Source organism: Pseudomonas sp. FP1742, assembly GCF_030687145.1.
Classification (GTDB): Bacteria; Pseudomonadota; Gammaproteobacteria; order Pseudomonadales; family Pseudomonadaceae; genus Aquipseudomonas; species Aquipseudomonas frederiksbergensis_D.
This window is the reverse complement of sequence record NZ_CP117460.1, coordinates 749,731-806,558: the sequence shown is the minus strand read 5'-3', so window position 1 is coordinate 806,558 and position 56,828 is coordinate 749,731. Positions and strand designations below refer to the sequence as shown.

Annotated in this window: 52 protein-coding genes and 1 pseudogene (2 of these 53 only partly in view); 28 read left to right on the top strand and 25 right to left on the bottom strand. The window is 61.2% G+C overall.

The features are described from left to right. Both PSH64_RS03515 and PSH64_RS03510 read left to right on the top strand, forming a co-directional pair. Positions 1–955, top strand: the 3' portion of a protein-coding gene (locus PSH64_RS03515; protein WP_305479923.1) for an ABC transporter permease. It extends 152 nt beyond the left edge of the window; 955 of the gene's 1,107 nt are visible here — the last part of the coding sequence; its start codon lies beyond the left edge, outside the window; it ends in the stop codon at positions 953–955. Beyond that, entirely contained in the window at positions 955–1,881 is a 927-nt protein-coding gene (locus PSH64_RS03510; RefSeq protein WP_305479922.1) for an ABC transporter permease, read from the top strand. Before PSH64_RS03515 ends, PSH64_RS03510 begins: the two co-directional genes overlap by 1 nt. An 84-nt stretch (positions 1,882–1,965) precedes the next feature. On the opposite strand, the gene PSH64_RS03505 is transcribed toward PSH64_RS03510, so the two are convergent. Next, positions 1,966–2,388 (bottom strand): hypothetical protein, encoded by a 423-nt coding sequence (locus tag PSH64_RS03505; protein ID WP_305479921.1) that lies wholly within the window; start codon positions 2,386–2,388, stop codon positions 1,966–1,968. A gap of 92 nt (positions 2,389–2,480) precedes the next feature. Between PSH64_RS03505 and PSH64_RS03500 the strand changes: the two genes are divergently transcribed. The 5 genes from PSH64_RS03500 to PSH64_RS03480 all read left to right on the top strand — a co-directional run bounded on the left by PSH64_RS03500 (position 2,481) and on the right by PSH64_RS03480 (position 8,259). After that, a complete protein-coding gene (locus tag PSH64_RS03500) occupies positions 2,481–3,167 on the top strand; it encodes an SDR family oxidoreductase (RefSeq protein ID WP_105340361.1) in 687 nt (228 codons plus the stop codon). Between the two features lie 253 nt (positions 3,168–3,420). Then, entirely contained in the window at positions 3,421–4,779 is a 1,359-nt protein-coding gene (locus PSH64_RS03495) for an 8-oxoguanine deaminase (RefSeq protein ID WP_105340362.1), read from the top strand. Positions 4,780–5,017: 238 nt separating this feature from the next. After that, positions 5,018–6,100 (top strand): BMP family ABC transporter substrate-binding protein, encoded by a 1,083-nt coding sequence (locus PSH64_RS03490; RefSeq protein ID WP_305479920.1) that lies wholly within the window; start codon positions 5,018–5,020, stop codon positions 6,098–6,100. 158 nt (positions 6,101–6,258) lie between these two features. Beyond that, a complete protein-coding gene (locus PSH64_RS03485) occupies positions 6,259–7,224 on the top strand; it encodes a 2-oxoglutarate and iron-dependent oxygenase domain-containing protein (protein WP_305479919.1) in 966 nt (321 codons plus the stop codon). 81 nt (positions 7,225–7,305) lie between these two features. Beyond that, a complete protein-coding gene (locus tag PSH64_RS03480) occupies positions 7,306–8,259 on the top strand; it encodes an adenosine deaminase (RefSeq protein WP_305479918.1) in 954 nt (317 codons plus the stop codon). Positions 8,260–8,380: 121 nt separating this feature from the next. Here PSH64_RS03480 and PSH64_RS03475 read toward each other — a convergent pair whose 3' ends face one another. The 3 genes from PSH64_RS03475 to PSH64_RS03465 form a co-directional block, all read right to left on the bottom strand. After that, complete coding sequence (locus PSH64_RS03475) at positions 8,381–9,763, bottom strand: MFS transporter (RefSeq protein ID WP_305479917.1); 1,383 nt, start codon at positions 9,761–9,763, stop codon at positions 8,381–8,383. 136 nt (positions 9,764–9,899) lie between these two features. Further along, positions 9,900–10,634 (bottom strand): helix-turn-helix transcriptional regulator, encoded by a 735-nt coding sequence (locus PSH64_RS03470; protein WP_305479916.1) that lies wholly within the window; start codon positions 10,632–10,634, stop codon positions 9,900–9,902. A gap of 315 nt (positions 10,635–10,949) precedes the next feature. Continuing rightward, positions 10,950–11,879: a LysR family transcriptional regulator gene (locus PSH64_RS03465; protein WP_105340649.1), complete on the bottom strand. Its 930-nt coding sequence runs from the start codon at positions 11,877–11,879 to the stop codon at positions 10,950–10,952. Between the two features lie 120 nt (positions 11,880–11,999). Between PSH64_RS03465 and PSH64_RS03460 the strand changes: the two genes are divergently transcribed. Next, positions 12,000–13,013 (top strand): zinc-binding alcohol dehydrogenase family protein, encoded by a 1,014-nt coding sequence (locus PSH64_RS03460; RefSeq protein ID WP_305479915.1) that lies wholly within the window; start codon positions 12,000–12,002, stop codon positions 13,011–13,013. Between the two features lie 254 nt (positions 13,014–13,267). Continuing rightward, positions 13,268–13,438, top strand: coding sequence for a hypothetical protein (locus PSH64_RS03455; protein WP_181150629.1), 171 nt, complete (start codon positions 13,268–13,270; stop codon positions 13,436–13,438). An 8-nt stretch (positions 13,439–13,446) separates the two neighbouring features. Here the strand turns inward: PSH64_RS03455 and PSH64_RS03450 are convergent, their stop codons facing one another. Next, entirely contained in the window at positions 13,447–14,643 is a 1,197-nt protein-coding gene (locus PSH64_RS03450; RefSeq protein WP_305479914.1) for a multidrug effflux MFS transporter, read from the bottom strand. A 109-nt stretch (positions 14,644–14,752) separates the two neighbouring features. Further along, entirely contained in the window at positions 14,753–14,950 is a 198-nt protein-coding gene (locus PSH64_RS03445; protein WP_305479913.1) for a heavy-metal-associated domain-containing protein, read from the bottom strand. Positions 14,951–15,111: 161 nt separating this feature from the next. Here PSH64_RS03445 and PSH64_RS03440 point away from each other — a divergent pair, with 161 nt between their 5' ends. The 3 genes from PSH64_RS03440 (at position 15,112) to cueR (ending at position 18,489) form a co-directional block, all read left to right on the top strand. Next, complete coding sequence (locus PSH64_RS03440) at positions 15,112–15,495, top strand: hypothetical protein (protein ID WP_018928385.1); 384 nt, start codon at positions 15,112–15,114, stop codon at positions 15,493–15,495. A 190-nt stretch (positions 15,496–15,685) separates the two neighbouring features. Next, complete coding sequence (locus PSH64_RS03435; protein ID WP_305479912.1) at positions 15,686–18,079, top strand: heavy metal translocating P-type ATPase; 2,394 nt, start codon at positions 15,686–15,688, stop codon at positions 18,077–18,079. Beyond that, positions 18,076–18,489 carry a Cu(I)-responsive transcriptional regulator gene (gene cueR / locus PSH64_RS03430; RefSeq protein ID WP_105340372.1) on the top strand — a complete coding sequence of 138 codons (414 nt, stop codon included), beginning with the start codon at positions 18,076–18,078 and terminating at the stop codon, positions 18,487–18,489. The genes PSH64_RS03435 and cueR overlap by 4 nt, the downstream gene beginning before the upstream one ends. A 228-nt stretch (positions 18,490–18,717) precedes the next feature. On the opposite strand, the gene PSH64_RS03425 is transcribed toward cueR, so the two are convergent. Then, complete coding sequence (locus PSH64_RS03425) at positions 18,718–19,611, bottom strand: PA4780 family RIO1-like protein kinase (RefSeq protein ID WP_072410317.1); 894 nt, start codon at positions 19,609–19,611, stop codon at positions 18,718–18,720. 433 nt (positions 19,612–20,044) lie between these two features. On the opposite strand from PSH64_RS03425, the pseudogene PSH64_RS30375 reads away from it, so the two are divergent. Continuing rightward, a pseudogene (locus tag PSH64_RS30375) lies at positions 20,045–21,085 on the top strand (cache domain-containing protein); the annotation flags it as partial. Positions 21,086–21,223: 138 nt separating this feature from the next. Beyond that, on the top strand, positions 21,224–21,991 hold the full coding sequence (locus tag PSH64_RS30370; RefSeq protein WP_370694472.1) for a methyl-accepting chemotaxis protein: 768 nt from the start codon (positions 21,224–21,226) through the stop codon (positions 21,989–21,991). A gap of 128 nt (positions 21,992–22,119) precedes the next feature. Here PSH64_RS30370 and PSH64_RS03415 read toward each other — a convergent pair whose 3' ends face one another. After that, positions 22,120–22,911 (bottom strand): helix-turn-helix domain-containing protein, encoded by a 792-nt coding sequence (locus tag PSH64_RS03415; protein WP_305479910.1) that lies wholly within the window; start codon positions 22,909–22,911, stop codon positions 22,120–22,122. Positions 22,912–22,995: 84 nt separating this feature from the next. Here PSH64_RS03415 and PSH64_RS03410 point away from each other — a divergent pair, with 84 nt between their 5' ends. Continuing rightward, positions 22,996–24,024: a bile acid:sodium symporter family protein gene (locus PSH64_RS03410; RefSeq protein WP_105340374.1), complete on the top strand. Its 1,029-nt coding sequence runs from the start codon at positions 22,996–22,998 to the stop codon at positions 24,022–24,024. On the opposite strand, the gene PSH64_RS03405 is transcribed toward PSH64_RS03410, so the two are convergent. Then, positions 24,025–25,302: an acetyl-CoA C-acetyltransferase gene (locus PSH64_RS03405; RefSeq protein ID WP_305479909.1), complete on the bottom strand. Its 1,278-nt coding sequence runs from the start codon at positions 25,300–25,302 to the stop codon at positions 24,025–24,027. Between the two features lie 267 nt (positions 25,303–25,569). Here PSH64_RS03405 and PSH64_RS03400 point away from each other — a divergent pair, with 267 nt between their 5' ends. Next, complete coding sequence (locus PSH64_RS03400) at positions 25,570–26,922, top strand: 3-oxoacyl-ACP reductase (RefSeq protein WP_305479907.1); 1,353 nt, start codon at positions 25,570–25,572, stop codon at positions 26,920–26,922. A gap of 2 nt (positions 26,923–26,924) precedes the next feature. Next, positions 26,925–27,779 (top strand): MaoC/PaaZ C-terminal domain-containing protein, encoded by an 855-nt coding sequence (locus PSH64_RS03395; protein WP_305479906.1) that lies wholly within the window; start codon positions 26,925–26,927, stop codon positions 27,777–27,779. 175 nt (positions 27,780–27,954) lie between these two features. On the opposite strand, the gene PSH64_RS03390 is transcribed toward PSH64_RS03395, so the two are convergent. After that, the gene (locus PSH64_RS03390; protein WP_105340378.1) at positions 27,955–28,365 is read right to left on the bottom strand and encodes a response regulator; all 411 of its coding nucleotides are present in this window, start codon (positions 28,363–28,365) and stop codon (positions 27,955–27,957) included. An 85-nt stretch (positions 28,366–28,450) separates the two neighbouring features. Then, a complete protein-coding gene (locus PSH64_RS03385; protein ID WP_105340379.1) occupies positions 28,451–28,648 on the bottom strand; it encodes a Flp family type IVb pilin in 198 nt (65 codons plus the stop codon). Between the two features lie 326 nt (positions 28,649–28,974). On the opposite strand from PSH64_RS03385, the gene cpaB reads away from it, so the two are divergent. The 5 genes from cpaB to PSH64_RS03360 all read left to right on the top strand — a co-directional run bounded on the left by cpaB (position 28,975) and on the right by PSH64_RS03360 (position 34,261). Continuing rightward, a complete protein-coding gene (gene cpaB / locus PSH64_RS03380) occupies positions 28,975–29,907 on the top strand; it encodes a Flp pilus assembly protein CpaB (protein WP_105340380.1) in 933 nt (310 codons plus the stop codon). Positions 29,908–29,996: 89 nt separating this feature from the next. Beyond that, positions 29,997–31,202: a pilus assembly protein gene (locus PSH64_RS03375; protein ID WP_105340381.1), complete on the top strand. Its 1,206-nt coding sequence runs from the start codon at positions 29,997–29,999 to the stop codon at positions 31,200–31,202. After that, positions 31,199–32,479, top strand: coding sequence for a CpaF family protein (locus PSH64_RS03370; RefSeq protein ID WP_305479904.1), 1,281 nt, complete (start codon positions 31,199–31,201; stop codon positions 32,477–32,479). The genes PSH64_RS03375 and PSH64_RS03370 overlap by 4 nt, the downstream gene beginning before the upstream one ends. 10 nt (positions 32,480–32,489) lie before the next feature. Further along, positions 32,490–33,374: a type II secretion system F family protein gene (locus PSH64_RS03365; protein ID WP_105340383.1), complete on the top strand. Its 885-nt coding sequence runs from the start codon at positions 32,490–32,492 to the stop codon at positions 33,372–33,374. After that, the gene (locus PSH64_RS03360) at positions 33,371–34,261 is read left to right on the top strand and encodes a type II secretion system F family protein (protein ID WP_105340384.1); all 891 of its coding nucleotides are present in this window, start codon (positions 33,371–33,373) and stop codon (positions 34,259–34,261) included. Before PSH64_RS03365 ends, PSH64_RS03360 begins: the two co-directional genes overlap by 4 nt. A 131-nt stretch (positions 34,262–34,392) precedes the next feature. Here PSH64_RS03360 and PSH64_RS03355 read toward each other — a convergent pair whose 3' ends face one another. The 3 genes from PSH64_RS03355 to PSH64_RS03345 all read right to left on the bottom strand — a co-directional run bounded on the left by PSH64_RS03355 (position 34,393) and on the right by PSH64_RS03345 (position 36,583). Next, positions 34,393–34,767, bottom strand: coding sequence for a DUF6124 family protein (locus tag PSH64_RS03355; RefSeq protein ID WP_305479903.1), 375 nt, complete (start codon positions 34,765–34,767; stop codon positions 34,393–34,395). A 435-nt stretch (positions 34,768–35,202) separates the two neighbouring features. Beyond that, the gene (locus PSH64_RS03350; RefSeq protein WP_305479901.1) at positions 35,203–35,991 is read right to left on the bottom strand and encodes a response regulator transcription factor; all 789 of its coding nucleotides are present in this window, start codon (positions 35,989–35,991) and stop codon (positions 35,203–35,205) included. Positions 35,992–36,112: 121 nt separating this feature from the next. Then, complete coding sequence (locus PSH64_RS03345; RefSeq protein WP_105340387.1) at positions 36,113–36,583, bottom strand: prepilin peptidase; 471 nt, start codon at positions 36,581–36,583, stop codon at positions 36,113–36,115. Between the two features lie 75 nt (positions 36,584–36,658). On the opposite strand from PSH64_RS03345, the gene PSH64_RS03340 reads away from it, so the two are divergent. Beyond that, positions 36,659–37,099 (top strand): TadE/TadG family type IV pilus assembly protein, encoded by a 441-nt coding sequence (locus PSH64_RS03340; RefSeq protein WP_105340388.1) that lies wholly within the window; start codon positions 36,659–36,661, stop codon positions 37,097–37,099. Beyond that, entirely contained in the window at positions 37,096–39,864 is a 2,769-nt protein-coding gene (locus PSH64_RS03335) for an ATP-binding protein (RefSeq protein WP_305479899.1), read from the top strand. Before PSH64_RS03340 ends, PSH64_RS03335 begins: the two co-directional genes overlap by 4 nt. Here the strand turns inward: PSH64_RS03335 and PSH64_RS03330 are convergent. From PSH64_RS03330 to PSH64_RS03310, 5 genes are all read right to left on the bottom strand, one after another. Beyond that, the gene (locus tag PSH64_RS03330; RefSeq protein WP_305479898.1) at positions 39,834–41,816 is read right to left on the bottom strand and encodes a pilus assembly protein TadG-related protein; all 1,983 of its coding nucleotides are present in this window, start codon (positions 41,814–41,816) and stop codon (positions 39,834–39,836) included. The genes PSH64_RS03335 and PSH64_RS03330 overlap by 31 nt on opposite strands. Before the next feature lie 233 nt (positions 41,817–42,049). Next, positions 42,050–42,607, bottom strand: a complete 558-nt coding sequence (locus tag PSH64_RS03325; RefSeq protein ID WP_105340391.1) for a DUF4136 domain-containing protein — start codon at positions 42,605–42,607, stop codon at positions 42,050–42,052. A 53-nt stretch (positions 42,608–42,660) separates the two neighbouring features. Continuing rightward, a complete protein-coding gene (locus PSH64_RS03320; protein WP_305479897.1) occupies positions 42,661–43,290 on the bottom strand; it encodes a DUF4136 domain-containing protein in 630 nt (209 codons plus the stop codon). Between the two features lie 12 nt (positions 43,291–43,302). Beyond that, on the bottom strand, positions 43,303–44,052 hold the full coding sequence (locus PSH64_RS03315; RefSeq protein WP_305479896.1) for a methyltransferase domain-containing protein: 750 nt from the start codon (positions 44,050–44,052) through the stop codon (positions 43,303–43,305). Further along, a complete protein-coding gene (locus PSH64_RS03310; protein WP_008011269.1) occupies positions 44,052–44,354 on the bottom strand; it encodes a MazG-like family protein in 303 nt (100 codons plus the stop codon). Before PSH64_RS03310 ends, PSH64_RS03315 begins: the two co-directional genes overlap by 1 nt. A gap of 191 nt (positions 44,355–44,545) precedes the next feature. On the opposite strand from PSH64_RS03310, the gene PSH64_RS03305 reads away from it, so the two are divergent. Beyond that, positions 44,546–44,839 carry a hypothetical protein gene (locus PSH64_RS03305; RefSeq protein WP_105340394.1) on the top strand — a complete coding sequence of 98 codons (294 nt, stop codon included), beginning with the start codon at positions 44,546–44,548 and terminating at the stop codon, positions 44,837–44,839. Positions 44,840–45,014: 175 nt separating this feature from the next. Then, on the top strand, positions 45,015–46,355 hold the full coding sequence (locus tag PSH64_RS03300; protein ID WP_305479895.1) for an MATE family efflux transporter: 1,341 nt from the start codon (positions 45,015–45,017) through the stop codon (positions 46,353–46,355). A gap of 21 nt (positions 46,356–46,376) precedes the next feature. On the opposite strand, the gene PSH64_RS03295 is transcribed toward PSH64_RS03300, so the two are convergent. The 6 genes from PSH64_RS03295 to PSH64_RS03270 all read right to left on the bottom strand — a co-directional run bounded on the left by PSH64_RS03295 (position 46,377) and on the right by PSH64_RS03270 (position 53,039). Then, on the bottom strand, positions 46,377–47,174 hold the full coding sequence (locus tag PSH64_RS03295; protein WP_105340396.1) for a DUF4123 domain-containing protein: 798 nt from the start codon (positions 47,172–47,174) through the stop codon (positions 46,377–46,379). Next, positions 47,171–48,496, bottom strand: a complete 1,326-nt coding sequence (locus PSH64_RS03290) for a type VI secretion system Vgr family protein (protein ID WP_305479893.1) — start codon at positions 48,494–48,496, stop codon at positions 47,171–47,173. The genes PSH64_RS03295 and PSH64_RS03290 overlap by 4 nt, the downstream gene beginning before the upstream one ends. Before the next feature lie 233 nt (positions 48,497–48,729). Beyond that, positions 48,730–50,643, bottom strand: coding sequence for an arginine decarboxylase (gene speA, locus PSH64_RS03285; protein ID WP_008069058.1), 1,914 nt, complete (start codon positions 50,641–50,643; stop codon positions 48,730–48,732). Positions 50,644–50,863: 220 nt separating this feature from the next. Then, complete coding sequence (locus PSH64_RS03280; protein WP_105340398.1) at positions 50,864–51,235, bottom strand: translation initiation factor Sui1; 372 nt, start codon at positions 51,233–51,235, stop codon at positions 50,864–50,866. Between the two features lie 175 nt (positions 51,236–51,410). Continuing rightward, positions 51,411–51,968: an NUDIX hydrolase gene (locus PSH64_RS03275; protein ID WP_305479892.1), complete on the bottom strand. Its 558-nt coding sequence runs from the start codon at positions 51,966–51,968 to the stop codon at positions 51,411–51,413. A gap of 3 nt (positions 51,969–51,971) precedes the next feature. Beyond that, a complete protein-coding gene (locus PSH64_RS03270; RefSeq protein WP_305479891.1) occupies positions 51,972–53,039 on the bottom strand; it encodes a DUF2333 family protein in 1,068 nt (355 codons plus the stop codon). Between the two features lie 290 nt (positions 53,040–53,329). Between PSH64_RS03270 and gcbA the strand changes: the two genes are divergently transcribed. Together gcbA and PSH64_RS03260 are read left to right on the top strand one after the other, a co-directional pair. Further along, positions 53,330–55,000, top strand: coding sequence for a diguanylate cyclase GcbA (gcbA, locus tag PSH64_RS03265; RefSeq protein ID WP_105340401.1), 1,671 nt, complete (start codon positions 53,330–53,332; stop codon positions 54,998–55,000). 51 nt (positions 55,001–55,051) lie between these two features. Continuing rightward, positions 55,052–56,828 carry the 5' portion of a methyl-accepting chemotaxis protein gene (locus PSH64_RS03260; RefSeq protein ID WP_305479890.1) on the top strand. It continues 170 nt past the right edge of the window, so 1,777 of the gene's 1,947 nt are visible here — the first part of the coding sequence; its start codon is at positions 55,052–55,054; the stop codon falls past the right edge of the window.

Below are 56,828 nucleotides of genomic sequence, written 5' to 3'. Positions count from 1 at the left end.
TGCACCGATCAGCGACCTGTACGGGGTCTCTGAATTGTTGGTCAAAGCATTGCCGATTCTGCTCTGTGCATTGGGCCTGGCAGTGGCGTATCAGGCACGGATCTGGAACATCGGCGCCGAAGGTCAGTTGCTGCTCGGCGCCTTGGCCGGCAGTGCATTGGCGGTGAACATCATCGACCTGCAAAGCCGTTGGGCGCTGGTGTTGATCCTGCTCACCGGCACCCTGGCCGGCGCCGCGTGGGCCGGGCTGACGGCATGGCTGCGCACACGCTTCAACGCCAATGAAATCCTCACCAGCATCATGCTCAATTACATCGCTTTGAACCTGCTGCTGTTCTGCGTTCACGGGCCGCTGAAGGACCCGGCCGGGTTCAACTTTCCGGAGTCGGCGATGTTTGGCGATGCCAGTCGCTTGCCGCTGCTGATGGAGGACGGTCGGGTCCATGCGGGCGTGTATTTCACCTTGCTCGCGCTGGTGGCGGTGTGGGTGCTGTTGCAGAGAAGCTTTATCGGTTTCCAGATCAAAGTGCTCGGGCTGGACAAGCGCGCGGCGGGCTTCGTCGGCTTTCGCGAGAAGCGGCTGATCTGGCTGGCGCTGTTGATCAGCGGTGGCTTGGCGGGGCTGGCCGGGGTTTGCGAAGTCACCGGGCCCATCGGCCAACTGGTGCCGCAGGTTTCGCCGGGTTATGGCTATGCGGCGATCACCGTGGCGTTTCTCGGGCGGCTGAATCCCATCGGCATTCTGTTTTCCAGCCTGTTGATGGCGCTGCTGTACATCGGTGGCGAAAGCGCGCAGATGAGCATGAACCTGCCACAAGCCATCACTCAATTGTTCCAGGGGATGATGCTGTTTTTCCTGCTGGCCAGTGACGTGCTGATTCTCTACCGACCACGTTTGAAGCTGCGCTGGGTACGGCGCACCTCGACCACCGCCGTACAAGCAGGAGCCTTGTGATGGATATCGATCTGCTGAGCAATATTTTCTATGCCATGGTCCGCTGCGGCACCCCGCTGTTGTTGGTGGCGTTGGGCGAGTTGATCTGCGAGAAGAGCGGCGTCCTCAACCTCGGCCAGGAAGGCATGATGCTGTTTGGGGCGGTGATCGGTTTCATCGTCGCTCTGAACAGCGGCAACCTCTGGCTTGGCGTGTTGCTGGCGATGCTCGCCGGGATGTTGCTGTCGTCGCTGTTTGCCCTGGTGGCACTGGTATTCAATGCCAACCAGGTGGCCACCGGGTTGGCGTTGACGATCTTCGGCGTGGGCCTGTCGACCTTCGTTGGCGCTGCGTGGGTCGGCAAACCGCTGGCGGGTTTCGAGCCGGTGGCGATTCCTTATCTGAGTGACATCCCACTGATCGGGCGGATGCTGTTTGCCCAGGACCTGCTGGTGTATCTGTCGTTTGCCCTGTTTGCCCTGGTGGTCTGGGTGATTGTGAAAAGTCGCGTCGGGTTGATTATTCAGGCGGTCGGCGAAAGCCCGGACGCCGCCAGTGCGATGGGCTTGCCGGTGTTGCGCGTACGCACCCTGGCGGTGCTGTTTGGCGGGGCGATGGCGGGGTTGGCCGGGGCTTATCTGTCCCTGGCCTACACGCCGATGTGGGCGGAAAACATGAGCGCCGGTCGCGGCTGGATCGCCTTGGCGCTGGTGGTGTTTGCCAGTTGGCGGGTGTGGCGATTGCTGCTCGGGGCGTATCTGTTCGGCCTCGCCAGCATCCTGCATTTGGTGGCGCAGGGGTTGGGGCTGGCGATCCCATCGAGTCTGTTGGCGATGTTGCCGTATGTTGCGACCATTGTGGTGTTGGTGTTGTTGTCCCGGGATGCCGTGCGCACACGGCTGTATGCGCCGGTGTCGCTGGGGCAGCCGTGGCGGGCTGGGCATTAAGTGGTGACTGGGCGGGCCTCTTCGCGAGCAAGCCCGCTCCCACAATGGTTCTGTGTTAACCGACAATCCTGGATACAACCCGGTCTACTGTGGGAGCGGGCTTGCCCGCGAAGGCGTCCGAACAGGCAACACCTGAGCCACGCCCCACATCAGTTCAAAGAACAGGAAAATCGCCAATAGCGAACTTGCCCCATGGGCCAGGGCATAAGCCTGCCAAGCCGAAAACAGAAACCTCCCCACCGCGTCATACCGCCCGAACACCGGCTGCGGATCACGAATCCGCAACACCGCCCAGACGCACACAATCGAACCCAACAGATTGGCCATCAGCATGTGCATCGGTTCGAACAGCGGTAGCTCGCCGGGCAGATTGAAGGTCTGACTCAGGTTTAACAGCACGCCATGCAACGCCGCAAAACTCCACGGCGTGGAAAATGCCGCCGTGACGATCAGGTCGTACCACGCGCTGCCACGCACCAGTTGACGATATTGCGTTGAAGTCCACATTGGCATTGCTCCATACATTCAGGGAGCAACAAGGCTAAAGCCTGGAGTATGCTCCAGGGTCAAGCCCTCTCGAGACATCAAGGAAGCCATTCATGTCCACGGCAAAAACCGCACTCATCATCGGCGCCTCTCGGGGCCTGGGTCTCGGCCTGGTGAAAACCCTGCTGGCCGACGGCTGGCAAGTCACCGCCACCGTGCGCAACCCGCAGGGTGCCGAAGCCTTGCAGGCGTTGGGCAAGGTACGGATCGAAAAACTCGACATGGACGATCAGCAAGCGGTCATCGCCCTCAGTCAACAGCTCAAGGGCGAGGTCTTCGACCTGTTGTTCGTGAATGCCGGGGTCAAAGGGCCGGAGGTCCAGACGCCGGGTGGCGCGACCCTGGCCGAGGTCGGTCAATTGTTCTTCACCAATGCCGTGGCGCCGATCAACCTGGCCCAGCGTTTCGTCGGGCAGATTCGTGAAGGCAGCGGCGTGCTGGCGTTCATGAGTTCGGTGCTGGGCAGCGTGACCATGCCCGACGCGCCGGAGCTGGCGTTGTACAAGGCCAGCAAAGCGGCGCTGAACTCGATGACCAACAGCTTCGTCACGCAGCTGGGCGAGCAAAAACTTACCGTGCTGTCGCTGCATCCGGGTTGGGTGAAGACCGACATGGGTGGCGAAGGTGCCGACATTGATGTGGAAACCAGCACCCGCGGGTTGATCGATCAGGTGAATGCGTATGCCGGCAAGGGCGGGCATCACTTTGTGAATTACCGGGGTGAGACCATTCCCTGGTAACACCATAAATCGAGTGTGGGAGCGGGCTTGCTCGCGAAGGCGGTGGGTCAGGCAACATCCATGTGAATATGAAATCCCATTCGCGAGCAAGCCCGCTCCCACAGGGGGCTTGCATTGTCCTGTCGAGCGAGGCTTGCCCGCGAAACTTTTTTGATCGAAACTGCGCACCTCGCCCCCGCGGCGACCCTGGATCAGCAGACAGGGCAACACTGAGCTGGCAACCCTGAACCCACTTTCAGAGGAGCCGGCCATTATGCCTGCGACCCGTACCTGGTTAAAAAATCCCCTCGCCATTTTCACGGCCAACGCGCTCGATGCCCGTGGCGGTCTGGTGCTGCAAGACGGTTTGATCGTCGAAGTGCTCGGCGTCGGCCAGCAACCGTCCGCCCCCTGTGGACAAATCTTCGATGCCCGCGAACATGTGATCTTGCCGGGGCTGATCAACACCCATCACCACTTCTATCAAACCCTGACCCGCGCCTGGGCGCCGGTGGTCAATCAGCCGTTGTTCCCGTGGTTGAAAACCCTCTATCCGGTCTGGGCGAGGCTCACGCCGGAAAAACTCGCCCTCGCCAGCAAAGTCGCGTTGGCCGAGTTGCTGTTGTCCGGCTGCACCACCGCGGCCGATCACCATTACCTGTTTCCTGAGGGCCTGGAAAACGCGATCGATGTACAGGTCGAGAGTGTCCGCGAACTGGGCATGCGCGCCATGCTCACTCGCGGTTCGATGAGCCTCGGTGAAAAAGACGGAGGGCTGCCGCCGCAGCAGACTGTCCAGGAAGGCGAAGTGATTCTCGCCGACAGCCAACGCTTGATTGCCGAGTACCACGAACGTGGTGACGGCGCGCAAATCCAGATCGCTTTGGCGCCCTGCTCGCCATTTTCAGTAACCCCGCAAATCATGTCCGCCAGCGCCGAATTGGCAAACACCCTCGACGTGCGCCTGCACACTCACCTGGCCGAAACCCTCGACGAAGAAGACTTCTGCCTGCAACGCTTCGGCCTGCGTACCGTGGATTATCTGGACAGCGTCGGCTGGCTCGGCCCCCGTACCTGGCTGGCCCACGGCATTCATTTCAACCCCGACGAAATCGCCCGCCTCGGCGCCGCCGGCACCGGTATTTGCCATTGCCCGAGTTCGAACATGCGCCTGGCTTCCGGCATTTGTCCAACGCTGGACCTGACCGCCGCGGGCGCGCTGTTGGGGCTTGGCGTGGACGGCTCGGCGTCCAACGACGCCTCGAATATGATGCTCGAAACCCGACAGGCGCTGTACATCCAGCGCCTGCGTTATGGCGCGCAGAAGATCACCCCGGAATTGGTGTTGGGTTGGGCGACCAAGGGTTCGGCGCAGTTGCTCGGGCGCAGCGATATCGGCGAACTGGCGGCGGGCAAGCAGGCCGATCTGGCGCTATTCAAACTGGATGAACTGCGCTTCTCCGGCAGCCACGATCCGGTGTCAGCGCTGCTGCTATGCGGCGCGGACCGGGCAGACCGGGTGATGATCGGCGGCAAGTGGCGGGTGATCGATGGGCAAGTTGAGGGGCTGGATCTGAAAGGGTTGATCGCCGATCACAATCAAGCGGCTCGGCAGTTGATCGCCGGCACCTGACACACTCCCCCGCCCCCACAGCTTTGTGTGAGCTGTCCGCACCAGCGGATGGCATGAGTTGGAGCCTCTGCACCGGGTTGGCTCCGGTGATGAATTGAACATCAAAAGATCGCAGTCTTCGGCAGCGCCTACAGAGGCGTGAGGTATCGAAGGCTGCGATCTTTTTATTTTGTTGTCCTGTTGGTCAGCAATTTGCATTACCCCTGGCACACCTCACAACAAAATGGAGTTCCCATTCATGCACAAACGTCCGTTGAAGCAGCTGCTTTGCGCTGTCGCCGCAGCCATCGGTCTGAGCGCCAGCCTGACCGCCAGCGCCGCCGCCCCGCTGAAAGTCGGCTTCGTCTATATCGGCCCGATCGGTGACCACGGCTGGACGTATCAGCATGAACAGGGACGCAAGGCACTGGCAGAGAAATTCGGCGACCAGATCACCACCAACTATGTGGAGAACGTCGCCGAAGGCGCCGATGCCGAGCGGGTGATCCGCAACATGGCCAAGGACCAGTACGACCTGATCTTCACCACGTCTTTCGGCTACATGAACCCGACCCTGAAAGTTGCCAAGCAATTTCCCAAGGTGACCTTCGAACACGCCACCGGCTACAAGCAGGACAAGAACCTCGGCACGTACCTGGCGCGCACTTACGAGGGCCGCTACGTCGGTGGTTTCCTCGCAGCGAAGATGACCAAGACCAAGAAAATCGGCTATGTCGCTTCGTTCCCGATTCCAGAAGTCATCCGCGACATCAACGCCATCCAACTGGCCCTGAACAAATACAACCCGGGCACCGAGATCAAAGTGGTGTGGGTCAACTCCTGGTTCGATCCGGGCAAGGAAGCCGACGCCGCCAACGCGCTGATCGACCAGGGCGTGGACGTGGTGTTCCAGCACACCGACAGCCCGGCACCGATCCAGGCCGCCGAACGTCGTGGTGTGTATGCCGTCGGTTATGCGTCGGACATGGCGCACTTCGGGCCGAAAGCGGTGTTGACGTCTATCGTCAACGACTGGGGGCCGCACTACATTCAGGCGACCCAAAGCGTGCTCGACCATACGTGGAAATCCCAGGATTACTGGGGTGGTTTGCAGGAGGGGACGGTTGAACTGCCCATCAGCGACCTGGTGCCGACCGCAGTGAAAACCGAAGCCGAGCAGATCATTGCCGACATCAAGAGCGGTGCGCTGCATCCGTTCACCGGGCCGATCAAGGACCAGGCCGGCGTGGAGAAAATCCCGGCGGGCGCGACGGCGACCAATGCGCAACTGGCGTCGATGAACTACTACGTCGAAGGCATGAAGGCCGAGATGCCGAAGTAATTCCTGCCAGGAACACAAAACCCTGTGGGAGCGGGCTTGCTCGCGAAAGCGGTGTGTCATGCAACATTGATATCGACTGGCACACCGTCTTCGCGAGCAAGCCCGCTCCCACAGGGCCTTCCAGTGTTTTCCGACCTGCGTACTCTTCAGGAAATCCCATGAACAGCCTTCCCATCATCGACATCGCCCCGCTCTACAGCGATGACCCAACCGCCTGGCAATCGGTCGCCATGCATATCGACCGTGCCTGCCGCGAATGGGGCTTTTTCTATATCAAGGGCCACCCGATCGCCCCGTCGCGCATTGAAGCCGTGCTTGATCATGCCCAACGCTTCTTCGCCCTGCCCGCCGCCGAAAAACTCACCATCGACATCACCCAGACCCGCCACCACCGTGGCTATGGCGCTATCGCCACCGAGCAACTCGACCCGAGCAAACCCAGCGACCTGAAAGAGACCTTCGACATGGGCCTGCACCTGCCCGTCGATCACCCCGAGGTGCTGGCGGAAAAACCCTTGCGCGGGCCCAACCGTCACCCGTCGATGCCCGGTTGGGAAGCGCTGATGGAGCAACACTATGTCGACATGCAAGCGCTCGCCCAAACCCTGCTGCGGGCCATGACCCTGGCCTTGGGCATCGAGCGTGACTTCTTCGATCGCCGCTTCAAAGAACCGGTCAGCGTGCTGCGGATGATTCATTACCCGCCACGCCACACGGCCAGCTCCCGCGAGCAGCAAGGCGCCGGCGCCCATACCGATTACGGCTGCATCACCCTGCTCTACCAGGATGCCGCCGGTGGTTTGCAAGTGCGCAACGTAAAAGGCGAATGGATCGATGCGCCGCCGATCGAAGGCACGTTCGTGGTCAACCTCGGCGACATGATGGCGCGCTGGAGCAACGACCGTTATCTGTCGACGCCGCATCGGGTGATCAGCCCGCTGGGTGTGGATCGGTACTCGATGCCGTTCTTTGCCGAACCGCATCCCGACACCGCCATTGAATGCCTGCCTGGCTGTCAGGACGAACAGCATCCGGCGAAGTATCCGCCCACCACCTGCGCCGAATTCCTGCTCTCGCGCTTCGCCGATACCTACGCCTATCGACGGCAACAGGAAGCCGTGTAATGAACCGGCTGGTCAGGTTTTGCTCATGGTTTCTACGGGCATCTGTAGAATGCCTTCATTGCACCTGATGAGACTCCAAAAATGTACGACTGGCTGAACGCTCTGCCCAAGGCAGAATTGCACTTGCACCTGGAAGGTTCGCTGGAGCCTGAGCTGCTGTTCGCCCTGGCCGAACGCAACAAGATCGCCCTGCCATGGAACGACGTCGACACCCTGCGCAAGGCTTACGCCTTCAACAACCTGCAAGAGTTTCTCGACCTGTACTACCAGGGTGCCGATGTACTGCGCACCTCCCAGGATTTCTACGACCTGACCTGGGCTTACCTGTTGCGCTGTAAAGAACAGAACGTGATTCACACCGAACCGTTCTTCGACCCGCAAACCCACACCGACCGTGGCATCCCGTTTGAAGTGGTGCTCAACGGCATCGCCGCCGCATTGAAGGATGGCGAACAGCAACTGGGCATCACCAGCGGCTTGATCCTCAGCTTCCTGCGCCACTTGAGCGAAGACGAAGCGCAGAAAACCCTCGACCAGGCACTGCCATTCCGCGAAGCGTTCGTCGCCGTGGGCCTGGACAGCTCGGAAATGGGCCATCCGCCGAGCAAGTTCCAGCGCGTGTTCGACCGTGCCCGCCACGAAGGCTTCCTGACCGTGGCCCACGCCGGTGAAGAAGGCCCGCCCGAGTACATCTGGGAAGCCCTCGACCTGCTGAAAATCCAGCGCATCGACCATGGCGTGCGCGCCATCGAAGACGAGCGCTTGATGCAGCGGATCATCGACGAGCAGATCCCGCTGACCGTGTGCCCGTTGTCGAACACCAAACTCTGCGTGTTCGATCACATGTCCCAGCACAACATCCTCGACATGCTTGAGCGCGGAGTGAAGGTCACGGTGAACTCCGATGACCCGGCGTACTTCGGTGGCTATGTCACCGAGAACTTCCACGCGCTGTATACCGATCTGGGCATGACCCAGGACCAGGCCAAGCGCCTGGCGCAGAACAGCCTGGATGCGCGGTTGGTAAAACCATAAGGTTCACCGCAGAACCCAATGTGGGAGCAGGCTTGCTCGCGAAGACGGGGTGTCAGTCAACGATGATGTCGACTGGCATACCGCTTTCGCGAGCAAGCCCGCTCCCACCTTTAATCGGTGATTAACTGACGATCACCGGCTCGCTCAATTCTTCCAGTGTCTTGCCCCGGGTTTCCATCCCGAACATCCACACCACCCCCGCCGCAATCGCAAAGCACATCGCCCCCAGCGCAAACACCCCGCCCTGCCCGGTCATCGGGAATACCAGCCCGGTCACCATTGGCCCAAGCAGCGACCCCACACGGCCGATGGCCGAAGCGAACCCCGAGCCTGTGGCCCGTGCCGACGTCGGATACAACTCAGGGGTGTAGGTGTAGAGCACCGCCCACATGCCGAACAAGAAGAACTGCATCAGCAGCCCCGATGTGATCAACAGGCTGACGTTGCCGCCGAACACCGCGCTCTGGCCATAAAGAAACGCCATCACCCCGCCGCCGAGCATGGTCACAACGCACACCGGCTTGCGCCCCCAACGCTCCACCAGCCAGGCGGCCATGAGGAAACCGGGAATCCCGCCGAGGGAAATCAGCACCGTGTAATACACCGACTGAGTCACGGCGAAGCCCGACTGTTGCAGCAGCGCACTGAGCCAGGACGTCAGGCCATAGAAACCCAGCAGGGCGAAGAACCACACGCTCCAGATCATCATCGTGCGCTGGCGATACTGCGCCGACCAGATTTCCCGCAGCGCGGAGAAGAAGTTACCCGGTTGACTCACCACCCGTGGCAGACGAATCGGCTCAGGCAGATCCGAACGGCCCAATGACGCCCGAACCCGTTCTTCGATACGGCGTAAAACCGTGTCTGCCGCATCATGATGTCCAGCCTGCTCCAGCCAGCGCGGCGACTCGGGAATGAAAAAACGAATCGCCAGGACGAACACCGCTGGCACTGCCAACACCAGAAAAATGTCGCGCCAGCCAATCACCGGCAACAGGAAATACGACAGCACCCCGGCCGCGACGAAACCCAGCGGCCAAAAACCGTCCATCAATGCGATGTAACGCCCGCGGCGCTTGGCCGGAATCAGCTCGGACAGCATCGACTGGGCAATCGGAAACTCCATGCCCATGCCGATCCCCAACAGGATTCGGAACAGCGTGAGCGTTTCGACATTCTGCGCCGTGGAGCACAGATAGCTGGCGATGCCCCACAACACGATGCTCCACTGGAACACCGGTTTGCGCCCGAAGCGATCGGCCAGCATGCCGGACAGTGATGCGCCCACGACCATGCCGAAGAAACTCGAGCTGGCCAGCAACCCGGCCTGGGCCGTGCTCAGGCCGAACTCGGCTTTAATCGAGCCGAGCAGAAAGGTCATCATCGCCAAATCCATGGAGTCGAAGAAAAACGCCAGGGCAATGATGATGAAAATGATGCGGTGGTAACCGCTGACGGGCAGCCGTTCCAGTCGTTCTGCTGCGCTGAAGCCACGTGTTTCCATGCCACATTCCCCCAATCCGAAAGTCCCCGGATCGAGTGTGCGCGATAGTGTTGAGGGGTTATTGCTGAATACGACCTGTCCAAAGCTCTGAACGACGCCTGAATCCCAGGATCCCGGACGTCGCCCTCCAATGGCTTTAAAGCGCCATTTCCAGTTCGGTTTCCTTGGCGAAACGATGGATTTCACGCTGCCCGGTGGCCGTGATCTGCAAGGCTCGCGAATCGTTGGGCAGGCTCAACCAGCCGGACTGCATGAACAGCTGCAACAAAGCCGCGCCCAATGAGCCGCCCATGTGCGGGCGTCTTTCGCTCCAGTCCGGGCAAGCGCAAGCGACTCTGCCGTTACGATGCGCCAGCGCCTGGATAAACACACCATGTGTTGCCAGTTGCGTGGACCCCTTATGGGTGATCATGACTCGCTGATCGAACTGCTCGATCCAGCCTGCATCCAGCAGACGCTGATAAAGATCGGCGGCCAGGGTGCCGCCCAGATGGTCGTCGCAAAGCCTGGCCCGCAGCAGTGACGAAGGCGCCGCCTGAGGTTTGGCGATCGGGCTCGTGCGTTTGAACACCTCTGGAATATCGCTGGGCGCACTGGCCAGGGTCGCGCTGGCCAGGGCTTCTATCGCGGCACCGACTTCGGGCGCGGCAAGCCGGAAAAACCGTTTGCGTCCTCGGGTTTCGACTTTCAACAGACCTCCGGTGGACAAGCGCCCCAAATGCGCACTGGCCGAAGATGGCGACAGACCAGCCAGCAACGCCAGCTCTTCGGTGTGCCGTGCCGAGCCGTCCATCAAGGCCCACATCATTGCGCTGCGCTTCGGGTCAGCCAGCAATGTGGCGATCTGGCTGATGCAAGGTGCATGTTCCATGTATTCACTCCCTGTTGAATCGTTTCGTCTACTGCTCAGAGACATCTTGACCAGTAATGTGTCGTCGGCCAAGACGCGAAAACCGCCAGAAGCCGGGCAAAGCCACCCACTCACCCAGGCTGTTGCTTCGCTGGTGCAGCGAGATCCGGTGATGACCGTGGGGTCTGACCGAATCGAACGTGAACTCACCATTGCGAGGTCGACGGTGCGTACATGAGGCGGGCGCTAGTATAAGCGGGTTGACCGCCGGTTCCTGCCCTCGGGAATCCATTGGTGGTGATAGTTCCTGACAGAAATTTCGCTATTTGCCTGCGACTAATGATCGACACCCGATATCGTCGGAAATTGACTGCTTATCCGAGCGCATCGGCTGGCAAGCATTTCCCGCAAAAGGTTCACCGGCTTACTCAATTGTGCGCGATGGGCGCACAGCAAATTCAGCGGTGCGCGCTCACAGAGCAGCTCCGGCATCAGCACTTTCAAGCGACCGGCGAGCACATCGGCGGCGACATCGAGCCAGGACTTGTACGCAATCCCCGCTCCCGCCACGGCCCACAGCCGCACCACATCGGCATCGTCACTGAAGCGATCACCGCTGACGGTCAGGCTCACTTCGCGCTTACCGTCATGAAAACTCCAGTGATCGTGGACCCGGCTGCCAAGCATGAACAGCAGGCAATTGTGCTGCGCCAGTTGCTCCAGATGCCGTGGTTCGCCATGCCGGGCCAGATAGCTCGGCGCCGCACAGAGCACGCGACGGTTCTGCGCGGCAATGGGCAGCGCCACCAGGCTCGAGTCTTCCGGCTCGCCGTAACGCAGGGCGATGTCCACCGGTTGACGGAACAGATCGGCAATGCGGTCGCCCAGCAGCAACCGTACCGTTAGCTTCGGGTGCTCACGCTGAAACTCATCGAGCCATGGCAACAACAGGTTGCGACCGAAATCCGAAGGCGCCGACAGCTGTAAAACCCCGCTGACCTGATCCTGCCCGCTGGCCAGCAAGCGGCGGCCCTCATCGAGATTGCTCAAGGCCGCCCGGGCGTATTCCAGAAAGCCCTCGCCTTCAGCCGTCAGGCGCAGGCTGCGGGTGGAGCGGGTGAGCAAGCGCGCGCCGAGTTGCTGTTCGATGCGCTTCAACGCGGCACTGGCCACTGCCGCCGACATATCCATCACCCGTGCCGCCGCCGACAAGCTGCCCAGGTCCGCTGCCCGAACGAACACCTGCAAGTCATCGAAACGCAACATCTTCAGCACCGATTATCAATAAAACATTGAAAGAGACTGCTCTTTTAGCCGGTTTTATCTTGCAGAGAAATAACCAATCATCTGTGCCATCGACATCATCCCTCTCTCAGGTCCCTATATATGAAAGCCATTGCCTACTACACCTCCCTGCCGATCAGCGATGAAAAGGCCCTGCAAGACATCGATCTGCCAGAACCGGTCGCCGGCCCCCGCGACCTGTTGGTGGAGGTCAAAGCCATTTCGGTCAACCCGGTGGACACCAAAGTCCGCCAGAACGTCCAGCCTGAAGGTGGCGCGGCCAAAGTGCTGGGCTGGGACGTGGCCGGTGTGGTCAAGGCTGTCGGCAGCGAAGTGACGCTGTTCAAGGTCGGCGACAAGGTGTTCTACGCCGGCTCCATCGCCCGTGCCGGCGGCAACAGCGAGCGGCATGTGGTGGATGAGCGCATCGTTGGCCATATGCCGAAAACCCTCGGTTTCGCCGAAGCCGCCGCGCTGCCGCTGACTGCCATTACCGCGTGGGAACTGTTGTTTGAACGCCTGCAAGTGCGCGAAGGCAAAACCGATGAGGGTCAGAGCCTGCTGATTGTCGGTGCCGCCGGGGGCGTTGGTTCGATCCTCACGCAATTGGCCAGCCAGCTCACCGGGCTGACAGTCATCGGCACCGCTTCTCGTGCCCAAACCCAGAGTTGGGTGCGGGACCTGGGCGCTGATCTGGTGATCGATCACAGCCAGCCGCTGAGTGAAGAACTCAAGCGTGCCGGGGTCGAGCAGGTGACCCACGTCGCCAGCCTGACCCAGACCGACCAACACCTGGATCAATTGGTAGAGGCGTTGGCGCCCCAAGGCAAACTCGCACTGATCGATGATCCGAAGGCGCTGGACGTGACCAAGCTCAAGCGCAAGAGCCTGTCGCTGCACTGGGAATTCATGTACACCCGCTCGCTGTTCGAAACCGCGGACATGATCGAGCAGCACAAACTGCTCAACCGCGTCGCCGGGCTGATCGATGCGGGCACGCTGAAAACCACGGTCGGCGAGCACTTCGGAATCATCAACGCAACCAACCTGCGTCGCGCCCATGAACTGCTGGAGAGCGGCAAGTCCAAGGGCAAGATTGTGCTTGAAGGGTTCTGAGTAGCAGCTCCTACGCGCCTGTTGGAGCGGGCTTGCTCGCGAAAGCGCAGTATCCGTCAACATTGATGTTGAATGTGGCGGCTCCTTCGCGAGCAAGCCCGCTCCCACATTGGGGCCGGCGATCTTTTGCCGTCAGTCAGAGAGTTGACCTCTGTCACAATTGCGATCGTATTCAGGTCTACAATCGAAAACTCTGCGAATAGTCTTTTACGTGATGTCTTATACGAGACGTCTTTTACGAGAGGAGCTGCGCAATGAAGATCCTGATAAAAGAACTGGCAACATCCCGCTGGCAGGTCCGCCTGGATCAACACGCTGTAACGTTTCGCAGTGAAGCCGAAGCCTTGGCCTTCACCAAAACGCTTGAAGCGCGCTTGCACGCGCCCCATCAGATTCCCGACCGTCAGCAGCGCGCTGTTGGCTGAGTCCGTCCTCAGGCCTGGGCTTGCGTCAGCGCCCGGGCATTCTGCAAACGCCGGGTGAGCATCGCTACGCTCACCACCACAATTGCACACAGGCTGATGACCATAGCCATCGGCATGGCACTGCCATCGTGCAAAACACCTACCAATGCTGCGGCTCCGGCGGCGACGCTGAATTGCAGGCAACCGAGCATCGCCGAGGCACTGCCCGCCCGCGCGCCCTGCCCGCTCATCGCACAGGCCGAGGCATTGGGCACGATACAACCCAGGCTGGCGATGCAGACAAAAAGTGGAATCAGCAACGGCCACAAGTGCGCAGTGTGCAGCGAGCTGACCGCCAACAGGGCCAGGCCGCCCACCAGATAAAGCCAGACAGTGCGCGCCAGCAAGAAGGCCGGACCGCGTCTCGCCAACAACCGGGCATTGACCTGGGCCACCAGAATGAAACCCGCCGCGTTAATCCCGAACAGCCAGCCGAAATGCTCCGCCGGTACGCCATAGAGTTTGATGAAGACGAAGGGCGAGCCTGCGATGTAGGCAAACATCCCGGCGATGGCGACACCACCGGTCAGGGCATGGCCGAGGAATATCGGGTCCGCCAACAACCGACCGTACTGGCGCAGCGCGCCCGACAATGGCTGGCGCGGCACATGGGCCGGCAGACTTTCCGGAAGCCCGAAGGCCACCGCCAACCCTGCCAGTGCACTGAAGCCGGTCAGTACCAGAAAGATCGATTGCCAGCCCGTTGTGTTGACCAAAAAACCGCCAAGCATTGGCGCAAGAATCGGCGCCAGGCCCATCACCAGCATCAGCTGCGAAAAGACCTTCGCCGACCCCACCGCATCGCATTTATCGCTGACCACTGCCCGGGCGATCACCATGCCCGCGCAACCACCCAGCGCCTGCACGAAGCGTGCGCCGATCAACCACTCCAGATTCGGTGCGTAAGCACAGGCCAAGGACGCAGCAGTGAACAAGCTGACGCCGGTCAGCAAGGGAATCCGTCGCCCAAAGCGATCCGCCACCGGCCCATAAGCCAGTTGGCCGATGGACAACCCGAGAAAATAAGCCGCCAGGGTCAGCTGAACGTGTTTTTCGTCGGTGCCGAACGCGAGCGCCATCGACGGGAATGCCGGCAGGTAGAAATCGATCGCCAGCGGACCGAAAGCGCTCAAGGCGCCGAGAATCAGGATTGTGCGGAAGTTCATCAGGCGTCCAGGTTGGGCAGACAGGTTAGCCATGGATCGGCAGGCTGACAGTCTAGCCGGGCGTGGACGCCTTGAACATTCCGTTAGGTCGCTAACTATTAAAAATAACTCAGGCCTGTTTTACCCCATAACCCTCTTCAGTGATGGCGGCGATCACCTGCTCGGCTGTCAGCGCACTTTCTACGTCGACTTTTTTTGCCGCCAGATCGATACGCACGCTGGCTGCCGGATCCTTGGCTTGCAGCGCCTGAGTGATGGCCTTGACGCAATGACCACAGGACATACCTTCAACGTTGAACACTTGCATGGGACATCTCCTTTAGTGAAGCCCTTACATGAGGGTTGCGAGCAGTCTCGAGCTTGCCACCATGGCAAGGTCAAGTTCTGAAACAAGCTGCCGGGCTGGCAATCGGCGTCGCGCTCGGCCAAGCTGCGTCCATCTATGACTCGACATCAGGAGATTCAGCCATGCGCTGGTCAGCTCTCAGCCTGTTTGGCTTCCTCAGCCTCTTTGCCGCGACACCCTCGGTTCAAGCCGCCGGGGAGGACTACGGTGTGCTGATCATTTCCCGTGAGCGCCTGGAAGTGTCGACTTCCTGCGAGATCGGCGTGTACATCCAGGATCAGTTGGCCGGGCGGCTGTTCCAGGAACAGAGCACCTCGTTCAACCTGCCGCCGGGCAATGTGTCCCTGCGCCTGAAACTGCTGCCGGGCCAGGCACCGGGCTGCAACCCGGGCATGCTCGCGCCGGGGTCGCAGGACATCAAACTCAAGGCAGGGGATGTGTTGAAGTTCCGGATTGCGATGACGCAGGAAGGGATGTACCTCAAGCCCGCCGCCCTCGAATATTGACGCAAACCCATGTGGGAGCAGGCTTGCTCGCGAAGGGGCCATAACATTCAACATCATCGTTGACTGTTACACCGCTTTCGCGGGCAAGCCCGCTCCCACATTGGGTCTGCGACAACTTGTAGACTGGCGCTTGACCTTGCCCGCATGGCAAGGTTGATCCTGTAGGCAATTTCTACAGGGAGCGTGACCCATGTCCGAATCCACCACTTTCGATCTGCCGATTGCCGGCATGACCTGCGCCAGTTGTGCCGGGCGTGTCGAGCGTGCCTTGAGCAAAGTCATCGGCGCCACGGCCGTCAGCGTCAACCTGGCCACCGAACAGGCCCGGGTACAAGCGCCCAGTGACAGCCTGCCGGCTTTGATGGACGCGGTGCAGCAGGCCGGTTACAGCGTGCCGCAGCAGACTCTGGAATTGAGCATCGAGGGCATGACCTGTGCGTCCTGCGTCGGCCGCGTCGAACGGGCACTGACCAAGGTGCCGGGGGTGAAGAGTGTCAGCGTCAACCTGGCCAACGAACGGGCGCACCTTGAGCTGCTCGGCCAGGTCGATCCGCAAACCTTGATCGGCGCCGTGACCAGGGCCGGTTATTCCGCCCGCGTCTGGGAAGTCGAACACCCGCAAACCGACAATCAGCAACAACGCCTGCAGCGTGAGCGCTGGGCCTTGCTGGCGGCCATCGCCCTCGCCTTGCCGCTGGTGCTGCCAATGGTGCTGCAACCTTTCGGCGTGCACTGGATGCTCCCGGCGTGGGTGCAATTCGCATTGGCCACGCCGGTGCAGTTCATCTTCGGTGCACGCTTCTATGTCGCAGCCTGGAAAGCCGTGCGCGCCGGCGCCGGCAACATGGATTTGCTGGTGGCCCTGGGCACCAGTGCCGGTTACGGCTTGAGCGTTTACGAGTGGGCCACCGCCGTCAGCCGCCTGCCGCACTTGTATTTCGAAGCCTCGGCGGTGGTGATCGCTCTGGTGTTGCTGGGCAAATACCTGGAAAGCCGTGCCAAGCGCCAGACCGCCAGCGCCATCCGCGCCCTCGAAGCCTTGCGTCCGGAGCGAGCCATTCAAGTGATCGACGGCCGCGAGCAGGACGTTGCCATCAGTGCCTTGCGCCTCAACGATCTGGTCATGGTCAAACCCGGCGAGCGCTTCCCGGTGGATGGCGAAGTGGTGGAAGGCCAGAGCCACGCCGATGAAGCGTTGATCAGCGGCGAAAGCCTGCCGGTGCCAAAACAACCGGGCGACAAGGTCACCGGCGGGGCGATCAATGGCGAAGGTCGGCTGCTGGTGCGGACCTTGGCGCTCGGCGCAGAAACCGTGCTGGCGCGGATCATTCGCCTGGTCGAAGACGCGCAGGCAGCAAAAGCGCCGATCCAGAAACTGGTGGATAAAGTCAGCCAGGTGTTCGTGCCCGCGGTGCTGCTGATCGCGCTGGCGACCCTGATCGGCTGGTGGCTCTATGGCGCGCCGCTGGAAACCGCATTGATCAACGCCGTCGCGGTGTTGGTGATCGCCTGTCCTTGTGCACTCGGGCTGGCCACACCGACAGCAATCATGGCGGGCACCGGGGTGGCGGCGCACTACGGAATTCTGATCAAGGATGCCGAAGCCCTGGAGCGCGCCCATGAAGTCAGCGCCGTGGTGTTCGACAAGACCGGCACCCTGACCTCGGGCACTCCGCGCATCGCGCATTTGACTGCCATCGAGGGTGACGAAGCCGCTTTACTGCAAATGGCCGGCGCGTTGCAACGCGGCAGTGAGCACCCGCTGGCCAAGGCTGTGTTGGATGCCTGTACCGAGCGCGGCTTGACCGTGGCTGATGTCAGTGACAGCCAATCGCTGACCGGGCGCGGCATTGCCGGCAGCCTCGGCGGTCGGCGGCTGGCCTTGGGCAATCGGCGTCTGCTGGAAGAAAGCGGCCTGAGCGCCGGGCCATTGGCCGACTCCGCAAACGCCTGGGAAACCGAAGGCCGGACCCTGTCCTGGCTGATCGAACAAAACCCCCAACCTCGGGTGCTGGGCCTGTTCGCTTTCGGCGACACGCTCAAGCCCGGCGCCCTGCAAGCAGTGCAACGCTTAAGCGCCCGCAACATCAGCAGCCACCTGCTGACCGGCGATAACCGCGGCAGCGCCAGGGTGGTTGCCGAGGCGCTGGGCATCCGCGATGTGCACGCCGAAGTCCTGCCGGCGGACAAAGCCGCCACTGTTGCCGCCCTGAAAAAAACCGGTGTGGTGGCGATGGTCGGCGACGGCATCAACGACGCCCCGGCCCTGGCTGCTGCTGACATCGGCATTGCCATGGGCGGCGGCACCGACGTCGCCATGCACGCTGCCGGCATCACCCTGATGCGCGGCGATCCACGCCTGGTACCGGCGGCACTGGAGATCAGCCGCAAGACCTACGCGAAGATTCGGCAGAACCTGTTCTGGGCCTTCATCTATAACCTGATCGGCCTGCCACTGGCGGCGTTCGGCTTCCTCAACCCGGTGCTGGCCGGCGCCGCCATGGCGCTGTCGAGCGTCAGCGTGGTGAGCAATGCGTTACTGTTGAAAACCTGGAAACCCAAAGACCCGGAGGACAACCGATGAACATTGGCCAAGCGGCCCGCCAGAGCGGTCTGAGCGCGAAGATGATCCGTTATTACGAATCCATCGGCCTGCTCAAGGCGGCCCATCGCACCGACAGTGGCTACCGGGTCTATGGCGGCGACGACCTGCACACCCTGGCGTTCATCAAGCGTTCTCGGGATTTGGGTTTTTCACTGGAAGAGGTCGGCAAACTGCTGACCCTCTGGCAGGACCGCCAGCGCGCCAGTGCCGACGTGAAGGCTCTGGCTCGTCAGCACATCGACGAGCTGAACCAGAAGATTCGTGAACTCGGCCAACTGCGTGACACCCTGCAAGACCTGGTGGAACACTGCCACGGCGACCACCGCCCGGACTGTCCGATCCTCAAGGAGCTGGCGTCGGGCTGCTGCGCCGAATCCGCCCATTCCTGAGTGCGCGCCCTTCACCGGGGAATGGTATGAGCACGGTTTCACTGACACCAACAATCTACTCTGGGAGCGGGCTTGCTCGCGAAGGCGGTGTGTCAATCAGCGATGATGTCGACTGACGTACCGCTTTCGCGAGCAAGCCCGCTCCCACATTGGATCTTCTCCAAGTTTTGGTATTCGATGATCCGCTGAACGAAAAACCCGGCCAAAGCCGGGTTTTGGGTCAACCGATCACTGCATCCACGGCGGAGGCGGTTCTTCGGTTTTGCCCGGTGGCGCATCGTCCGCCGCCCGAACCGCCTGGCGACGTTCTTCGTCGAGACGGGCCGCCTCGATCTCGCGCATGATCCCGCCCACGTCCGCCAGCTCTTCCGGCTCGTCGAACTCGCCAGTCAAGACACTGGCCGGGTGCAAGGTACCGGCTTCGTACAACGCCCACATTTCCTTGGCGTACTTGGTGCGTTTCAACTCCGGTGCAAAGCGACCGAAGTACGACGCCATGTTGCCCACGTCCCGCTCCAGCATGCTGAACGCGTGGTTGTTGCCCGCCGCATCCACGGCTTGCGGCAGGTCGATGATGACCGGGCCGGTCGGCGTCAGCAGCACATTGAACTCGGACAGATCACCGTGCACCAGGCCGGTACACAGCATCAGCACGATTTGCGAAATCAGAAACGCGTGATATTCGCGCGCCTGGTCCGGCTCCAGCACCACATCGTTCAGACGCGGCGCGGCATCGCCGTACTCGTCGGCCACCAGCTCCATCAGCAGCACGCCTTCGAGGAAGTCATATGGCTTGGGTACCCGCACACCGGCGCTGGCCAGACGGAACAGCGCCGCCACTTCAGCGTTCTGCCAGGCGTCTTCGGTTTCCTTGCGGCCAAACTTGGAGCCCTTGGCCATCGCGCGAGCCTGCCGGCTGTTGCGCACCTTGCGGCCTTCCTGATACTCGGCCGCCTGACGAAAACTGCGTTTGTTCGCCTCCTTGTAGACCTTGGCACAACGCAGCTCGTTGCCGCAGCGCACCACATAAACAGCTGCTTCTTTACCACTCATGAGTGGGCGCAGCACCTCGTCGACCAGACCGTCCTCGATCAGGGGTTCAATGCGTTTTGGAGTCTTCATCAGCTTTTATTGTGGGTCCTTTATTACCAAACACGCGAAAGTCATTCGTTATACGGCAATCCTCTCATTCGCGGGAGGGGTTGCCGACCTATGAACCTTGCGGATGCACACAATGTGCCGGATTAATCAGGCAAAACTCATCGACCGCCCGGGATCATAGCTGAGCGAGCAGCACTTGTTGACGAACGAGTGCCAAGCTATTTGCGACAGAATCTAACCTCGATCCCTGACTTTCGCAGGATTTTTCTCAACAGGCCTCAATTTCCCCCCGCCTCGGCCGAAGTCATTAGAGAGAAAAGGAATTGTCTGACAATCGCCTCGACAACAATCACCAAGGCGCGCTCAAGGACCGGCGCATATCAAACGTTTTCGGCTGCCAATAATCCGCGAGTCATCAGTACTGCGTGGGCCTACAAGAAAAACTGGAGCGCGGATGAACATCAAACAGAAGTTGACCTGGGCGTTTGCAATCATCGCCTGCTTGCCCGTGGTGCTGGTCGCCACCCTGGTGGTGCTGAACTTGCGCAGCGATGCCAAGGACAATTTTGTCGATGGCAGTGGCCGCGAGATTCGCCAGGTCAGCAATGCCATGCAACTGTTCTTTGACGGCATCAGCCAGAACGTTGACTACCTGGCCACCCAGCCGCTGATCAAGAACTCCGACGACAGCCTCAAGACCTACATGAGCGCCAACGCCCAGAGCATTCCCCAAGGCGAGATGGACAAGAAGGTCTTCGCCCTCCTCCAGGACCTTGGCAACAGCCACCCGGCCTACGCCTATGCGATTCTCGGGACGGCGGCGGGCGGTTACGTGTCCTGGCCGGACGATGCGAAGCTGAGCAATTACGACCCGCGCCAGCGCCCGTGGTACAAGGCGGCCCAGGCCAAGCCAGGCAAACCGCTTCGCACCGAGGCCTATTACTGGGCCCAGGATGACGCGACCTACGTCAGCACCGTGCGCACCATCGATAACAAACTGGGCAGCAATGGCGGCGTGGTCAGCATCGACGTGACGCTCAAGCAGCTCACTGAAATCGTCAAACAGATCAAACTCGGCGAAACCGGCTACCTGATGCTGGTGGAAAACACCGGCACCATACTGGTCGATCCCAAGCAGCCGGAACACAACTTCAAAGCCCTGAGCAGCCTCGGCGACGGCTACGCGCAACTCGGCAAGGCCGGCAAAGGGCTGGTTGAGATTGAGCTCAATGGCGAGCGCTACATGGCCAACGTCTGGCCGTCGGAGCAACTGGGCTGGACCTTTATCGGCCTGATCAAGCAGACCGACGTGATGAGCTCGGCCACTCAACTGACCTGGCTGATCGCGATCATCGCAGCAGTACTGGCGGTGTTCTTCGCCATCGTCGGCGCCAGTTTCGCCAGCCTGATCGTACGGCCGATCCGCAGCGTGGCCAGCGGTCTGGAAGGCATCGCCCAGGGCGAAGGCGACCTGACCAAGAACCTGCACATCCGTGGCAGCGATGAAACCGCGCAACTGGCCAACTGGTTCAACCAGTTTCTGGCGGCGATTCGCAACCTGATTCAAAGCATCGGCGGCGCCGCGACCAAAATCCTCGCCACCTCCAAGAGTTCGACCCAGGTGTCCAGCGACATGGCCGAAGCCGCCGGGCGTCAGCGGGAAGCGGTGGACATGGTGTCCACGGCGTTCCACGAAATGGTCGCCACCGCCAACGAAGTCGCGCGCTCTTGCAGCCAGGCCGCCGAGTCGGCCGACAGCGGTCAGCGCCAGGCCCGTGAAGGCCAACAGCAGATCGATGCCGCAGTGAGCAGTGTCGATCGCTTGAGCCAGGAAATCGAACAGTCGGCGCAATCGATGCAACAGCTTGAGCGCGACAGCAACGACATTCAGTCGATCCTCGGGACCATTCGCTCCATCGCCGAGCAGACCAACCTGCTGGCCCTGAACGCCGCCATCGAAGCGGCCCGGGCCGGTGAACAGGGTCGTGGCTTTGCGGTGGTGGCGGATGAAGTTCGCGCCCTGGCCAAACGAACTGCCGATTCCACGGCGGAAATCGACGGTCTGCTGGGCAATCTGGCCAAGCGCACCAGCCAGGTGACGCAGCAGATGCATGCGAGCCTGGAGGTGTCTCAGCAATCGGTGACCCGCATCGGTGAAGCGCGCAGCAGCTTCGGGCAGATCCGTGAGTCGGTGGATGTGATTCGCGACATGAACACGCAAATCGCCACGGCGGCTGAAGAACAGCATCAGGTGGCGGAAGACATTAATCGCCACATCAGCCAGATTCATGGCGATGCGCAGTTGGTGGCGGAACTGGCGAACTCGGCGCGGCTGGATTCTCAGAGCCTGGCAGGGTTGTCGAATGAGCTGGATGGGTTGGTTCGGCGGTTCAGAACCTGATATCCAGGAACACCGCAGATCCAGTGTGGGAGCGGGCTTGCTCGCGAAAGCGGACTGTCAGCCAACAGAGATGTTGAATCTGATGGCCCCTTCGCGAGCAAGCCCGCTCCCACATGGGTTCGGTGCTGTTACTGTTTGAACAACTCCCCGGGGGTAAACCCGAACAACCCCTTGAACGCCGCAATAAACGCCGACGTCGAGTCATACCCGCAACACAGCGCGGCATTGGTCACGCTGTCCCCCTCCTCCAGCAACCTCAACGAAGACAGCAGTCGCATGCGCTGCCGCCAGCCTCTAAAACTCAACCCGGTTTCACGCTGAAACAAGCGCATCAGGGTTTTCTCCGACATGCCCAAACGCTCGGCCCATTCCTGTAAGGTCACCGCGCGCTCGGGGTTTTCGATCAGCTCGTTGCACAACCCCAGCAAACGCTCATGCCGGGGCAGCGGCAAGGAAAACCCCACCTCCGGCAAGCTCGCCAACTGATCCAGCAGCACACTCACCAATCGCGCCTCCTGGCTGTCACCCTGTGGATATTCCACCGGCAACTGGCAAAAGCGCTTGATCAGCTCCCGCGCCAAAGGCGTGACTTCCAGCACCCGACAACGCCCGTCCGCCCATTGGCAGTCCTCGCGACGCACATACAGGCTGCGCATTTCGGCACGCATCGAGGTCACGACCTGGTGCTCGAGATCCGCCGGAATCCAGATGCCCCACTGCGGCGGCGCAAAGAAACTGCCCTCGGCGGTGTGCACGCCGAGAACACCGCTGATGGCGTAGGAAAACTGCACCCAATCGTGACGATGAGGTGGCGTCCACGAACCGGCGTTCAGGCTTTCCGCCCGCGCATACAACGGACGCGGCAACACCGTCAGTGCCGGGATGGTCCGCTCGAGGGAAAGTTGTCCGTTAGTCGGCATTGATTGGCCTTATGTCGCAAGACGGCTGATAGGGCCGACGTTAGGCTAAGTCATCAATTCTTACAAATGGATTCGGTGCCGGTCATGCATGCCTTCAAACACCTTAAACGCGTGGTCACCGACTGGTTCTTGTGCGGCATGCTGATCGCCACGCTGCTGGCGTATTTCTTCCCGACCTTCGGCGCCACCGGCGGCGGGATGCATGCCGAGTGGGTAATCAACATCGGCGTGTTCCTGGTGTTCTTCCTGCACGGGGTCAACCTCTCCAGCGAACAGATCCGCCACGGGCTGAAAAACTGGAAGCTGCATGTGATGGTTCAAACCTTCACCTTCGCGGTGTTTCCGTTGATCTGGCTGCTGAGCGACAAACTGTTGGGGTCGCACATTCCGTCGCTGCTGATGCTCGGTTTCCTCTACCTCTGCGCCCTGCCCTCGACCATCTCTTCGTCCGTGGCCCTGACCGGCAGCGCGGGCGGCAACGTGCCGGCGGCGATTCTCAATGCGAGCCTGTCCAGCGTCCTGGGGATTTTCCTGACACCGTTGCTGGTGAGTTTCGTGGTCGGCAGCGGCGCCGGCGGTATCGACCTGGGCTCGACCCTGCTCGACCTGTGCGCCATGTTGTTGTTGCCGCTGGTGCTTGGGCAATTGCTGCGGCCGTGGCTGGGCAAGTTTTTCGCTCGGCACAAGCGCTACACCAACATCGCCGACAAACTGGTGATCCTGCTGCTGGTGTACTCGGCGTTCTGCAACTCGATGGTCTCGGGGATGTGGCAGCAACAGGGCAACAGCGTGATTCTCAGCGCATTGATCGGCAGTGCGATTCTGCTGGCGATCATTCTGTGGATGACCACCCGCACCGCTCGCACGCTGAAGTTCAGCCCCGCCGATGAGATCGCCGCGGTGTTCTGCGCCAGCAAGAAATCCCTGGCGGCCGGGGCGCCGATGGCGGCGTTGATCTTCGGCGCCAGCCCCGGCCTTGGCTTGATCCTGCTGCCGATCATGATCTACCACCCGCTGCAGCTGATCGTGTGCTCGGTGATGGCCGAGGGTTACGCCAACCGCAACCGGGAACTGGCCGCGCAGCAAAACGCCGCAGTGCTTAGCCCTCAATAATCAGCGCTCGATAATCGCCGTCACGCCCTGACCGCCGGCGGCGCAGATCGAGATCAACCCGCGGCCCTTGCCCGCCGCGTCCAGCAGCTTCGCCAGGTTGGCGACGATGCGCGCACCGGTAGCGGCAAACGGATGCCCGACGGCCAGCGAGCTGCCCTTGACGTTGAGGCGGCTGCGGTCGATGGAACCCAGCGGCGCGTCGAGGCCCAGGCGGGTTTTGCAATACTCCGGATCTTCCCAGGCCTTCAATGTGCACAGCACCTGCGCGGCAAACGCTTCGTGGATTTCGTAGTAATCGAAGTCCTGCAAGGTCAGACCGTTGCGCGCCAGTAAACGCGGCACCGCATACACCGGCGCCATCAGCAGCCCTTCGGCACCCTTGACGAAATCCACCGCCGCCGCCTCGCCGTCACGCCAATAGGCAAGCACCGGCAAGCCACGCTCCTTCGCCCATTCCTCACTGCCCAGCAGCACCACCGAGGCACCATCGGTGAGCGGCGTGGAATTGCCCGCGGTCAGGGTGCCCTTGGCACTTTTCTCGAAGGCCGGTTTGAGTGAGGCGAGTTTTTCCAGGGTCAGCTCCGGGCGCAGGTTATTGTCCCGGGTCAGACCAAGGAACGGCGTCATCAGGTCGTTTTGCCAACCTTCGGCGTAGGACGCCGCCAGTTTCTGATGGCTTTCGAGGGTCAACCGATCCTGCTCGTCACGCGGGATGCCCCAGGTCTGGGCCATCAATTCACAGTGTTGGCCCATCGACAGGTGGGTGCGCGGCTCGCCGATGCTTGGAAAATCGGGCATCAGGTGTCGGGGACGCAGTTTCAGGAAGGTTTTCAGTTTGTCAGCGGTGCTTTTGGCACGGTTGGCTTGCAAGAGAATCTTGCGCAAGTCTTCGTTGACGCCGATCGGCACGTCCGAGGCCGTGTCGACGCCGCCGGCAATGCCACATTCGATTTGCCCCAGGGCGATTTTGTTCGCCACCAGCAATGTTGCCTCCAGCCCCGTGCCGCAGGCTTGCTGGATGTCGTAGGCCGGCGTCATCGGCGACAACCGCGAGCCCAAGACGCATTCACGGGTCAGGCCGTAATCGCGTAAATACTTGAGCAACGCCCCCGCCGCTACTTCGCCCATGCGCAAACCGTGCAGGTTATAGCGCTCGATCAAGCCTTCCAGCGCTGCGGTGAACATCGCCTGGTTACTGGCAGTGGCGTACGGCCCGTTGGACCGGGCAAAGGGAATACGGTTACCACCGATAATCGCGACGCGACGCAGCTGAGTCATGAAAAACTCCTTTAATCAAATGTGAACACCAAACCTGTGGGAGCGGGCTTGCTCGCGAAGGGGCCAGCCCATCCAACATCTTTGTTGACTGACACACCGCTTTCGCGAGCAAGCCCGCTCCCACAGGGGCTGCATTTCCTGAAAGACCTGCTAAACCCAAGCTCAAACCAGCCTGCAATGTTCAAGCGTAGGCCTTATCTCGTGGATCGAAGGACTAATTGCCATTCATGGTCCACACTTTTAACCCTGGCTTCTGGAGCGTGATCCATGTCTGACCGCTATATCGACTTCGCCAATTCGTCCATCGGCCATCGTGTGGTCGGTGCCCTGGGTCTGCCGTCGCCGGTACGACTGGAACGCTGGCAAGCAGGCCGGCTGCGGCCTATCGAGGGGGCGCTGTTGATTGGCGGTGGCCCGCTGACGGAAAAAGTCAGCACCCTCGCCAACCGCCTGACCGACACGATTTACAGCTACGGCACCGATCCGACCCTGGCCACCGCGTGGATTCCGGGCCACGGCCAGAAACTCAAAGCCGTGGTGTTCGACGCCAGTGACCTGGTGCAGGTCGATCAGCTGAAACAACTGCGCGAGTTCTTCCAGCCGCTGATGAAAAACCTCGATCACCATGCGCATCTGGTGATTCTTGGCCGGGCGCCGGAGACCTTGCGCGACCCGTTCGCCGCCAGCACCCAGCGTGCCCTGGAAGGCTTCAGCCGTTCGCTGGCCAAGGAACTGCGCAGCGGCGGCACCTTGCAGCTGATCTACGTCGGCGAAGGGGCCGAAGATCAACTGGAAGGCCCGTTGCGCTTTTTCCTTTCGCCCAAAAGCGCCTTCATTTCCGGACAAGTCATACGCTTGAAGGCGTGCGAGACACAGGTGATGGACTGGACGCGCCCCTTGTCAGGGCGCAAGGCGCTGGTGACAGGCGCGGCCCGCGGCATTGGTGCCTCGATCGCCGAAACCCTGGCCCGGGACGGCGCCGAGGTAATCCTGCTTGACGTGGCACCGGCCAAAACCGATCTCGACGCCCTGGCCGCGCGCCTCGGCGGGCGCAGCATCACCCTGGACATCTGTGCCGAAGACGCCGCCACGCAACTGATCGAACACTTGCCCGACGGCGTCGACATCGTGGTGCACAACGCGGGCATCACCCGCGACAAAACCCTGGCCAACATGACGCCGGAGTTCTGGGACGCGGTGCTGGCGGTCAACCTCAACGCGCCGCAAGTGCTGACCAAGGCGCTGCTCGACAGCGGCACCTTGCGCGACCACGGTCGAGTGATCCTGCTGGCGTCCATCAGCGGCATCGCCGGCAATCGCGGGCAAACCAACTATGCCGCGAGCAAGGCCGGGCTGATCGGCCTGGCCCAGGCCTGGGCACCGCTGCTGGCCGAGCGTGGCATCAGCATCAACGCGGTGGCCCCCGGGTTTATCGAAACCCAAATGACCGCGCACCTACCCTTCGGCGTGCGTGAAGCCGGGCGACGCTTGAGTTCGTTGGGCCAGGGCGGGCTACCGCAAGACGTCGCCGAAGCCGTGGCCTGGATGGCACAACCGGGCACCGGAGCGTTTACCGGGCAAGCGCTGCGCGTGTGCGGGCAAAGCGTGTTGGGAGCCTGACCATGACCACCGACTGGCACACACTCAATAGCGAACCGAGCTTGCAGACGCTGTATGTGAAGGCGGCGACGCGACGCAAAATCACCGGCACCACACTGCCCGACCTGGGTTATCACTGCTGGGTCAACGTCGATCCGAACCGCCTGGCGGCTTATCGCAAGGTGTGTGGTTTTGCCGACAACGGGCTGCTGCCACCGACGTATCCACACATCCTGGCGTTTGCCTTGCAGATGCAACTGCTCACCGCCAAAGAATTCCCCTTCCCGCTACTGGGGTTGATTCACCTGAGCAATCGCATCCGCATCTTGCGCCCCATGGGTGGCGTGAGCCGCGTGCGGGTCAGCGTGAAGGTGCAGAACCTGCAACCCCATGCCAAGGGCGCAACGTTCGAGTTGGTGACAATGCTCGACGACCAGTTGGGGCCGCTGTGGGAAGCGGAAAGCCAGATGCTCTGTCGCGGTGTCAAACTGGCAGGCGAGCCTGTCGAGCAAGCGTTTGCATCGACCTTGTCGCTGACCGAAGTGGCCCACTGGAAAGCGCCGGCGGACATTGGCCGCCGATACGCCAAAGTGTCCGGAGACTACAACCCGATTCACCTGAGCGCGATCAGCGCCAGACTCTTCGGTTTCCCCAGCGCCATCGCCCATGGCCTATGGAACAAGGCGCGCACCCTGGCAGCCCTGAGCGATCATTTGCCGACGGCCAACGTCGAGATAGCGGTGCAATTCAAAAAACCGGTGCGCTTGCCCAGCGAGGTCACGCTGATGTCCAGCGCGGCAGGGTCCAGTGGGGATTTCCAGTTGATGGGTGCCGGGGAGATTGAGCACATGGTGGGACAGTGGCGGCCGGTTGCCTGATTGTTCGACATTGCGATTGCCAGCGCCCGCGAGATCGTATTCGCGAGCAAGCCCGCTCCCACATTTGAACTCAGGCGTTCACATATTTTGTGTTCGCAGGCGTTCCAGTGTGGGAGCGGGCTTGCTCGCGAAGAACGATAACGCGGTCATTCAGCCGGAACACCGAACGCCAAGATCAGGAACTCACCAAATCCCGAGGCTGCGGAAACAAATTATTCAACGTCTCCAACAACCGCACGTGATAGATCGGCTTGCGAAACAGATCCAGCACCTGCAACCGCAACATGTCACTCACATCCTCCATATCCGCATGCCCCGACGTCACAATCACCGGCAAATGCTGACGAGCCGTATGCTCACGCAGACGCTTGATCAACGACATGCCACTCTCCTCCGGCATCCGCAAATCAGTAATCACCAGCGCAATATCAGGATGATGGGTCAAATGAAGCAGGGCGAGTTTGACCGACGTTGCCGTAAAACAAGTAAACCCCTCGCCCTCCAGCAACTCCGCCAGTTCCAGTAACGCATCCTCCTCGTCATCGACCAGAAGAAGCTGTTGGCGTTGGAGCGCTGGAGCGTTCATGGGGTGACACCTGCAATGGACTAAGCCTTGACGTTAGAAGCCCTTGGCGGGATTAGCAAATGACTGCCCATTGCCAGCCTTCAAATCAAAGCGCGTTCTGAAGCGTGGTGAACATTGTGGTGACCGCTGTGGAGATGGGTGTCACAAACGCCGCAAGCGCGAGTGCCACCATGCCTGCAATGATCGCGTACTCGATACCCGAAGCGCCTTCGGTGTCCTTGGCCAGGTCTTTGTAAAAAGCGATGTGGGATTTGATCTTCTGAACCATTTTAGTGAAGGACATGATGTGTCTCCTGAATGACAGCGGATGTTGCATGGACGCAACATGATTCCCCTATGCCAGCATCAGCATTGTCGGCAAACCCATGGCCAACAACTGTAAGAACGCATTAATACTTAAGTAGTAACCGGCCCATTAACGTCACTAAACAGCGTTTTTGGTGTTATCCCGTTACTTTTGTCAGATATTTCTCGCGCCATAATGGCATTTTGCTTTACCTGCGCTACCGTCAAATAGCGAAATAGTTCCATGTTCATCACTGCCTGATTGCGAAGTCATCTCGTGAGTACTCTCGAGTGCCGTTACGCAGCAGGAAAGGGAGAGCCGTCATGAACAGCCGCGTCACCCTGGGCCTGGCCGGGCTGTTTCTGGTGGGCGCCATCATTGCCGGTTACTGGGGGCTGACGCTGAGTCGCCAACCCGCCCCCGAGCCCCTCGCGCAACCCGGCCCATCATCGGCCTCGATACTGGCCTCGGTGGACGACCCGACCCGCCAACCGGTGGTAGTGCTGTTGCGTGATATCGCCCCGTTCGAACAGATCACCGCCGCCGACGTGACCCTGGAAAAACTGCGCACCGCCCCGGTTGGCAGCCTGAGCCGTCTCGATCAAGCCATCGGTCGTACGCCCTGGCGCGCGCTCACCGCTGGCAGTTGGCTCAATGATCAAAGCTTCGAAACCGGCGGTGCGCTGGCACGGATGATCCGCGCCGATGAACGCGCCCTTGCAGTGGCGGCGGATGACGTGATCAATGTCGGCGGCCAACTGAGCCCCGGCGACTATGTCGATGTGCTGCTGTTTCTGCGCATGGACACCAACAACCTCCAGCAGTCGGCCCAGGTCGTGGTCCCGGCGTTACGGGTACTCGGGGTCGGCGAGCAGTTGGGGCTGACGAATGATGGCAAGCCTGCCAACCCGGCACTCAGCCATGAAGAGAAACTCAAGCAGGAACAACTGCGCACCAGCGCCCGCACCGTGTTGCTCGCCGTTCCTGAATCCCTCTTGAGCCGTCTGATGCTCGCGGCGCAGGTCGGGGTTTTGCGCCTGGCCGTGCGCAGCGCCGAGGAACAACGCCTGAGCCAATACTGGGCCGGCCGTCGTGACTCATCGGCGAACCTGGCCAACGCCAACCGCGAGCTGGTGCAGTTCAGTCAACTGGCCCTGGCCGGCACCCCACAATCCCCGGCCCCCAGAGGCGCAGCACCGCGCAAGCCGAGCGTGGAAGTCATCCGCGGCAATGCAGTCACCCAACAAACGCCCTGAATCGAGCGAGGACGCCTCTCCATGCGCAGACGTTTCATGCAGTACTTGCTCGCAAACGGCGACGTCGATCAACACGGCGGATTATCGCAATGAGCCAGAGCCAGACCCTGAGTCAGACTTTCCTCGCGATCACCCGCAACAGCACCGACTTCGAGTGGCTGCAGGGGGCGCTTGCCCCTTTGGGCCGAGTGATCAGCGCCGGTGGCGGCAACCTCGACGAACTCCTGACGCTGGTGGACGTGACCTTCGCCAACCTGGTGTTCATCGGCCTGGACCGGGAGCATGTGGTGGCCCAGAGCGCATTGATCGAGGGTGCCCTGGAAGCCAAACCGATGCTGGCGATCGTTGCCCTGGGCGACGGCATGGACAACCAACTGGTGCTCAACGCCATGCGTGCCGGTGCGCGGGATTTCGTCTCTTACGGCTCACGCTCCAGCGAAGTCGCCGGCCTGGTGCGACGCCTGAGTAAACGCCTGCCGACCGTGGCGCCGAACCCACAACAGGCTCAACAAGGTAGCCTGACCGTACTTTACGGCGCACAGAACAATGCCGACGGCGCGTTGCTCGCCAACCACCTGGCGCATGTGGTGCAAAAGAGCGGCCAGCAAACGCTGCTGCTGGATCTGGGACTGCCCCGTGGTGACAGCCTGGCGCTGCTGGGGCTGGAGAGTTCGTTTCATTTCGGCGATGCCTTGCGCCACCTCCGGCGCCTGGACGCGACGCTGATCGACAGCGCCTTCACCACTTGCGACGCCGGGCTGCGAATCCTCGCCTACGCCAGCCACGATGAACCGCTGGAGCAGACCAGCGCCGCCGAGCTGTACATGCTGCTCGGCGCCTTGCGCCAACATTTCCAGCACATCGTGGTGAACCTCACCGGCCAGCCGGACAGCGAAGCGTTGCGTACCTTCGTCAGCCATTGCGACAAGTTGCTGTGGTACACCGATCAGAACGTGCTCGACTGCCGCCGCAATCTGGAGATGCTCGGCCGCTGGCGCGAAAAAGGCTTGAAGCTCGATCACGCCAGATTGCTGGTGGACCGCTACCTGCGCAGCGTCGCACCGGACTCCAACACCTTGGGCAAAAGCTTCGGCATGGAGGTTATTGGCGTGCTCGCCTACAGCCCGGAAGTGCGGCTCAACGCGAAGAATCAGGGCATGAGCCTGTTCGAACTGGCCCCACGCGAGGGCCTGACCCAAAGCCTGCGTGCCCTCGGCGAATGGCTGGCCAAACGCTCCGAAGCCCCGGATAAACCCAGGCCCGGCTGGTTCGACCGATTGAGGGGCGTGCGATGAGCGGGGAAAAACTCTTCGGCGCGCCCCCCCATGGGTCGACCGGCAATACCGACCACGAAGGCCTGAAACTGGTGCTGCACCGCTACATCATCGACGCCATCGAAGAGTCCGGGCAAAACCTGCTGGAAGGTTCGCGGCCCATGCTGTCGCAGTTCGTCACCGACAAAGTCGCCGAATACATCGCCCGTCTGCACCTGGCGATCTCCCGGTACGAGATGGAGCGGCTGGCGGAAGAAATCGTCGACGAACTCACCGGTTTCGGTCCGCTGGAGGTGCTGCTGCGCGACTCGGCGGTGACCGAAATTCTGGTCAACGGCCCACACCGGGTATTCGTCGAGCGTGAGGGTGTGTTGCACCTCAGTGACCTGCGGTTCATCGACGACCACCACGTCGAACGGGTCATGCAACGGATTCTCGCGCCCCTGGGCCGACGGCTCGACGAGTCTTCGCCGATGGTCGATGCGCGCCTGCCCGATGGCAGCCGGGTCAACGCGATCATCCCGCCGATTGCCCTCGACGGCCCGTGCCTGTCGATTCGAAAATTTCGCAAGGACATGCTCAAAAGCTCCGACCTGATGGCGATGCAAACCATTGACCAGGCGATCTTCGAGTTCATTCAGGAGGCCGTGGGCAAGCGTTGCAACATCCTGGTCAGCGGCGGCACCGGCACCGGCAAGACCACGCTGCTGAACATTCTCAGCCAGTTGATCGCCCCTCACGAACGGCTGGTTACCATCGAAGACGTCGCCGAACTGCAACTCGGCCATCCTCACGTGGTGCGCCTGGAAACCCGGCCACCGAATGCCGAAGGCCACGGCGAAGTGAAGGCCAGCGACCTGATTCGCAACGCGCTGCGGATGCGCCCGGACCGGATCATCCTCGGCGAGATTCGCGGCGTCGAAGTGGTCGACGTGCTCACCGCCATGAACACCGGGCACGATGGCTCCATGAGCACCGTGCACGCCAACAATGCCCAGGATGCGCTGCTGCGCCTGGAGACGCTGGTGGGGCTGACCGGGCGGCTCATCGCCGAACGCACCCTGCGGCAAATGATCTGTGCGGCGCTGGACGTAGTGATCCAACTGACGCGCCTGCCCGACGGCCGTCGCTGCGTCAGCGAAGTGGTGGAGGTCGTCGGTATTCGTGACGACGTCTACGTGACCAACACCCTGTTCCGCTTAGACCGACACACCGGACGCGGTTTTCTGCGCGAGGCGGCCAACCCCGCCGGCGACAAACTGCGTCGCGAGTCGGCGCTCTCTCCCTTGGCGTATTGAGGGTCACGGCATGCTTAAACCGGCGCTGCTCATCCTGCTTTGCCTGACGCTGCTGGGTGTGTCGATCCGTTTGTTCTACAACGGTCTGCGCCAGGCCGGCATCGATCGAACCCTCGGCCGCCTGACCCAGGGGCAACCGCAACTGACCGTGGCGAAATCATCCTGGTCGGGCCTGGAGCGGGCCTTTCTACGTGCCGGCCTCGGTCGTCCCACCGAGCGCCTGGGGTCGTGGCTGCTGCTCTGGGCCTTAGGCGTTTTACTGGGGTTTGCCCTCGCGGGCTGGATCGGTTTGTTGACGTTGTTGCTGGTGCCGCCCCTGGTGCTGCGGCTGTACATCAGTTGGCGCTATCAGCGCCGGCTCAAGCGCATGATCGAACAACTGCCGACGCTGCTCGATCACACGGTGCGCAGCCTGAAGTCCGGACGCACCCTGGCCGATGCGGTGCTGGGCGCCATCGACGCCGCCCAGGCCCCACTGAAAAACGCCATGGGCCGGGTTCAGCGCAACGTGCTCTTGGGCGTCAGCCTGCCGGACGCCGTCTCGGACCTCGCCGAGCTGTATGAGAAAGATGAACTTCGCCTGTTCGCCCTGGGCCTGAAGGTCAATCACCGCTACGGCGGCAATGCCAGTGAACTGTTCGAGAACCTGATCAAAATGATCCGCGAACGAGACCAGGCGGCGCGCCAACTGCGCGCCATGACCGGCGAAACCCGCGTCACGGCCGTGGTGCTGGGGCTGATGCCGGTGGGGCTTGCCGGTTACTTTTTGGTGTCCAATCCGAAGTACCTGCTGGCTATGTGGCACAGCGGCTCGGGACAAATGATGCTGGCGTCTGCATTCGGCTTGCAGGTCGTCGGCTGCCTGGCGCTGTGGCGCATGTTGCGTAGCGTATGAACATCGCCCTGCTGATCTGCGCGCTGTTATTTCTGGCGGCCACGCTGTTGCTGCTCAGTGGTCTGCTGGACCAGCACCGGCGTGCGCGCCAGGTAGCCCATCGGCTGGACGGCAAACCGCTGAACGACCATCGCGTCAGTCACTGGCTACAACTGCTGGGCGACAGCCGCATCGGTCAGCGTTCGATCCAACTGGACAACGAAACCCAGACCCTGCTCAACCGCCTCGGCTGGCGCAGCGCCCGACAACGCTCACTGTTCGCAGCCTGCCAGATCGGCACACCGGTACTTGCCTTGGCCCTGAGCCTGTTGATCCAGGGCGTGTTCTTCCCGCAGGTGGGCAACCACTGGATCACCCCAACCTTCGCCATCGCCCTCGGCTACCTGCTGCCCAAACGCTTGCTGGCCGCGGCCGCGCAGCAACGGCAAAAACAATTGGCGATCGAGATTTCGACCTTCATTCCACTGCTGCGCATTTTGTTCGAATCCGGCATGGCGGTGGAACAATCCCTGCGTGTGTTGAGCGTCGAAGGCAAGCAACTGTTGCCCGAGCTGACCCATGAACTGCGCCTGATACTGGCCCGGGTCGATTCCGGCCTGGAACTGGGCGACGAACTGAACAAGGCCACCCAATTGCTCGCAGTGGACGAATTCACCGACACCTGCGTGATCCTTCAGCAACTGATCCACCAGGGCGGCGGCGCGATGAAATCACTGCTGGCGCTCAAGCTGCTGCTCGATGACCGACGCCTGACACGCCTGCAGGAATACATCTCCAAGATGTCCGCCAAAATGTCCGTGGTGATGATGCTGTTCCTCTTCCCGGCATTGCTGATCGTGCTGGCCGGACCGAGCTTCACCGCGCTGGCCCGGGCGTTTGGTTCTTGAAAGACCATCCGGGGCAAGTGAGGACAGCGGTGATCCTGTGGGAGCGGGCTTGCTCGCGAAAGCGGTGTGTCAGGCAACATTGATGTTGAATGTCACGACGCCTTCGCGAGCAAGCCCGCTCCCACAATGGATCAGCTGTTTGGCGCAGGTTTCGGTACGTCGACGTTATCCAGCACCCGATTCACCGCCAGCTCGGCCAGCATGATCACCTGCTGAATCGCCAGGAGCGTATGCCGCTGCGGGGCGTCGACATACGCGGCAATGTCGCTGGTCATGACGCTGGCCGAGGCCAGTGATTCGCAGACATGGGCCAGCAGGCTTTCGTTGTCCATGTCCGGCGCTACCATGAACATCCTGCTGGGTTTGCGGCTCTTGGGTTCTTTGGGCGGTGGCTTGAGGTAGTGGTCGAGCGCGCGTTCGGCGGCTTCGTTGAGTTTTTTGGAATCGGGGGATTCGTAGGGGGAAACGTCGTCGGTTCCAGGGGGATTCGGTGTGGCTTTGAACATAGTGAAGTTCCAAGTAAGTAATGGAGCTGCCACTGATCGCCGCGATGCGATGGAGGGTGGCAGCTGTACGCAGGTTCGCGGACCGAGCTACTTGGAAACCCGGCATACCCAAAGGTATCCCGCGCACAGCCACCATGAGACCAAACGACACGCTCCGAAGGAACGCCGGTTGAGGACGGTGATTATGCACCAAGTAAGCTATTTCAGGCCGCGACGCCCGATCGCTGAATTGTCAGCGACGGACAAAGGCTAGAGACGCAGCGTCCGACGGGCAACCTGAAAAACATGTGGGAAGGTTCTGATGTTTTTACCGACCAATAAACATCGTTGCCTGTGAGGCCGCTTTCGCGGGCAAGCCCGCTCCCACAGTGGAGCGGTGTATATCGGCAAGAGGTTGGTCGGCTGTCAGGCCGCCAAGATCAAAGATCCAGAAACTCAGTGCGCAGAAACCCGCCGCCTCCCGGAGTTCCCGGGCGACAACGCCAACGCCACCTGCGTGCGATTATGCATATGCGTCAATCGCAACACCTGCGACACATAAAGCTTCACCGTGTTCTCGGTAATCCCCAACTCACAGGCAATCTGATAATTGGTCTGCCCCTTGCCCACCAACTGCGCCACCTCCAACTGCCGCGGCGACAGCTGATGGAACACCGCGGGCATCTCCACCCGCTCCGCCTCACTGAGCGCATCACCCACCGAACCTGACACAGGTACCGGGGACGCTCCCCGACGAACCTTGTCCAGATCCTGATAAAGCTCATCGATCGATTCACAAAGGTATTGCAGCTTCTGACTCAAATGCCCCAACTGCAGATTTTTCTGCCGCTCTTGCAAGGCCACTTCCTGACGCTGCAAACCTTCGAGCAACTCAGCCAGATCAATCGGCTTCTGATAGTAATCGGCGAACCCGGTACGCAAGGCCTTGATCACATCCTGCTTGTTCGCATGCCCGGTGAGCATGATCGCCTCGAACGCCCGGTGCTTGCCGGACAACCGCTGCAGCGCCTGGACGAGCTGAATGCCATCCATGTCAGGCATCTGCAAATCACATAGCACCAGGCCGATATTCTCGTCTTCGCTGAAACGCTCGATCGCCTGATTTCCGGACCGACAAGGAACACAGCGATAACCATTGCGTTCAATGAACTCGCAAAGTTCTTCGACAATCAACGGCTCATCATCAACCACAAGAACTTTTACTGCCGAGGTAAGCTTGTTCACGTGTCACTCCATGCCAAGTCTGGCTTGACCGTTCCTGTACCGACACCCAAAGCTGTACAACAACTGTTTTGAAAGTAGACGCACTTTCCAGCGATGTACATAGAACGGTTGGCGCCTGCGACTAACGCATCCAGGCCAGTGTGAGCAGCACACCCACCAGCACAAATGGCGCAAAGGGCTGTTTTTTTGACGTTCCCGGGCCCAGGTAACGAAGGCGCTCTCTAAGCCCCTGCCCCATATGCAGCCAGAGTCTTGGCGCCAGCAGCAACCAGAAGACACTGACCAACCCGGCACCGATGAAGCCGCCGAGCAGGTGCATACCGTCCGTCGCAAGGCCCAGGGTTGCCATGAGTTTCACGTCCCCTGCCCCCAGACGCCTCAACGCATAACCGGGCAACGTGAAGGCCAATGCCAGCAGAAAAGCCCAGCCGCCCTGGACCGCCTCGGCCCCCAGCCAGGTAGTACCTGTCCACAACAGATAGATAAGCGCCAGCACACCTGCGCCAACGGTCAGGCCATTGGCGATGTGGCGCTCTCGGGCATCCTGTGCTGCGCAAAGCGTCAGCCAGATGAGTAGGACAAGGCTCTGCATCCGGTAAAAAACGTCCGTTTTGGCTGAATGATTCTATGCTGACACTACGCAGTAATTGTCAGGGTAGACGCACTCATGAAAACAGGCCTCCCCCGCAAGCAAAAAGGTGCCGTGGCGATTGAGTTTGCCTTGGTGTTCATGATTTTTTTCGCCGTATTTTATGGGTTGGTCAGTTACAGCCTGCCGCTGTTGCTGATGCAATCGTTCAATAAGTCCACGGCCGAGGCGGTGCGTCGCAGTGTGGCGCTGGACCCGAGCACCGCCAATTACGACACGGCGGTCAGAAACATCGCGACCACCGAACTGACCCGGCAACTGGCCTGGATTCCCGCCGCGCTGAACTTCAACGTGGCCACCGACGCCAGCGCCACCTACATCGGCGGCGTACTGACGGTCAGCATCAACTACCCCACCAGTAAACTGAATCAAGTGCTGCCGTTCCTGGTGCTGCCGGGAATCGGCTCGGTGCCCAATCTGCCGCCGACCCTCACGGCCCAATCGAGCCTGCAGTTTTGAGCTCCGGGGACAAACTCTTCGGGCGTCTGCTCAATCGTCACCCGCCACAGACCCCGAACACGCCAGAGCCTGCGAGCGTGCAACGTGTCGGCTTGCAGCTGCATCTGAATGATGAAGGTCGAGTGATTCAGCTGAGCGGTCCGTTGCGGCATCTGCTGGCGCAACAGATACCCGACGCGCAGTCACCGCACCTGCTCGATTACCTCATGCCCCATAGCGCCCTGTCGGTCGAAGGCACGCCGGCCGAGTGGCAGGGACAAAACCTGGACCTGGATTTTTTCAGCCTCGCCGGACAACCGCTGCACCTGCGCGGTTGGGTGCAGCCGTTGGGCGAAGAATGGTTGTTGCAGTTGATCGACATCGGCGACCTGTTGCTCGAACGTCGACAAGCGCGCAGCCGTGAACAGTGCCAGTTGCTCGCGGCGCAGGTCAGCGAACAGTTGCGCCTGTGCAGCCTGACGCGCCTGCCCGAGGTACTGGCCGAACAACTGCAAGGTCTGGCCCTGCGCTTTCAGATCCCGTGCATGGCCATGGCCTTGCTCGACGAACAGGCCGAGGGTTGGCTGATTCACCAGCATTACACGGCCTTCGACGCGCCCCGGCTGTGGGAAATCAATCAACGCCTGGGGACCGGCCTCGACAGTTTGAATGGCTCCGTTCCCCAACAACTGACACCCAGCGAGCATCCACGCCTGCAAAGCATCTTCGGCAATGCCGAAGGCTTCGCGGTGCCCTATCGCAATGCCCAGGGCGTGGTCGCGTGGTTGCTCTGTGGTTTCTACCCGGTGCAAGAACGTGCCCCCGACTTGAGCGAGCGCGACTGGTTGCAACTCACCGCCGCCCTGGCCGGGCCGCTGCTGGAGCGCTTGCGTGAACATCAACACCATCTGCAACTGGAGCGGCTGGAGTCTCTGCAAGCCTTGCTCGGCACTGGCTGGTGGGAAATCTTCAGTGACCAGGCCCAGGTGCAACTGGCGCCGTCGCTTGCCAATACGCTGAACCTGACGAGCGCCCGCTTGCCGCTGCATGACTGGCTCGAACAGATCCACCCCGCCGACCGTGAAGAGCTGACGATTCGCCTGCAAACCTTGCAGGACGAAGGCGCACCATTGCTGTTGTGCGTACGGCTGCATCGCCCCGACACGGCGCAAACACCGATCTGGTATCGACTGCAAGGCCAGGCCCTGGGCATCGGCAAAAACCGCCGGCTGGTGGGCTTCATGCTCGACATCAGCGACATCAAGAACCAGCAGCAGAACGCCGCTGCCGCCCATGCCCGGCTGGACAACCTGATCGCCAGTTCACCGGCGGTGATCTACGTGCAGCGCTATGTCGAAGGGGCGCTGCAACCGACGTTTTTCAGCGACAGTCTGTTGCCATTGCTCGGCTGGTCGCTCGCCGACTGCGCCGCCGGTGCGCTGGTGGAACGGATCCACCCTGAAGACCGCGACGGCTATTTCGAGCGTACCCGGCAACTGCTGCGCGAGGGTTCGGTGAGCGCCCGATATCGACTGCGCGACAGTCGCGGCGATTACCACTGGCTGCTCGACGAAGCCAAACTGCTGCGCGATGACCTCGGGTTGCCGGTGGAAGCCGTGGGCCTGTGGCTGGATGTCACCGAGGCGACCCTGGCCAGCGAGAAAGTCAAACAAAGTGAAGAGCGCTATCGGATCCTGGTGGAAGACTCTCCGGCAATGATCTGCCGCTATCGCCCCGACCTGACGCTGACCTTTGGCAATCGACCGCTGGCCACCTACCTGGAATGCCAGCCCGAGCAGTTGCCGGGGGTGAACCTGGGCAACTGGATGTCGCCGGAACAGCGCGAAGCGTTCCTCCAGCGGCTCAGTCGGCTGAGCCCGGAGTTCCCGGTCAGCACTGCGGAAATCAACCTGCAACTGCCGGGACGGGAACACGCCTGGTGGGTCTGGTCGGATCGCGGGGTGTTCGACGACCAAGACCGTTTGCTGGAAATTCAGGCCGTGGGCCGCGACAACACCGAGGTCAGGCGCGCCCAGCAGCAGCTTACCCAGAGCGCCAAAATGGCCACCCTCGGCGAAATGGCCACCGGGCTGGCCCATGAAATCAATCAACCGCTGAACGTGATGCGCATGGCCATCGTCAATGTGCTCAAGCGCCTGAGCAATGGCGATGCGCAAATCGATTACCTGACCGACAAGCTCAACCGCATCGACGCGCAAGTCCAGCGCGCCGCGAAGGTGGTGGACCACATGCGGGTATTCGGCCGGCGTTCGGAGATCGAGCAACAGCCGTTCAACCCGGCTCAAGCCATCGAGGGCACACTGGCGCTGCTGTCCGAAGGCCTGCGCGGCAAAGGCATCGAGCTGCGAGTCAGTGAGACTGGTTTTGAAGTGCAGGTGCGCGGTTATGTCGATCAACTGGAGCAGGTGCTGATCAACCTGATGGTCAATGCGCGGGATGCGTTGTTGAGCAAACGCGAGGCCGACCCGGCGTTCAAACCGTGGATTTCGTTGTACGCCGAACGCGATGAACACGCGGTGCGGCTGTGGGTCGAGGACAACGGCGGCGGCATTGACCCGCGGTTGCTGGAGCGGATTTTCGAACCGTTCTTCACCACCAAACCGGTGGGCGTCGGCACCGGGCTCGGGTTGTCGGTGAGCTACGGCATCGTCGAGAACATGGGCGGACGGTTGAGCGTAAGAAACGCGGCCGAGGGCGCGCGCTTCTGCATCGAGCTGCCGATTGTCCCGGGCGATCAGATCACCAGCGACGCGCGCCCTGAGTGACAACTGAGGTTGGCGCCAACGTCGACCTTGTTCAAGTCGACCCCAAGGCTTATCAGCACGGTGTTGATCAGACTGTCGAGCAACGGGTTGAGCACGCCGTTGATCGCGCTGACCAACAAGCCGGTCACGCTGCTCAGGATCGTCCCCAGGCCACCGACGAGACTGCCCGACGGGCCATACATATCGATGTGGAGGTTAACCGGGGTATTGAGCAGGTTGCTGACGATGCTGCTGGTGGAAAACGAGTAGTAGAACGGTGGCTGGTTGATGTCCGGCAAGCTGTTGGCCGGTGGTGCGGAGTAGACGTGGGGCATGTTGGCGTTCGACGCCACGCTGGTGTCGGCAACAACATCGATGCCACCGCCGACACCGGGCACACGCGGATCGCAGGTGATGGGTACGAACAAAAATCTGCGACAGGTTTTGATGCCGATATCGATCACCTTCAGCGGCTGCACCGTGACCGCCGGCGGTGTGGTGTTGCTGCCGAACATGCTGGCGGCATCGATCCGACCGATTTTCAGGTTCACCAGCGATGTACTGGTGTTGGTGGTCAGGGTTTTGCTGGTGTTGCTGACGCAGCTGTAGGCCGTGACGTAACTGTTGGCACTGGCGACGTCCAGCGCCACGTCGAGCCGAATCGGCCCTGGCAACACGATGATGTCGGGGGTCTGGCAGGGCACGCCGATGGCACAGGTCAGTGAGTTGAGCACTGCCACCAGATCGAGATCGAGCAAGGCGTTGAGGGTGTTGGTCAGCGGCCCTGCCAGGTCCGCCGCCGCGTTGACCAGCGCCACGATGGCATCGAGCGCCGGCAAGTCGATCGACAGCAATGTACGCACCTGTGCGGTTTTCACGTAGATCCGATTGGGCCCCAGCGGATCCAGCGCCGCATTTTTCGGATTGCCCACCGCAGAAAGTTGCGGTGGCTCCAGCACCTGCACCCGTGCGGTGATTTGTGCCAGCCCCGCCAGATTGATCGGTACCGTTGCCACCAGACCGTTTTGCTTGTTGGCCAGTTGCACGATGCCTTCGATCAGGTTGAATACGCTGACGTTGGTCGCTACCGCTGACATGTTGCTGCCGTTCTCGACGTGCAGCAGATTGCCCAGCGTCACCGTCGTGGTGCCCGCGGCCACCTTGAGTGCTTGCAGACCGACAATGGTCGCCGTCGCGCCGAGGGTGCCGCCGGGGTCCAGTACATGGATGGCGGTCTGGATCAATTGGCTGACGGCCACCGAGGTCCCCAGCACCTGGTTATACCCGGCGGCATTGAGGCCCAGGTCGAGCTTCAGCCGATCGAGGTAACCCAGCAGGCTGATGTTGGTGTTCACCAACCCATCCCACCCTGCCACGGACAGGTTCAGATTGCCGCCCAGCAAACCGCCGAACAACGCATTGAGGGTGGCCGACTTGCTGCTATCGATGCTCAGCGCCGTGGTGCGGATAGTCAACGAGGCCAGCGGCGGCGGCAATGCCGCGACGGCGGTCGCCGTCAGGTTGAGAGTCGCCCCGGCCGGAGCACCGCCGAACAGGGCACCAACGCCACCGGCCACACTCTGCGGGATCGAACGGCTGACGCTCACCCGAATGGCTTCGCTGCTGCTCGAGTCGGCCACAAAAACCCGAAGATTGTCGGCGTCCAGGCTCAAGGTGCCACAGGCTACCGCCAGGTTGCGCGTGGGGTCAGGAAGGGTGAAGCCGTTGCGGTTTACGCTGGCGGTGGCATAGGCGGTAGCGCTGGCACCCACGGCGCAATCACCATTGCGCGTGGCCGCTTCCAGCGCGGCCATGTCCGCTATCCGCTGCAAGCTGCGCTTTTCCAGATACAGGCGACCACTGTCGACCACGATCAGCAGGAACACCAGGGCCATGCCGAGGGTCAGCACCGCCATCAGACCGATCGCTCCCCGTTGCCGAACCGGGCTACGAAACTGCAAGCAGGGAGACATGGCGCACTCCTTTGCCGGTGCACTTGCGAGGGCTACCTTCGTTGATGAACAGCAGTGTAGACAAGGGTTTGCCGGATTGCTGGCAACTCGCCATCCTGACCAGCAAATAACCAATGTGGGAGCGGGCTTGCTCGCGAAAGCGACTGCTCAGTCGATATAGATGTCGCCTGAACGACCGCCTTCGCGAGCCAGCCCGCTCCCACAGGGGTCTGTGGTGTCAGGTAGCTCAGTGTTCAGCGCGGTGGATAGTTGGCCAATATGCGCCCGACCGTCTCGCGTATCGTATTGCTGCGGTCCTCTGGCTTCGGTGTGCGGCTGAGGGTTTGCTCGTCGCTGCCACGCCACACCAGTTTGCCGTCCTTGCCATCGAGCAGGTCGATCTGGATGGTCGCCACCTTGTAGCTGATGTTGCGGGTTTCGTTGTACATCGGCCCGCCCCAGTAGCCGTACCATGGGCCACCATAACCACCGCCATAGGAGGTGGTCACTTGTTGCTGGCGATCTTCGACAATCAGGTAGGTCTGCACCTTCAGGTCTGCGTTGGCGCCGGCGGCGGCCGGACGCAAGCCACGCTGATCCAGTTGATCGGCAACGGCCTGGCGGATGCGTTGCTCGGTCAGGTCACTCTTGATCCGTGGGTCGTCGGGGCGGTATTGCACAGCGGGCTCTTTCCAGCTCCAGCTGCGATAGGCGGCAAAGTCGCGGCTGGCATCGAAGTCATGATTGACCTGGTTGGCGGCGCAGGCAGTGAGCAGCGCGGCCATGGCCAGTAAAGCGAGACGGCGGAACATGATTTTTCTCCGATAGAAGACATGCGCCTGCGGGGGGCTTCCTGATCAGGAAGCTAACTGGGAGGATACGCCGACAGGGCCTTTTCGACAGCTGCGCGCAACGCATCGGCACGTTCGCTCTCGTTGCCTTGACTGCCGGTTTCGGCACTGGCGCTCCACACGGGTTGACCGGTGCTCGCGTCGAACAGATCGACCCGCACCACCACAACCTGTACCTGATAAGTACGGACGACCGGCACGCTGTTGTACATGCCATAACCCGTGCCGTAGCGGTTGTAACCACCGCCGTAATACCCGCCGCCATAGCCGCCACCGTAACCAGAGCCGTCCTGCACCTGACGCAAGCGGGTTTCCAGCCGCAGGTCGGCGCTGACCAACAGGTCCGCCGGGCGGTTGTCGTGCAGCGGACGCAGGCCGCGTTGGTCGAGGGCATTGCTGACGACTTCGGCCACCTGCGCCGAGTCGGCCCAAGCCGTGCCCGCTGGCAGGCGCCCGTTGAGCCAGGCCCAGCTGCGGTAGCGACTGTAGTCCCGTGGCGGCGCCGGATAGGCGCTGCGGTCGAAGGTGTTGGCGGCCTGAGGCGGTGCCGGTGGCAGCGGATTGGACGTCGCGACATACGGGTTGCTGCCCTGACAGGCCGCCAACCCGAGACAGATCACCAGTAACCCCGAACGATTTTTCATTGCGCGCTCCGGTCAGATCGGCCGACAGATCCAGTGCAAGTAGCGCCCAAGCCCGGCGAAGCTTGGGTGACGGCGGTGGGCCAGTTCCATTTCCAGCAAGTCGAGCAGTTCGGCGCGGGCCTGGAACTCCACCGGCATGTAGTCGTGAAAAACCCGCACTCCACTCTGGGTTTCGACCTGCCACAGCCCCTCAAGTTGCGCCGCCAGTTCCCGTGGATCAAGCGGCTGCTGTGGGGTCAGGCTCTGCTTCTCGCCGGCCATGTCGTTCTTGCGCATCTTGCGGAAGTGGCCCTTGAGCAGGTTACGGTAGATCAGCGCATCGCGGTTGTAGAACGCCAGGGACAACCAGCCGTCCGGCTTCGTCAATTGATGCAGCACCGGCAAAATCGCATGGGGTTCGGCCAGCCATTCCAGCACCGCGTGGCACAGCACCAGGTCGTAGGGTTCGGTGAGTTGACCGAGCAACTCCTGCCACGGTGCCTGAATGAACGTCGCCGTCTGCCCGGCTTCGGCGAAACGCTGGCGGGCGCCTTCAAGCATCGGTTCGGCGGGTTCGGCCAGGGTCACCTGATGACCGCGCTGGGCCAGCCACAACGACATGTGGCCCAGGCCGGCGCCGATGTCCAGTACGCGCAACGGACGGTCCGGCAGGGTTTCGGCCAGGTCGGCCTGCAGCACCGCGAGGCGGATCGCCCCTTTGGCGCCACCGTAGATTTTTTCGGCAAAGCGGGTTGCCAACTGGTCGAAATGACGATCGCTCATCAGCTGAACCGCCGTTCGCTGTCCGCAAGCTTGCTGCGCACCACTTCATTCATGTCCAGCCCCAACTCGCTGCACAGCAGCAGTAGATACAGCACAATGTCGCCGATTTCCTGCCCGGCATGGGCCAGTTTGTCCGCCGGCAACTGGCGCGACTGGTCTTCGGTCAGCCACTGGAAGATTTCCACCAGCTCGGACATTTCCACGCTTGCGGCCATGGCCAGGTTTTTCGGGCTGTGAAATTGCCGCCAGTCATTGCGGTCGCGAATGGCGTGCAGGCGTTCGGTCAGTTCAACAAGGTTCATCGGGCTCTCCTGAAGGCGTATAGCTTCAGGGGGATGGCGGGTGAAGGCAAGTGGCAGCGTTGTGCCTGCGTACTTGCGCCATACTCAAAAAAATCGCAGCCTTCGGCAGCTTCCACGGGAACCCGGGAGCACGATCGATAGCCCAAGGCTCGGATCTGGCAACCACGCCACCACTCCATCAGGACGAACACATGCAGGTAGAAAGCTTTTTCGAATGGCTCGGCCAGGCAATCGGTTCAGTCATTCGCTTTATCGTCGATGCCCTCAGTGGCCTGTTCAATCTGTTGAGCAACGCCAGCAGAAATTTTGTCGATGGGCTGGCCCAGGCATTGGGCATGGACACTTCGATTATCAGCATCATCACGTTGATCCTCGGGCTGATGCTGCTGTGGGCGGCGATCCGCGCGTTCATGAACGCGTCGATCATCATGGGGATTATCTGGTTACTGCTGGGGTTGTGGTTGTTGAGCTGGATTATTCACTAAGGCTGCCCCCAATCAATGTGGGAGCGGGCTTGCCCGCGAAGACGGCCGTCCAGTCGAAACTGATGTCGCCTGACACTCCGCCTTTGCGAGCAAGCCCGCTCCCACATTAGGTTTGCGATGCCTTATAGATTGCGCTCCCCTGCCGCTACAATGCAGGCGCCCTCAAGGAGCCTGCATGTCCAACCTGATTGCCGACTGGCGCGACCGTCCGACCCATCGTCGCGTCTGGGCGCTCGCCGCCCCGATGATTCTCTCGAACATTTCCGTACCGCTGGTGGCGCTGGTCGACAGTACCGTCATCGGCCACCTGCCCCACGCTCATCAGCTGGGTGCCGTTGCGGTGGGCGCCAGTCTGTATACCTTTCTCGCCTGGGCCATGGGCTTTCTGCGCATGGGCTCCACCGGGTTCGCCGCCCAGGCTTCCGGGCGCGGGGATGGCGCTGCGTTGCGGCAGATTTTGCTGCAAGGTCTGTTGTTGGCCATGGGCCTGGCCATTCTGTTGGGGGCGTTGGGCGTGCCGTTGAGCGGGGTTGCGTTGCACTTCATGCAACCGTCGGCGGAGCTGGATCAACTGACCCGCGAGTTCTTCCACACACGGCTGTTCGGCCTGCCGGCGGCGCTGGCCAGTTATGCGTTGGTGGGCTGGTTCCTCGGCACCCAGAACGCCCGGGCTCCGCTGGCCATTCTGCTGAGTACCAACCTGGTCAACATCGCGCTGAACCTGTGGTTCGTGCTCGGCCTGGAGTGGGGCGTGGTCGGCGCGGCCCGGGCCTCGGTGATCGCCGAGTGGACCGGCGCACTGATCGGCCTGTTCATGACCCGCAAAGCCCTGCGCGCCTATCCCGGGCATATCGCCTGGGCGGCGCTGAGGTTGTGGCAGAGCTGGCGCCCGTTACTGGCGGTCAACCGCGACATATTCATTCGCAGCCTGGCGTTGCAGTCGGTGTTCTTCCTGATCACCGTACAGGGTGCGCGCCTGGGCGATGCCACGGTCGCCGCCAATGCGTTGCTGCTCAACGGCCTGCTGCTGACCGCCCATGCGCTGGACGGTCTGGCCCATGCCGTGGAAGCCCTGTGCGGACACGCCATCGGTGCTCGCGACCGACAGGCCCTGCGCCGCTCACTGGTGGTGGCATGCGGTTGGTCGTTGCTGGCAAGCCTGGGGTTTGCCTTGCTGTTTCTGTTCGCCGGGCACCTGTTCATCCAGATGCAAACCAATATCCAGAGCGTGCGCGACACCGCCTTCATCTACCTGCCGTACCTCGCCGCGCTGCCGCTGATTGCCGTCTGGAGTTACCTGCTCGACGGCCTGTTCATCGGCGCCACCCGCGCCCGGGAAATGCGCAACGGCATGCTGTTGACGATGGTCCTGCTGCTGCCCTTCGCCTGGATGCTGCAAGGCTTGGGCAACCATGGGCTGTGGATAACCTTCCTGTTGTTCATGTTGCTGCGCAGCCTGACCCTTGGCACGTTTGCCTGGTACTTGCACAAGAATGACGGCTGGTTCAAAGGATGACGAGGCAGGTCTTCAGCCCATTCAGGGTCGATCGTTCTGCCACAGGTTGCGCAGGCTATCGAGACGCTCCTGCTGGGTGACTCCCGGCAATGGCTGCCGGGGCACGGCGTCAGGATGCTGCAAGCGCAGCCATAACCAGCCATCGAGCACCGGGCGTTCGCTGAAACCCAGCGCCAGCCCTTCCTGCAGGTGAGCCCACAAGCTGTTGTAGTCGGTGCCGATGGATCGGCTCCAGCGCCAGGCATGCTGCTCCAGCAGGCAGGTCTGCAAGGTGTCTCGCTGACGCGGGCTGAGGTTTTCTTCGATGGCCAGCGGCCTGACGGCAAGCCGCGGATTGAACAACTGCTGCCAGCCCAGACAGCCAATGGCCCGGTCGGCCCACGTGCCGCCAAACCAGCGCAGCTGGTCGATCGGGCCGAGCCAGCGACTGAGCTCCTGGGCATCGCAGGCATCAAAAAAATAACTCGCCGTTTGAGGGTTATAGAAATTCAACAAAGCCCGGTGATGCAGACTGAAGGTGACGGTGAGCATGCGCCGCAAATGCTCCAGCAACTGCGATGAAGAGGCTTCGCTGACCAACAACAAGCCGCTCCAGAGGTGGGGTTCCATTGGGTACAGCTCAGCCAGTGCGGGGCATTCGCGAAGGTCGACCAACGCCGGTCCGCGCTCACGCAACGGATGAAACTCAGTGCCTTCGAACAGCCAGAACCATCGGGCATGAGCAAATTGTCGTCGCAGCAAAGCGCCGCTCTGCGGCTCCCCCGGCACATCGAGCAACAGCCATTGCGGGGCCGGGTCGCACGCCTGAACGGCGCTCATGCCGCACCGCTCTGGCCAAGCCGCATCGCTGCCCGGCAAGTGCAAAGCGATTGCGCGCAATGACTGAAACTCCCCCCGCCGGGCAGCAGGCACAGAAGCACCAACGGTTCGCCGGATTGCAGCAAGCCCGATAAACCATCATTCGCGCGGTTGGTTTCAGTCGTCGAGGCCGATAGCAGGTCGGATATGACCGTCTTGGTGCTGGATGGCGACCTGGGAAGAAATCCGCTGATCAGGGGTTGATCAGGATCGCCTTCGATAAAGCTCACCAGCACTTGCGCCCCTTCACTCAAGGGCACGACACCCGCACTTTCCAGCTCGCAAGACAACGGCAACCAACAATGGCTGGGGGTTGCGCCTTCGCCCTGATAAAGCCAGTCAAACTGCACGGCAACCGGTCTGGAGGGATCGGGGTGAGACTCACCGACGTCGACTACCCATCCCCGCTGCAGGCTGGGCATCCTCGGTTTCATAACCGAATGAGCCGACACCAAAGGCACTTCCTGCGCAACCACGCGCAACTGGTTGCGATACAAAAAGTCTGGCTGCTGTCCTCCCTGATGCTCGACATGGGTCACTAGCCAGGGACGATTCCAGTCCGCACACGAATGACCGGACAACGGCATCAGTTGACCGCTGCGCAGCGTTGGCAGGTTCGTCTGCGCCTCGGCGACCTGCCCGCAGCCATGAAGCTTGAACTGATGCACACCCGGTCGTTCGATCTCATCCTCAAGGCGCCTTACTTCGCCACGGCGAAACTGCCCCAGGCCGTCGCCCAAGACCAGACAGTGCCCCCGCGCGCGGTGCTCGAAGTAGTAATGAAGCCGTTCCTGGGCGCATAGACGCTGGAGAAATTGCAGGTCCGATTCCCGATACTGCGTGCAGAAATCACGGGGAGGGTAATCACCGCTCAGGTCGAAGCGACAACACTCCTTGCCGGCAATGCCATGCTCCTTGAGCACCTGAGCGAGAATCTCCGGCACCGTGCGATCGCTGAAAATTCGCTGGTTGAAGCGCTGGGCCAGACAAGCCAGCCTGGGGCCCAGACGCACACGACAAAGCCCGGGCTCGTCGCCATGGCCAAGTTGAACCAGGCCAAGCAATTGCCCGTGAATGCCCTCGCCCTCGGGCCCGAAGTGCAAAAAGGCCGAGCGGTACAGCAGGCTTGCAAGGTCCAGCGTCGGATCATCGTTCAGCAGATCCACATCGAACGCGAAAGGCTCGCTGATGGCTTCACTACCGGTAAAGGCCAAGACCTCAAAGGAGTCGGGCAGACCCGCTATATCCAGACGAAATGACGGCTCGTTGACTGAATCGAACATCGGCGATTCTCTACAGGAGGGGCGGCCGGGGATTCTCGCTGAGAGACATGGCCGAGTAGAGTGCCGAAGTACAACTTAGGAAATGACCTACGTGAAAAGAAGACCGCATCGCTTGGATAGCCCGGTCTGCGGGTCATTTCGCTTGAAAAGAGAGAAACACCGCACCAGGTCATCTGAAATTTCCGCAACGTGTGGAGAATTTTCAGACAACCCGATGGGCGCGGTGCCTTACCTCAAGAAGACAGGTAAGACGAACGGGTCAGGCCCAGACGCAAGGCATCGAGGAACTGGGTGCGCTCGGCGGCGCTGATGCGGGCACTGGCGCACTTGTCGCGGTAGTGGGTCATCAGCTCTTCCGGCGACAAGTGCACATAACGCAGCATGTCTTCGATGGTGTCGTGGGTCTCGATACCGGCGTGGTACACACTGCCGTCGGCGTTCTGATAGATGTTCACCGAGTCGGTGTCGCCGAACAGGTTGTGCATGTCGCCAAGAATTTCCTGGTAGGCACCCACCAGGAAGATCCCCAGCAGATAGTCTTCGCCTTCGTTCAAACCGTGTACCGGCAGGCTGGTCTCGATGCTCTGCTCGTCGACGTACTGCTTGATCTTGCCGTCGGAGTCGCAGGTCAGGTCTTGCAGCACGGCACGGCGCAGCGGCTCTTCGTCGAGACGGTGCAGCGGCAGGATCGGCAGGACCTGGCCGATGGCCCAGGTGTCCGGCAGGCTCTGGAATACCGAGAAGTTGCAGATGTACTTGTCGGCCAGCTTGTCGTTGAGTTCGTCGAGCACCTGACGGTGGGAACGCTGACGGGCCTTCAACGAGTTGTGCAGGCGGCGGCAAACGGCGAAGTAGCATTGCTCGGCCAGGGCTTTTTGCGCCAGGGTCAGCTTGCCATCGGCGTATTGGGTGGCCACGTCGCTCATGTAGTGCGTGGCGCGCCAGTAGGTCTCGGTGACCATTTCGATGTCGGTCGGGCCGAGCAGGTCAACCAGCCACTGCACGGTTTCCGGCAGCTCTTCCTTGTTGTCGATCTTCGGCACGTCGTCGTTGTGTTTCTCGACGTCGGTCACCTGCACCACCAGCATCGCGTGGTGGGCGGTCAGGGAGCGGCCGCTTTCAGAGAAGATGTTCGGGTGCGGCAGACTCTGCGCGTCGCAGAACTCCTTGAGCATCCCGACCACGACACCGGCGTAATCGTCCATGTCGTAGTTGATCGAACTGGCGTTACGCGAGTGCGTACCGTCGTAGTCCACGCCCAGACCGCCGCCAACGTCGATGTGATCCACCGGCAGGCCAAGGTTGCGCAGTTCGCCGTAGTAACGAATCGCTTCCTTGAAGCCGTGCTGGTAGTCCGCCAGGTTGGCGATCTGCGAACCCATGTGGAAGTGCAGCAGGCGAATGCCCTGGTCCAGGCCAGCGGCACGGAAACGCTCGACCACCGACAGCAGTTGCGCCGCCGACAGGCCGAACTTGGATTTTTCGCCACCGGTGTCTGCCCACTTGCTCGACGCCAGGGACGACAGACGCACACGCAGGCCGACCTGAGGCTTGACCTTGAGCGACGCCGCTTCTTCGATCACCAGACCGACTTCGGATTCTTTCTCGATCACGATGAACACGTTGTGGCCCAGCTTCTGGCCCATCAGCGCCAGACGGATGAACTCGCGGTCCTTGTAACCGTTGCAGACAATGGTGCCGCCCTTCGGCGCCAACGCCAGTACCGCCAGCAGCTCAGGCTTGGAGCCGGCCTCCAGACCGATCGATACGTTCTGGGTGGCGATGATGTTTTCGATCACCGCTTCCTGCTGGTTGACCTTGATCGGGTACAGCGCGGTGTACTTGCTCTGGTATTCCAGGCGCTCGATGTTGGCGTCGAACGCACCGGTCAGCTGACGCACGCGGTCTTGCAGGATGTCTGGGAAACGCACCAGCAGCGGCAAGGACAAACCGCTTTTGCGCAATTGGTCGACTTGCTCGAACAGGTCGATAGGCGAACTGGTCGGGCCGTTCGGACGAACTTCGACGCGACCGGCGTCATTGATCGCGAAATACCCGGCCCCCCAATGGCGAATCCCGTAAACACTGCGGCTGTCCGCAACTGTCCATTGGCTGCCATCGTCTTTGCGTGTGCGTCGTACGGACATCGAAGTCCCCTATAAAGAAGTCATAGAGCGTCGCCTTGAGTTCAGGCCGGCGCAGTCTAAAGAATGAAAATGACGGTTCGTCAACGAGGGGGTAGACCTCGCTGACCGCAGTGAGTTTAGAAACCGGTCATGAACAGGCTCTGTGAAAACCATGGAGACGACGCCAGACCACGATGAAATCAGGACTGGATCAAGCCGCGGGTGGTTTTCACAGAGGCTGCTAGCCGCCGGACTTCTTCGCTTTGAAACCGTGTTTGATCAGCTCGGCCAAGAGTAGCTCGACATGATCGCCCTGGATTTCGATGATTCCGTCTTTCAACGCCCCACCGGTCCCGCAACGTTTCTTCAACGTGGTGGCCAGTTCCTTGAGTGCGTCTTCGGCCAACGGCACGCCGGTGATGGTCGTCACCGTCTTGCCGCCACGGCCCTTGCTTTCGCGACGCACGCGAGCAATGCCGTCGCCGGCCGGGATAACGGTTTGTTTACAGATGCAGGCATCCACCGGTTGACGACAATCCGGGCAATGACGACCTGCGTCGGTGGAAAATACCAGCCCACCAAGGGCGGCGAAGGATGCGGCTTTTTTGGCCACCGGCAATCCTCTTGGGAGGACAAAGACTGGCCGCAACCTTGGGCAAGGTTATCGACCGCGAAGCCCCACTCAGGCAGGGGCAGCGCTACTGAGCCGGGCACTGCCGGTTCAGCTTGAAAAGGTCGCGCAGTGTAACGGCAAAAAGCCGACTTGCTAAGAGCCAATCGGCGCCAATTTACAGCTCTTTTGCGACGTCATCCCCTTGGGCGCGAAGATAGCGCTTCAACGCCGCCAGAGAGTCCGGGCAGTACGGCTTCTGCTGGATTTCCCACAGAACCTGATCGATCGGGATGAAGCGCGCTTCGAGCACTTCTTCCGGCTGCAGGATCAACGGGCCATCCCACACCGCCGAAAACGCCGAACACCAGAGCCGGTTGCCGGTGTCTTCAAAGTAAAAGTGATCATGGGCGGTCAGTTCCACACCGCTCACCCCCAGCTCTTCTTCCAGCTCACGGGCCGCCGATTCGGCGTAGGTCTCGGTGGCCTGCACCATGCCACCGGCCGCCACGTCCCAGTAACCGGGGTATATCGCTTTGCTCAGGGTGCGCCGATGTACGCACAGCTCGCCGGCAGAATTGAACAGCATGATGTAGGTGCCGCGCCCGATCAGCCCACGCTCACGCAGGTCGGAGCGCACCAGAGCGCCGAGCAGGTTGTCCTGCTCGTCGACCCAGGCGATCTGTTCGGCATCGGAAGCCGCGCGGTGGGCGGCCTCTTTAGCGCTATCTACCATGACTCAGCCCTGATTGAGCAGTTGACGCAAGTCGATCACTGCGGCGTTGGCCCGGGAGATGTAATTGGCCATGACCAGCGAGTGGTTGGCCAGCACACCGAAGCCGCTGCCGTTGAGGATCATCGGGCTCCAGACCGGCTCTTGCGAGGCCTCCAGCTCACGGATGATCTGGCGCACGCTGACCGTGGCGTTTTTCTTCGCCAGCACATCGGCGAAGTCGACTTCGATGGCGCGCAGCAGATGGGACAACGCCCAGGCCTGACCACGGGCTTCGTAGAACACGTTATCGATCTGCATCCACGGGGTTTCAACGACTTCTTCGTCAACCTGCGGCACCTGACCGAGCACCGGGGCTTCGGTTTTCAGCGCGGTGTTGAGCTTGACCCGGCCAACGCTGGCCGACAGCCGCTGCGACAGCGAACCCAGACGAGTCCCTACATCACCCAGCCAGTTGTTCAGGTTGTCGGCGCGGGCGTAGAACAGCGCGCTCTTCTGGTCAGGACCCGACAGGCGTGCCTGATAGCGGCTCAGGGAGTTGATGCCTTCCTGATACTCGGACTCACTGGACGGCAGCACCCAGCTCTTGTTGTCGAAGTTGAAGCGCGGCTCGGCCTTGGCCAGGTCGGCGTCTTCGGCGGACTGCGACTGGGAGCGGGCGAAGTCTTTACGCAGCGCACGGCTCAGGTCGCGGACCTGGACCAGCACGCCATATTCCCAGCTCGGCATGTTGTCCATCCACAGACCCGGCGGGAAACGGTCGTTGGAAATATAGCCACCCGGTTTGGTCAGCAAGGTACCGGCGACGGTCTTGAGGGTTTCCACCGTGGTGTACCCGACGACCATCTGCTTGCCTTCTTTCTCGGCTGCCACCTGGGCATTTTGCTGAACCGGAAAGAGCGCGGGCTCCTGGCTCCAGTACCAGCCCAGCGCGATAGCCACCAACAGGTAAAGGCCAATCAGAGTAGCCAGCGCCCGACTGAACAACAGACCACCAAAATAACTGCGGGTGGCCGATTTCGGTTCAGCGGCACGCTCAGGCGCGCTGCCCGTGCGGTTCTTCCAGTCCAGCATGGCGATATCCTTTCAATCACTTGAGTTCATCGGTTCGACCACAACCCTACGCCATCGTGCCTCATTTGCCGCGCATTAAATCCTGCGGCGCACAGCGAGCCTTACAATGACTGCGATCGAAGCCGTCACTATAAATGAAGCACAGCGTTGAGCCTATGCGACCAGTCGGTCGGGAACTGAATGATGTCGCTTTGCAGATTATTGACTTACGACACTCATGCCATCGAAAAGAGGTGCTAGCATAGAGCCACCAGTCGACCTCAGCATGCACCCTAACTAGTAGTCAGGATATGACCGAGCCAGAAGACCCCAGCCGTGAGCGCCTCAAGCACCACTTTGCCCAGCGGGTAATTCATCAGGCACGTCAGATTCTTGAGATATGGCAACGTCTGCAGCGCAATGAATGGTCCATCACCGACCTGTCGGAGCTGAGCGAGGCCAATCTGCGCCTGCTGCGCTTCGCCGAACGTTTCGAACAACCGGAACACTCCCTGCTGGCACGCCATATCGGCCAGTCGCTGGAAGCCGTCGACGCCAATCGCGGGCGCCTGAGCAGCGGCTTGATCACCGACCTCAATCGCCTGATGCAGCGCTTGTCCCGCACCGGCCTGCGCCATGGCGACCAGCTCGAACACACCTTCCTGCCGCCGCTGCGCAAACCGATCTACGTGATGTTGCAGGATCACGACCGGGCCGAACGGCTGGCCAAGCAACTTGAATTCTTCGGGCTCAGCGCCCAAGCCCTCGACAGCGTCGCCGCGTTCCGCGCCTCGATGGTCGAGCGTTTGCCGGCGGCGATCGTGATGGATGTCGACTTCAGCGGCGCCGGCATCGGCCTGAAACTGGCGGCCGAAGCCCAGCAAGGCCTGGAGCAGCCCTTGCCGCTGTTGTTTTTCAGCCTGCACGAAACCGACACCCCGACCCGCCTCGCCGCCGTGCGCGCCGGTGGCCAGGAGTTTCTCACCGGCACCCTCGAAGCCTCGAGCCTGCTGGAAAAGATCGAAGTCCTGACCTGCGTCGCCCAGTACGAACCCTATAAAGTGCTGATCATCGACGACTCCCGCGCCCAGGCCCTGCACACCGAGCGTCTGCTCAACAGCGCCGGGATCGTCACGCGGACCTTGATCGAACCGATCCAGGCCATGGCCGAGCTGGCGGATTTCCAGCCAGACCTGATCATCCTCGACATGTACATGCCGGCCTGCACCGGTACGGAACTGGCCAAGGTCATCCGCCATAACGACCGCTATGTCAGTGTGCCGATCATTTATCTGTCAGCCGAGGACGACCTGGACAAACAGCTCGACGCCATGAGCGAGGGCGGCGACGATTTCCTGACCAAGCCGATCAAGCCGCGCCACCTGATCACCACCGTGCGCAACCGCGCGGCGCGGGCGCGCAATCTCAAGGCGCGGATGGTGCGCGACAGCCTGACTGGCTTGTACAACCACACCCATATCCTGCAATTGCTCGAAGACTGTTCATTCCGCGCCCGTCGCGAAAACAAGCCGCTGAGCTTTGCGATGCTCGACATCGACCACTTCAAACGGGTCAACGACAGCCACGGCCACCCCATGGGCGACCGGGTGATCAAGAGTCTGGCACTGTTCCTCAAGCAGCGATTGCGCAAGACCGACTTCATCGGCCGTTACGGCGGTGAAGAGTTCGCCATCGTCATGCCAGACACCGATCTCGAATCGGCCTACAAGGTGCTCGATGAAATCCGTCAGCGCTTTGCCGAAATTCACTACCCCGCGCAGCCTCAAGACCTCTGGTGCACCTTCAGTGCCGGCGTCGTCGAACTACGTGAGGATTCCGACAGCCTGATGATGGCCACTCAGGCGGACGAGGCGCTGTACCGCGCCAAGGACGCCGGACGTAACCGCGTGCAAGCCGCGCGGGAATCAAAGCAAAGTGCCACTTTTTCATCGGAATCGACCGATTCGGTCATAACGCTGTAACAGAAACGCAATAACTTCAGGCACTTACCATTCTGCCGTTGGTAGTCCGCAATGCGCCTGAAGCTGTTGACCAATCTCAATACCCTCCTTCTGGTCGCCGTGTGCGTGGCCCTCGGCGCTACCCTCTGGTGGTCGCAAAAAGCCCTGGAACGCCCCTATCTGTTGATGGAGCGTTACCTGGGTCTGTCTCAGCAGTTTCAAAATGAAGTGGCGCGCAACGTCGAGGATTACCTGGCCAGCGGCGACGCCCTGCGCCTGAGCGGTGCGGGCCAGGCCATCGACAGCCTGCAAAAGGAGCTCGGCGAATTACCTCCGAGCCTGGCCGATACCTTGCGCCCCAGCCTGTCAAACCTGGAGGAGTTCAGCAAGACGGACCTGCTGGCTGCCGGCAAACTCGCCGGCGATCCACAAGCCCTGCTGTTGCAAGCCGAACGCGAGCTCGGCGCCAGTCTCGATCAGCTCAGCCAGTACGCCAATGGCAACGCGGCGTACCTGACGCCTTTGCTCGCAGCTTCCCAGCATCTGGGCAAGTTGTCTTTGGCCCGGGACAAACTGGTCAGCAGCGGGCGCAGCGAACTGGCCGCCGATGTCGAGCGCGAAGTCACCAGCATCCGCGTTCAGGCTGAACAATTGAACACCTTGCCGCTGCTGGGGGTGACTGCCAGCAGTGAATCGAACACCGATGACTTCTCCGCCATGATGGGCCTGGAGAACACCGAGAAAGCCGTCGCCGAAGACGCCGGCGTCAGCCTCAAGCGTGAACTCAACAGCCTGCTCACCCGCTACCCGGCTGAACTGGCACGCACCCGCGAACAGATCCAGAAACGCGCCGACCTCAGCGCCGCGACTCACTTGAAAATCACAGCCGTGCAGCAGGCCATCGCCGGGCTGGAACCGGTGGTGCGCGCCCAGCACGGGCAAATCCAGGGCGAAGTGCGGCTGATGCAAGGGGTGATGATCGGACTTATCCTCTTGATCGCCTTGCTCATCGACACCTTGCAGCGCCGCCTGGCCCGAACCCTGACCAATCTGGCGCCAGCCCTTTCGACCTGGGCCGAGGGCGACTTCAGTCGCGACATTCAACTGGGCGCGACCAACCGCGAACTGCATGACATTCAAGCCTCGCTCAATCGCTTGCGCGCCTATCTGGTCGATCTGGTGGGGACGATTCGGCTCAACGCCGAGCAAGTCGCCGGCAGCAGCCGGACGCTGGCCGATTTGAGCAATGATCTGCACAGCGGCGCCGAGCATCAGGCCGGTGACACAGCCCTGATCCGTGATTCTCTCGGGGAACTCGAGGCGACGATTCAACAAGTCGCCGGTGATGCCAGCCAGGCCGCGGACGCCAGTCGTCATGCGGGACTTGCGGTGGAGCACGGTCAGAAAGTGATCGGCCTGAGCCTCACCGGCCTGCATGCGCTGGTGGGAGAAGTGCAAGGCAATGCGCAAATGATCGAACATCTGGCCGAAGAGTCGGCGACCATTGGCGGCGTGCTGACGGTGATCCGCTCGATTGCCGACCAGACCAATCTGCTGGCCCTGAACGCGGCCATCGAAGCGGCCCGCGCCGGAGAAATGGGCCGGGGGTTTGCGGTGGTGGCCGAAGAGGTTCGCTCACTGGCACAACGCACCGCTGGCGCAACGGCCGAGATTCAGACGCTGATCGCCGGCCTGCAAACCGCCGCGCGGCAATCGGTTGAAGGCATGCGTGCCCAGGTCGAGCATGCCGAAGCCACGGCCAACCAGGCCCAGGCCGCCGACGGTGCGCTGGATAAAATCGTCGGAGCGATCCAGACCATTTCCGACACCGCCGTGCGCATCGCCGATG

Bases quoted from the DNA above. Each gene is read 5' to 3' on its own strand.
- PSH64_RS03510 (WP_305479922.1), top strand. From the start codon at position 955: ATGGATATCGATCTGCTGAGCAATATTTTCTATGCCATGGTCCGCTGC.
- PSH64_RS03505 (WP_305479921.1), bottom strand. From the start codon at position 2,388: ATGTGGACTTCAACGCAATATCGTCAACTGGTGCGTGGCAGCGCGTGG.
- PSH64_RS03500 (WP_105340361.1), top strand. From the start codon at position 2,481: ATGTCCACGGCAAAAACCGCACTCATCATCGGCGCCTCTCGGGGCCTG.
- PSH64_RS03495 (WP_105340362.1), top strand. From the start codon at position 3,421: ATGCCTGCGACCCGTACCTGGTTAAAAAATCCCCTCGCCATTTTCACG.
- PSH64_RS03490 (WP_305479920.1), top strand. From the start codon at position 5,018: ATGCACAAACGTCCGTTGAAGCAGCTGCTTTGCGCTGTCGCCGCAGCC.
- PSH64_RS03485 (WP_305479919.1), top strand. From the start codon at position 6,259: ATGAACAGCCTTCCCATCATCGACATCGCCCCGCTCTACAGCGATGAC.
- PSH64_RS03480 (WP_305479918.1), top strand. From the start codon at position 7,306: ATGTACGACTGGCTGAACGCTCTGCCCAAGGCAGAATTGCACTTGCAC.
- PSH64_RS03475 (WP_305479917.1), bottom strand. From the start codon at position 9,763: ATGGAAACACGTGGCTTCAGCGCAGCAGAACGACTGGAACGGCTGCCC.
- PSH64_RS03470 (WP_305479916.1), bottom strand. From the start codon at position 10,634: ATGGAACATGCACCTTGCATCAGCCAGATCGCCACATTGCTGGCTGAC.
- PSH64_RS03465 (WP_105340649.1), bottom strand. From the start codon at position 11,879: ATGTTGCGTTTCGATGACTTGCAGGTGTTCGTTCGGGCAGCGGACCTG.
- PSH64_RS03460 (WP_305479915.1), top strand. From the start codon at position 12,000: ATGAAAGCCATTGCCTACTACACCTCCCTGCCGATCAGCGATGAAAAG.
- PSH64_RS03455 (WP_181150629.1), top strand. From the start codon at position 13,268: ATGAAGATCCTGATAAAAGAACTGGCAACATCCCGCTGGCAGGTCCGC.
- PSH64_RS03450 (WP_305479914.1), bottom strand. From the start codon at position 14,643: ATGAACTTCCGCACAATCCTGATTCTCGGCGCCTTGAGCGCTTTCGGT.
- PSH64_RS03445 (WP_305479913.1), bottom strand. From the start codon at position 14,950: ATGCAAGTGTTCAACGTTGAAGGTATGTCCTGTGGTCATTGCGTCAAG.
- PSH64_RS03440 (WP_018928385.1), top strand. From the start codon at position 15,112: ATGCGCTGGTCAGCTCTCAGCCTGTTTGGCTTCCTCAGCCTCTTTGCC.
- PSH64_RS03435 (WP_305479912.1), top strand. From the start codon at position 15,686: ATGTCCGAATCCACCACTTTCGATCTGCCGATTGCCGGCATGACCTGC.
- cueR (WP_105340372.1), top strand. From the start codon at position 18,076: ATGAACATTGGCCAAGCGGCCCGCCAGAGCGGTCTGAGCGCGAAGATG.
- PSH64_RS03425 (WP_072410317.1), bottom strand. From the start codon at position 19,611: ATGAAGACTCCAAAACGCATTGAACCCCTGATCGAGGACGGTCTGGTC.
- PSH64_RS30370 (WP_370694472.1), top strand. From the start codon at position 21,224: ATGGCCGAAGCCGCCGGGCGTCAGCGGGAAGCGGTGGACATGGTGTCC.
- PSH64_RS03415 (WP_305479910.1), bottom strand. From the start codon at position 22,911: ATGCCGACTAACGGACAACTTTCCCTCGAGCGGACCATCCCGGCACTG.
- PSH64_RS03410 (WP_105340374.1), top strand. From the start codon at position 22,996: ATGCATGCCTTCAAACACCTTAAACGCGTGGTCACCGACTGGTTCTTG.
- PSH64_RS03405 (WP_305479909.1), bottom strand. From the start codon at position 25,302: ATGACTCAGCTGCGTCGCGTCGCGATTATCGGTGGTAACCGTATTCCC.
- PSH64_RS03400 (WP_305479907.1), top strand. From the start codon at position 25,570: ATGTCTGACCGCTATATCGACTTCGCCAATTCGTCCATCGGCCATCGT.
- PSH64_RS03395 (WP_305479906.1), top strand. From the start codon at position 26,925: ATGACCACCGACTGGCACACACTCAATAGCGAACCGAGCTTGCAGACG.
- PSH64_RS03390 (WP_105340378.1), bottom strand. From the start codon at position 28,365: ATGAACGCTCCAGCGCTCCAACGCCAACAGCTTCTTCTGGTCGATGAC.
- PSH64_RS03385 (WP_105340379.1), bottom strand. From the start codon at position 28,648: ATGTCCTTCACTAAAATGGTTCAGAAGATCAAATCCCACATCGCTTTT.
- cpaB (WP_105340380.1), top strand. From the start codon at position 28,975: ATGAACAGCCGCGTCACCCTGGGCCTGGCCGGGCTGTTTCTGGTGGGC.
- PSH64_RS03375 (WP_105340381.1), top strand. From the start codon at position 29,997: ATGAGCCAGAGCCAGACCCTGAGTCAGACTTTCCTCGCGATCACCCGC.
- PSH64_RS03370 (WP_305479904.1), top strand. From the start codon at position 31,199: ATGAGCGGGGAAAAACTCTTCGGCGCGCCCCCCCATGGGTCGACCGGC.
- PSH64_RS03365 (WP_105340383.1), top strand. From the start codon at position 32,490: ATGCTTAAACCGGCGCTGCTCATCCTGCTTTGCCTGACGCTGCTGGGT.
- PSH64_RS03360 (WP_105340384.1), top strand. From the start codon at position 33,371: ATGAACATCGCCCTGCTGATCTGCGCGCTGTTATTTCTGGCGGCCACG.
- PSH64_RS03355 (WP_305479903.1), bottom strand. From the start codon at position 34,767: ATGTTCAAAGCCACACCGAATCCCCCTGGAACCGACGACGTTTCCCCC.
- PSH64_RS03345 (WP_105340387.1), bottom strand. From the start codon at position 36,583: ATGCAGAGCCTTGTCCTACTCATCTGGCTGACGCTTTGCGCAGCACAG.
- PSH64_RS03340 (WP_105340388.1), top strand. From the start codon at position 36,659: ATGAAAACAGGCCTCCCCCGCAAGCAAAAAGGTGCCGTGGCGATTGAG.
- PSH64_RS03330 (WP_305479898.1), bottom strand. From the start codon at position 41,816: ATGTCTCCCTGCTTGCAGTTTCGTAGCCCGGTTCGGCAACGGGGAGCG.
- PSH64_RS03325 (WP_105340391.1), bottom strand. From the start codon at position 42,607: ATGTTCCGCCGTCTCGCTTTACTGGCCATGGCCGCGCTGCTCACTGCC.
- PSH64_RS03320 (WP_305479897.1), bottom strand. From the start codon at position 43,290: ATGAAAAATCGTTCGGGGTTACTGGTGATCTGTCTCGGGTTGGCGGCC.
- PSH64_RS03315 (WP_305479896.1), bottom strand. From the start codon at position 44,052: ATGAGCGATCGTCATTTCGACCAGTTGGCAACCCGCTTTGCCGAAAAA.
- PSH64_RS03310 (WP_008011269.1), bottom strand. From the start codon at position 44,354: ATGAACCTTGTTGAACTGACCGAACGCCTGCACGCCATTCGCGACCGC.
- PSH64_RS03305 (WP_105340394.1), top strand. From the start codon at position 44,546: ATGCAGGTAGAAAGCTTTTTCGAATGGCTCGGCCAGGCAATCGGTTCA.
- PSH64_RS03300 (WP_305479895.1), top strand. From the start codon at position 45,015: ATGTCCAACCTGATTGCCGACTGGCGCGACCGTCCGACCCATCGTCGC.
- PSH64_RS03295 (WP_105340396.1), bottom strand. From the start codon at position 47,174: ATGAGCGCCGTTCAGGCGTGCGACCCGGCCCCGCAATGGCTGTTGCTC.
- PSH64_RS03290 (WP_305479893.1), bottom strand. From the start codon at position 48,496: ATGTTCGATTCAGTCAACGAGCCGTCATTTCGTCTGGATATAGCGGGT.
- speA (WP_008069058.1), bottom strand. From the start codon at position 50,643: ATGTCCGTACGACGCACACGCAAAGACGATGGCAGCCAATGGACAGTT.
- PSH64_RS03275 (WP_305479892.1), bottom strand. From the start codon at position 51,968: ATGGTAGATAGCGCTAAAGAGGCCGCCCACCGCGCGGCTTCCGATGCC.
- PSH64_RS03270 (WP_305479891.1), bottom strand. From the start codon at position 53,039: ATGCTGGACTGGAAGAACCGCACGGGCAGCGCGCCTGAGCGTGCCGCT.
- gcbA (WP_105340401.1), top strand. From the start codon at position 53,330: ATGACCGAGCCAGAAGACCCCAGCCGTGAGCGCCTCAAGCACCACTTT.